49 protein-coding genes and 1 other RNA gene (1 of these 50 cut by a window edge) are annotated in these 50,688 nt (G+C 59.2%); 9 read left to right on the plus strand and 41 right to left on the minus strand.

Going from position 1 to position 50,688, the window contains the following annotated elements; all coding sequences use genetic code 11:
- Positions 1-163 carry the start of an acyl-CoA thioesterase gene (locus FCS96_RS13640; RefSeq protein WP_138440917.1) on the minus strand. 626 nt of this gene lie to the left of the window's left edge, so the window shows 163 of its 789 coding nt (coding positions 1-163); it begins with the start codon at positions 161-163; the stop codon falls past the left edge of the window.
- Between the two features lie 194 nt (positions 164-357).
- Between FCS96_RS13640 and FCS96_RS13645 the strand changes: the two genes are divergently transcribed.
- On the plus strand, positions 358-1,881 hold the full coding sequence (locus FCS96_RS13645) for a DEAD/DEAH box helicase (RefSeq protein ID WP_138440918.1): 1,524 nt from the start codon (positions 358-360) through the stop codon (positions 1,879-1,881).
- Here FCS96_RS13645 and FCS96_RS13650 read toward each other — a convergent pair.
- From FCS96_RS13650 to FCS96_RS13665, 4 genes are all read right to left on the minus strand, one after another.
- A complete protein-coding gene (locus tag FCS96_RS13650) occupies positions 1,878-2,387 on the minus strand; it encodes a dihydrofolate reductase (RefSeq protein WP_138440919.1) in 510 nt (169 codons plus the stop codon). The genes FCS96_RS13645 and FCS96_RS13650 overlap by 4 nt on opposite strands.
- A gap of 164 nt (positions 2,388-2,551) precedes the next feature.
- Positions 2,552-3,391, minus strand: a complete 840-nt coding sequence (locus FCS96_RS13655; protein WP_138440920.1) for a thymidylate synthase — start codon at positions 3,389-3,391, stop codon at positions 2,552-2,554.
- Entirely contained in the window at positions 3,388-4,176 is a 789-nt protein-coding gene (gene lgt / locus FCS96_RS13660) for a prolipoprotein diacylglyceryl transferase (RefSeq protein ID WP_138440921.1), read from the minus strand. The genes FCS96_RS13655 and lgt overlap by 4 nt, the downstream gene beginning before the upstream one ends.
- A 10-nt stretch (positions 4,177-4,186) precedes the next feature.
- A complete protein-coding gene (locus tag FCS96_RS13665; protein WP_138440987.1) occupies positions 4,187-4,984 on the minus strand; it encodes a sulfite exporter TauE/SafE family protein in 798 nt (265 codons plus the stop codon).
- Positions 4,985-5,073: 89 nt separating this feature from the next.
- Between FCS96_RS13665 and FCS96_RS13670 the strand changes: the two genes are divergently transcribed.
- From FCS96_RS13670 to dxs, 4 genes are all read left to right on the plus strand, one after another.
- Entirely contained in the window at positions 5,074-5,847 is a 774-nt protein-coding gene (locus tag FCS96_RS13670) for an NRDE family protein (RefSeq protein ID WP_138440922.1), read from the plus strand.
- Between the two features lie 54 nt (positions 5,848-5,901).
- Positions 5,902-6,156, plus strand: coding sequence for an exodeoxyribonuclease VII small subunit (locus FCS96_RS13675; RefSeq protein ID WP_138440923.1), 255 nt, complete (start codon positions 5,902-5,904; stop codon positions 6,154-6,156).
- A complete protein-coding gene (locus tag FCS96_RS13680) occupies positions 6,156-7,052 on the plus strand; it encodes a polyprenyl synthetase family protein (RefSeq protein WP_138440924.1) in 897 nt (298 codons plus the stop codon). The genes FCS96_RS13675 and FCS96_RS13680 overlap by 1 nt, the downstream gene beginning before the upstream one ends.
- A 132-nt stretch (positions 7,053-7,184) precedes the next feature.
- Complete coding sequence (dxs, locus tag FCS96_RS13685; protein WP_138440925.1) at positions 7,185-9,122, plus strand: 1-deoxy-D-xylulose-5-phosphate synthase; 1,938 nt, start codon at positions 7,185-7,187, stop codon at positions 9,120-9,122.
- A 102-nt stretch (positions 9,123-9,224) separates the two neighbouring features.
- On the opposite strand, the gene ribA is transcribed toward dxs, so the two are convergent.
- From ribA to FCS96_RS13715, 6 genes are all read right to left on the minus strand, one after another.
- Positions 9,225-9,839, minus strand: a complete 615-nt coding sequence (gene ribA / locus FCS96_RS13690; protein ID WP_138440926.1) for a GTP cyclohydrolase II — start codon at positions 9,837-9,839, stop codon at positions 9,225-9,227.
- 38 nt (positions 9,840-9,877) lie between these two features.
- Positions 9,878-10,366, minus strand: a complete 489-nt coding sequence (gene moaC, locus FCS96_RS13695; RefSeq protein ID WP_138440927.1) for a cyclic pyranopterin monophosphate synthase MoaC — start codon at positions 10,364-10,366, stop codon at positions 9,878-9,880.
- An 87-nt stretch (positions 10,367-10,453) separates the two neighbouring features.
- On the minus strand, positions 10,454-11,431 hold the full coding sequence (locus FCS96_RS13700; protein ID WP_138440928.1) for a Nudix family hydrolase: 978 nt from the start codon (positions 11,429-11,431) through the stop codon (positions 10,454-10,456).
- Positions 11,432-11,433: 2 nt separating this feature from the next.
- A complete protein-coding gene (gene argJ / locus FCS96_RS13705; protein WP_138440929.1) occupies positions 11,434-12,651 on the minus strand; it encodes a bifunctional glutamate N-acetyltransferase/amino-acid acetyltransferase ArgJ in 1,218 nt (405 codons plus the stop codon).
- A gap of 106 nt (positions 12,652-12,757) precedes the next feature.
- On the minus strand, positions 12,758-15,502 hold the full coding sequence (gene secA / locus FCS96_RS13710) for a preprotein translocase subunit SecA (RefSeq protein WP_138440930.1): 2,745 nt from the start codon (positions 15,500-15,502) through the stop codon (positions 12,758-12,760).
- Positions 15,503-15,697: 195 nt separating this feature from the next.
- Positions 15,698-16,633 (minus strand): M23 family metallopeptidase, encoded by a 936-nt coding sequence (locus tag FCS96_RS13715; RefSeq protein ID WP_228264105.1) that lies wholly within the window; start codon positions 16,631-16,633, stop codon positions 15,698-15,700.
- Positions 16,634-16,864: 231 nt separating this feature from the next.
- On the opposite strand from FCS96_RS13715, the gene FCS96_RS13720 reads away from it, so the two are divergent.
- Positions 16,865-17,311 (plus strand): DUF721 domain-containing protein, encoded by a 447-nt coding sequence (locus tag FCS96_RS13720; protein WP_138440932.1) that lies wholly within the window; start codon positions 16,865-16,867, stop codon positions 17,309-17,311.
- A gap of 10 nt (positions 17,312-17,321) precedes the next feature.
- On the opposite strand, the gene lpxC is transcribed toward FCS96_RS13720, so the two are convergent.
- From lpxC to rsmI, 18 genes are all read right to left on the minus strand, one after another.
- A complete protein-coding gene (gene lpxC, locus FCS96_RS13725) occupies positions 17,322-18,239 on the minus strand; it encodes a UDP-3-O-acyl-N-acetylglucosamine deacetylase (protein WP_138440933.1) in 918 nt (305 codons plus the stop codon).
- Positions 18,240-18,472: 233 nt separating this feature from the next.
- On the minus strand, positions 18,473-19,630 hold the full coding sequence (gene ftsZ / locus FCS96_RS13730) for a cell division protein FtsZ (protein ID WP_138440934.1): 1,158 nt from the start codon (positions 19,628-19,630) through the stop codon (positions 18,473-18,475).
- A 97-nt stretch (positions 19,631-19,727) separates the two neighbouring features.
- Positions 19,728-20,963 (minus strand): cell division protein FtsA, encoded by a 1,236-nt coding sequence (gene ftsA / locus FCS96_RS13735; RefSeq protein WP_138440935.1) that lies wholly within the window; start codon positions 20,961-20,963, stop codon positions 19,728-19,730.
- Positions 20,964-20,998: 35 nt separating this feature from the next.
- Positions 20,999-21,838, minus strand: a complete 840-nt coding sequence (locus FCS96_RS13740) for a cell division protein FtsQ/DivIB (RefSeq protein WP_138440936.1) — start codon at positions 21,836-21,838, stop codon at positions 20,999-21,001.
- Entirely contained in the window at positions 21,831-22,811 is a 981-nt protein-coding gene (locus FCS96_RS13745) for a D-alanine--D-alanine ligase (RefSeq protein ID WP_138440988.1), read from the minus strand. The genes FCS96_RS13740 and FCS96_RS13745 overlap by 8 nt, the downstream gene beginning before the upstream one ends.
- 1 nt (position 22,812) lies before the next feature.
- Positions 22,813-24,258 carry a UDP-N-acetylmuramate--L-alanine ligase gene (murC, locus tag FCS96_RS13750; RefSeq protein WP_138440937.1) on the minus strand — a complete coding sequence of 482 codons (1,446 nt, stop codon included), beginning with the start codon at positions 24,256-24,258 and terminating at the stop codon, positions 22,813-22,815.
- On the minus strand, positions 24,251-25,336 hold the full coding sequence (gene murG, locus FCS96_RS13755) for an undecaprenyldiphospho-muramoylpentapeptide beta-N-acetylglucosaminyltransferase (RefSeq protein WP_138440938.1): 1,086 nt from the start codon (positions 25,334-25,336) through the stop codon (positions 24,251-24,253). The genes murC and murG overlap by 8 nt, the downstream gene beginning before the upstream one ends.
- On the minus strand, positions 25,329-26,528 hold the full coding sequence (gene ftsW, locus FCS96_RS13760; protein ID WP_138440939.1) for a putative lipid II flippase FtsW: 1,200 nt from the start codon (positions 26,526-26,528) through the stop codon (positions 25,329-25,331). Before ftsW ends, murG begins: the two co-directional genes overlap by 8 nt.
- Entirely contained in the window at positions 26,528-27,868 is a 1,341-nt protein-coding gene (murD, locus tag FCS96_RS13765; protein WP_138440940.1) for a UDP-N-acetylmuramoyl-L-alanine--D-glutamate ligase, read from the minus strand. Before murD ends, ftsW begins: the two co-directional genes overlap by 1 nt.
- Before the next feature lie 15 nt (positions 27,869-27,883).
- Positions 27,884-28,969: a phospho-N-acetylmuramoyl-pentapeptide-transferase gene (gene mraY / locus FCS96_RS13770; RefSeq protein ID WP_138440941.1), complete on the minus strand. Its 1,086-nt coding sequence runs from the start codon at positions 28,967-28,969 to the stop codon at positions 27,884-27,886.
- Complete coding sequence (locus FCS96_RS13775) at positions 28,954-30,345, minus strand: UDP-N-acetylmuramoyl-tripeptide--D-alanyl-D-alanine ligase (RefSeq protein WP_138440942.1); 1,392 nt, start codon at positions 30,343-30,345, stop codon at positions 28,954-28,956. The genes mraY and FCS96_RS13775 overlap by 16 nt, the downstream gene beginning before the upstream one ends.
- The gene (locus FCS96_RS13780; protein ID WP_138440943.1) at positions 30,342-31,826 is read right to left on the minus strand and encodes a UDP-N-acetylmuramoyl-L-alanyl-D-glutamate--2,6-diaminopimelate ligase; all 1,485 of its coding nucleotides are present in this window, start codon (positions 31,824-31,826) and stop codon (positions 30,342-30,344) included. The genes FCS96_RS13775 and FCS96_RS13780 overlap by 4 nt, the downstream gene beginning before the upstream one ends.
- A gap of 4 nt (positions 31,827-31,830) precedes the next feature.
- Positions 31,831-33,570, minus strand: a complete 1,740-nt coding sequence (locus tag FCS96_RS13785; RefSeq protein WP_138440944.1) for a peptidoglycan D,D-transpeptidase FtsI family protein — start codon at positions 33,568-33,570, stop codon at positions 31,831-31,833.
- Between the two features lie 33 nt (positions 33,571-33,603).
- The gene (gene ftsL, locus FCS96_RS13790) at positions 33,604-34,008 is read right to left on the minus strand and encodes a cell division protein FtsL (RefSeq protein ID WP_138440945.1); all 405 of its coding nucleotides are present in this window, start codon (positions 34,006-34,008) and stop codon (positions 33,604-33,606) included.
- A gap of 2 nt (positions 34,009-34,010) precedes the next feature.
- Complete coding sequence (rsmH, locus tag FCS96_RS13795) at positions 34,011-34,994, minus strand: 16S rRNA (cytosine(1402)-N(4))-methyltransferase RsmH (protein WP_138440946.1); 984 nt, start codon at positions 34,992-34,994, stop codon at positions 34,011-34,013.
- Complete coding sequence (gene mraZ, locus FCS96_RS13800) at positions 34,991-35,443, minus strand: division/cell wall cluster transcriptional repressor MraZ (RefSeq protein ID WP_138440947.1); 453 nt, start codon at positions 35,441-35,443, stop codon at positions 34,991-34,993. Before mraZ ends, rsmH begins: the two co-directional genes overlap by 4 nt.
- Positions 35,444-35,742: 299 nt before the next feature.
- Positions 35,743-36,095: RNase P RNA component class A (gene rnpB, locus FCS96_RS13805), an RNA gene on the minus strand.
- 59 nt (positions 36,096-36,154) lie between these two features.
- Positions 36,155-37,045 carry a 16S rRNA (cytidine(1402)-2'-O)-methyltransferase gene (gene rsmI, locus FCS96_RS13810; RefSeq protein ID WP_228264106.1) on the minus strand — a complete coding sequence of 297 codons (891 nt, stop codon included), beginning with the start codon at positions 37,043-37,045 and terminating at the stop codon, positions 36,155-36,157.
- Between the two features lie 132 nt (positions 37,046-37,177).
- Here rsmI and FCS96_RS13815 point away from each other — a divergent pair, with 132 nt between their 5' ends.
- From FCS96_RS13815 to FCS96_RS13825, 3 genes are read left to right on the plus strand one after another with little or no spacing between them, the layout of a single operon-like run.
- Positions 37,178-39,052: a penicillin-binding protein activator gene (locus FCS96_RS13815; protein WP_138440948.1), complete on the plus strand. Its 1,875-nt coding sequence runs from the start codon at positions 37,178-37,180 to the stop codon at positions 39,050-39,052.
- Positions 39,053-39,078: 26 nt separating this feature from the next.
- The gene (locus tag FCS96_RS13820) at positions 39,079-39,444 is read left to right on the plus strand and encodes a YraN family protein (RefSeq protein WP_138440949.1); all 366 of its coding nucleotides are present in this window, start codon (positions 39,079-39,081) and stop codon (positions 39,442-39,444) included.
- Between the two features lie 9 nt (positions 39,445-39,453).
- Entirely contained in the window at positions 39,454-40,044 is a 591-nt protein-coding gene (locus FCS96_RS13825) for a D-sedoheptulose-7-phosphate isomerase (RefSeq protein ID WP_138440950.1), read from the plus strand.
- A 40-nt stretch (positions 40,045-40,084) separates the two neighbouring features.
- On the opposite strand, the gene FCS96_RS13830 is transcribed toward FCS96_RS13825, so the two are convergent.
- The 12 genes from FCS96_RS13830 to FCS96_RS13885 all read right to left on the minus strand — a co-directional run bounded on the left by FCS96_RS13830 (position 40,085) and on the right by FCS96_RS13885 (position 50,502).
- Positions 40,085-40,492, minus strand: coding sequence for a ClpXP protease specificity-enhancing factor (locus FCS96_RS13830; RefSeq protein ID WP_138440990.1), 408 nt, complete (start codon positions 40,490-40,492; stop codon positions 40,085-40,087).
- Between the two features lie 59 nt (positions 40,493-40,551).
- Positions 40,552-41,181: a glutathione S-transferase N-terminal domain-containing protein gene (locus FCS96_RS13835; protein ID WP_041340254.1), complete on the minus strand. Its 630-nt coding sequence runs from the start codon at positions 41,179-41,181 to the stop codon at positions 40,552-40,554.
- Positions 41,182-41,290: 109 nt separating this feature from the next.
- Positions 41,291-42,046, minus strand: a complete 756-nt coding sequence (locus tag FCS96_RS13840; protein ID WP_138440951.1) for a cytochrome c1 — start codon at positions 42,044-42,046, stop codon at positions 41,291-41,293.
- Positions 42,046-43,278 (minus strand): cytochrome b, encoded by a 1,233-nt coding sequence (locus tag FCS96_RS13845; RefSeq protein WP_138440952.1) that lies wholly within the window; start codon positions 43,276-43,278, stop codon positions 42,046-42,048. Before FCS96_RS13845 ends, FCS96_RS13840 begins: the two co-directional genes overlap by 1 nt.
- A complete protein-coding gene (gene petA, locus FCS96_RS13850; protein ID WP_138440953.1) occupies positions 43,278-43,871 on the minus strand; it encodes a ubiquinol-cytochrome c reductase iron-sulfur subunit in 594 nt (197 codons plus the stop codon). Before petA ends, FCS96_RS13845 begins: the two co-directional genes overlap by 1 nt.
- Positions 43,872-44,112: 241 nt before the next feature.
- The gene (gene rpsI, locus FCS96_RS13855; protein WP_041340250.1) at positions 44,113-44,505 is read right to left on the minus strand and encodes a 30S ribosomal protein S9; all 393 of its coding nucleotides are present in this window, start codon (positions 44,503-44,505) and stop codon (positions 44,113-44,115) included.
- Positions 44,506-44,517: 12 nt separating this feature from the next.
- A complete protein-coding gene (rplM, locus tag FCS96_RS13860; RefSeq protein ID WP_138440954.1) occupies positions 44,518-44,946 on the minus strand; it encodes a 50S ribosomal protein L13 in 429 nt (142 codons plus the stop codon).
- 204 nt (positions 44,947-45,150) lie between these two features.
- A complete protein-coding gene (locus tag FCS96_RS13865; protein ID WP_138440955.1) occupies positions 45,151-45,939 on the minus strand; it encodes a TatD family hydrolase in 789 nt (262 codons plus the stop codon).
- Between the two features lie 21 nt (positions 45,940-45,960).
- Positions 45,961-47,541, minus strand: a complete 1,581-nt coding sequence (gene prfC, locus FCS96_RS13870; RefSeq protein WP_138440956.1) for a peptide chain release factor 3 — start codon at positions 47,539-47,541, stop codon at positions 45,961-45,963.
- Between the two features lie 89 nt (positions 47,542-47,630).
- On the minus strand, positions 47,631-48,149 hold the full coding sequence (gene rimI, locus FCS96_RS13875) for a ribosomal protein S18-alanine N-acetyltransferase (RefSeq protein ID WP_228264107.1): 519 nt from the start codon (positions 48,147-48,149) through the stop codon (positions 47,631-47,633).
- On the minus strand, positions 48,116-48,919 hold the full coding sequence (locus tag FCS96_RS13880; RefSeq protein WP_138440957.1) for a 2-isopropylmalate synthase: 804 nt from the start codon (positions 48,917-48,919) through the stop codon (positions 48,116-48,118). Before FCS96_RS13880 ends, rimI begins: the two co-directional genes overlap by 34 nt.
- A gap of 32 nt (positions 48,920-48,951) precedes the next feature.
- Complete coding sequence (locus FCS96_RS13885; RefSeq protein WP_138440958.1) at positions 48,952-50,502, minus strand: 2-isopropylmalate synthase; 1,551 nt, start codon at positions 50,500-50,502, stop codon at positions 48,952-48,954.
- Positions 50,503-50,688: the final 186 nt, after the last annotated feature.

The following is a 50,688-nucleotide window of genomic DNA, read 5'->3' on the forward strand; positions in this document are numbered from 1 at the left end:
GTAACGACCGCATCGGTCGGCCGGCACTGACCAGATACTCCATGCGATCAAACATGAGCGCCGCCACCAGGCCACCAAAGCTTGCCCGGCCCTGTCCCCAACTGGGAGGAATAACGAGTTCCTCATCGGCTCGTACCGCAGACAACAGCTGATCAAAGGTCATTCTGAATTCCTGTTAGCAACCTATCGGGAAAAGTGAGACTGCCGTAGTTATGCTGCCAACGCAATAACGGCGCACGGGCAACTACCTACAGGCTTCAAAGGAATATGCGTATTAAAGAAGCGCCAAAGCGGCTATAATGCGATCACATCATGCATTGCCTGCAATGCCTTACCTCCCGAATTCCGAGTGAATCAATGTCAGAATTGTCCTTTGCCGAACTGGGTCTGGACCCGGCCGTACTTGAAGCCGTGACCGCCGTTGGCTATGAAAAACCGTCGCCCATTCAGGCGCAGTCCATCCCCGCCCTACTCGCCGGAAACCATCTACTGGGTGTTGCCCAGACTGGTACCGGTAAAACTGCGGCTTTTGCCCTGCCGCTGCTGAGTCGAATCGACGCGTCCGTTACCGAGCCCCAGATTCTGGTGCTGGCACCAACGCGGGAGCTGGCCATCCAAGTGGCTGAAGCTTTTACTACCTATGCCAGCAAGTTCCGCCAGTTCCACGTTCTGCCGATTTACGGTGGCCAGGACTTTTACCCCCAGATCAAGGGCCTGCGTCGTGGCGCCCAGGTCATTGTCGGCACTCCCGGCCGGATGCTGGATCACCTGCGCAAGGGCACCCTGAAACTGGATAGCCTGAAGGCCCTGGTTCTGGACGAAGCCGACGAAATGCTGCGCATGGGTTTCATTGACGACGTTGAGGCGATCCTGGCGAAAACGCCGGACAACTGCCAGCGCGCTCTGTTCTCGGCCACCATGCCGCCGCAGATCAAGAAGGTTGCCCAGACTTACCTGCGCAACGCCACGGAAGTGAAGATCGAGAGCGAAACCCGCACCGTCGAGCGCATTTCCCAGTTCGTTCTGCCGGTTTACGCCGAGCGTAAGCTGGATGCCCTGACCCGCATCTTGGAAGTTGAGCCGATCGATGCCGCCATCATCTTCGTGCGCACCAAGGCTGAGACCACCATGCTGGCCGAGAAGCTGTCAGCGCGGGGCCATGCCGTGGCACCCCTGAGTGGTGACCTGAACCAGCGTCAGCGTGAGCAGACCGTTGAAGATCTCAAGCGCGGCAAGAAAGACATCATCATTGCCACCGATGTGGCAGCCCGTGGTCTGGACGTGGCCCGAATCACCCACGTCATCAACTACGATGTGCCCTACGATACCGAAGCCTACATCCACCGGGTTGGCCGTACTGGTCGTGCCGGTCGTACCGGCAAGGCGATTCTGCTGGTCACTCCGCGCGAGCGCAGCTGGCTGAAGACGCTGGAACGCGCCACCAATTCACCGATGGAAGCCTACGAGCTGCCCTCGCCGACCGATCTCAAAAAGATGCGCGAGCAGCAGTTCGAGAGTCAGTTGCTGGGCTTTGCCGAAGACAAGAAGCTGGCCAAGGCGATGTCCTTGCTGGATGAGATTGCCGAGCGCAACGAGATGGATATGGCCATGGTGGCTGGTGCACTGGCATGCTGGATGGAAGCCGCTCAGCCGGGGTCACTGCCCCTGGAGCAACCAGAAGCCCTGCCGGTAGTCTCCGCCACTCCGCCCCGTCGTGACCGCAAGGGTGGTCGTCCGGGTGGCTTCAAGAATGGCCCGAAAGGCGGCTTCAAGAAGGGTGGCCCGAAAGGCCGCGGTGGTCCTGGCGGCCCCGGCGGTCGTGGCAAGCCTCCCGGAAAGGGCGGCAAGCCCGCAGGCAAGCGCCCACCTCGCCAGGCTTAAGCCTGGCGCTGATAGACTACGAAGCTGTAGTCGTAAGGGTTGTTATCGGACGCGGAGAAATCCTCCCGTCCGATTTCTTCCCACATATCCCAGTTCACTTCCGGAAAGAATGCGTCCCCTTCCACCTCTGCGTGCACTTGGGTAACGTACATTCGATCCACTATCGGCAGCGCCTCGGTATAGATCTGGCCACCGCCGATGATCATCACTTCATCACCACCTTCCAGTTCTGCCTGAGCCTCAGCTTTGACCAGGGCATCTTGTAGCGACGTTGACGCCACTGTTCCAGCAGGGGCTTCCCAGTCCGGGTTGCGGGAGATCACCACGTTCATGCGGCCCGGCAAGGGGCGACCAATGGAATCCCAGGTCTTACGGCCCATGATGATGGGCTTACCCATGGTTGCCTGCTTGAAGTAGCGCAGGTCACCGGGCAGGTACCAGGGAAGATTGTTGTTGCGGCCGATGACCCGGTTGCGGGACATGGCTACGATGAGGGCTTTCCTCATTTCGGGTCCTCTTGTATTGGAGTTAGCAAGGGCTGGGCCGAGCTGCTCAAAACCCGCTCAAGCACGTCCATGTGACGCTTGAGCTCCGCCATCCATGGCTCCGCACAGTTTTGAACAGCTCGCCCCACCCCTCGCAATCAAACTATGAGACAGCCTACCGCAACTTAGATCGCGATCGGCGCCTTGATCACCGGATATGGCTCGTAACCTTCAAACTCGAAATCTTCCAGCTCGTACTCAAAGATCGAAGCCGGCTTGCGCTTGATGACCAGCTTTGGCAACTCACGCGGTTCGCGCTTGAGCTGCTCAAATACGATGTCGTCGGTCAGATGGTTCTGGTACAGGTGGCAATCGCCGAAGGTGTGCACGAACTCACCCACGTCCAGATCGCATTGCTGGGCAATCATGTGGGTCAGCAAGGCGTAGGAGGCGATATTGAACGGCACACCGAGGAACAGGTCGGCACTGCGCTGGTACAGCTGGCAGGAGAGCTTGCCGTCGGCCACGTAGAACTGGAACAGGCAGTGGCATGGGGCCAGCGCCATGCGGCCTTCGCGCACATTGTCCTGGGGGCCGATGGATTCGTCCGGCAGTTCAGCCGGATTCCAGGCCGAGACAATCAGGCGGCGGGAGTTGGGCTTGGTTTTAATCTGCTCGATGACCTCGCTGATCTGGTCCACTACCCGGCCGTCCGGGCACTGCCAGCTGCGCCATTGCTTGCCGTAGATCGGCCCGAGATCGCCGTCTTCCAGCGCCCACTCGTTCCAGATCGAGACCTTGCGCTCTTTCAGCCAGTTATTGTCGGTGGAGCCGTTCAGGAACCAGAGCAGCTCGTAAATGATGCTGCGCAGGTGAACCTTCTTGGTGGTCACCAGGGGGAAACCATCCTGCAGATTGAAACGCAGCTGACGGCCAAATACGGATCGGGTGCCGACGCCGGTTCGGTCACCTTTGTTGAATCCGTTATCCACGACGTCCTGCATCAGGTCGAGATAGGCTTTCATTCTGCAGTTCTCCGATAAGCAATAAACATGAGTACAGCACCGGCCAAAATCATCGGGGTCGACAACACCTGCCCCATGGTCAGCCAGTCAAAGGCCAAGTAACCCAACTGTGGGTCCGGCTCGCGCACAAATTCCACCATGAACCGGAAGATACCGTAGAAGATCAGGAACATGCCGGACACCGCCATTCTCGGTCGGGGGTTCGCGGAGAACCACCAAAGAACAACAAACAGCGCCACACCTTCGAGGGCAAACTGGTACAGCTGGGAGGGGTGTCGGGCCAGCGCGTCCGGCGCGGTGCGGAATACCATGCCCCAGGACACGTCGGTCGGCTTGCCCCAGAGTTCGCCGTTGATGAAGTTGCCAATGCGCCCGGCACCGAGGCCGACCGGCACCAGCGGGGCCACGAAATCGGCCATTTTCCAGAAACCGGCGCCAACCTTGCGGCCATACCACCATATCGCAAACATCACGCCCAGCAAGCCACCGTGGAAGGACATGCCGCCCTCCCAGACTCGCAACAGCCAGAGCGGGTCGGCCAGGAAGACGTCAAAGTTGTAGAAGATCACGTAGCCAAAACGGCCACCCAAAATCACGCCCAGTGCCAGATAGAACAGCAGATCCCCCATCTGTTCTTCATTGATTGGCGACCAAGGCTTGCGGGTGCGCAGCCGCCCCAGCCACCAACCCGCCACAAAACCAACCAAATAAGTCAGGCCATACCAGTGAATCTTGAGAGGACCAATAGCGATGGCCACTGGGTCTATCTGGGGATGTTGCAGCATCGACTACCTCTTAACTCAGAAGAAAACGGAGTCCCATCACAAGCAGGACCAAGGCAAAAATTCGTTTTAGCACAACACCATCCAAGTGATGCGCCAGCGCCGCACCAAAGCGGGCGAAAAATACGCTAGTCAGCGCAATGCCGAGCACTGCCGGCAAATACAGAAAGCCCACGCTGTACTCAGGCAGACTGGGGTGATGCCAGCCGGTCCAGACGTTGCCCAAAGCACCGGCAACGGCAATAGGCAGTCCGCAGGCTGCCGATGTTCCAATCGCCTGCCGCATGCGCACGTTGCACCAGTTCAGGTACGGCACTGTCAGGGTGCCACCTCCAATGCCAAAGATCGCCGACGCCCAGCCAACGATTCCGCCGGAGGCCGCCAGCCCGGGGCGGCCGGGCACATCCCGGCCAGGTTTCGGGTTGGCACCGGCCAGCATTTTAATCGCCACCGCAATGACAAACACGCCGATGACAAGTTCCAGGGTGGGCCCACTCAATAGCGCCGCCGACCAGGCTCCCAGGACCGCGCCAATGACGATACCCACGGCCATGGGCCGGAAAATTTCCCAGCGCACGGCACCGCGCTTGTCGTGCGAGCGAATCGAACTCAGGGAGGTAAACACGATGGTCGCCAGTGAGGTGCCAACCGCCAGATGCGCCGCCACGTCGGGGCTGACCCCTTGCAGCCCAAAACTGAAGATCAGCACCGGTACAATAATGAGCCCGCCACCGATACCGAAAAGACCCGCCAGAGTCCCGGCTACTGCGCCCAGCGCGAGATAGGACGCAAACACGTAAATCAGGGTTATCACCTGGCTCACACCCCCAGCAAAACAAGGCTGGTATGATACACACCACAACTTGCAACTTCATTAACTCCCGGAGCGCCACGTAAGCCATGTGCCTGATTGCTTTCACCCTTGGCCAGCATCCTGACTTTCCACTGGTGGTGGCCGCCAACCGGGACGAATTTTTCCGCCGGCCAACGGCGCCCATGGACTGGTGGACCACCGAACAGAGCACCGAAATTCTGGCTGGCCGCGATCTGCAGTCGGGTGGAACCTGGCTTGCGGTGGCTCGGGACGGCCGCGTCAGTGCCGTGACCAATGTCCGCGAAGGCTCCCCCGAAACCGGCCAGACCAGCCGCGGCGAACTTCCGATTCGGGCTCTGGCGGAGCCCATTTCGGCTCTGGCCGGCTCGCTATCGAGCCGGACCGAACAATACGCCGGTTTTAACCTGGTATACCTGAACGAAGCGTCCGGATGGTACTACAGCAACCGGGACGCCCATCCGGGGCGACGGGTGCATCGCGGCGCCTACGGGCTCAGCAACCATCTGCTGCAAACGCCCTGGCCAAAGTTGCTGCGGCTCCGCCAGAACGTCGCCGACGTGGTGGCGTCGTCCGGTGGCGACGCTGACCAACTGCACCAGGCGTTGATCCCTCTGCTCCAGGACACCACCCCGGCACCGGATGACCTGTTACCCGACACCGGCGTTGGCCTGGAGACCGAGCGCTTCCTGTCGTCACCGTTTATTGTCGGCGACGCCTACGGAACCCGTGCCACCACCATTGTCAGCGTGTCTCGCCATGGCCAGATCACGGTCAGTGAACAGAGCTGGGGCTCCAATGCGCAAGCGCTTGAATATCGCCGTTTCCAGTGGCAGCGATAGCCTGCAAGCTCTGGTATAATCCGCCAAATTCTGACACCCGATCGGAGGGCCCTGATGGCCAGTGAACAAGGCGCCACATCCATTGCAGACTTCGAAAAATCCCTCGATGAACTGGAGAAGCTGGTTCGGGACCTCGAGCAGGGCGAACTTTCTCTCGAGCAGTCGCTGACCGCATTCGAACGGGGCGTCAAACTGACCCGGGAATGCCAACAGGCCCTGAAGAGTGCCGAGCAGCGGGTCGAGCAGTTGGTCCAGAACAGCGACGGCACCCTGGAAACCCGACCATTCAAGCCGGACGATGCCAACTGATGACTGATCAGCACAAACTGGCCATGGACTTTCTTGAGACCTGCCGTGTCCGGGTGGACGCCGAACTGGATCGCCGCATCGAGCGGAGTGCAGCCTCCGAGCGGCTCCAGGAAGCCATGCGCTACAGCGTCCTCGGCGGCGGCAAGCGCATCCGTCCAGCGCTGTGCCTCGCCGCAGCCAAGGCGGTTGGACAAGCCGGCGACCAGGCCCTGGCACCGGCCTGCTCGGTGGAATTAATCCACGCCTATTCCCTGATCCACGACGATCTGCCCGCCATGGACGATGACGAGCTGCGCCGGGGTCGTCCCACCACGCACATTGCGTTTGACGAGGCGACGGCCATTCTGGCCGGCGATGCCCTGCAGACCCTGGCCTATGGCTTGCTGGCCAACAACACCGAAGGCAGTGCCGAGGCACGACTGGCGATGATCCAGGAGCTGGCTCGCGCCAGCGGCCATCTGGGCATGGTTGGTGGTCAGGCCATCGATCTCGAGTCGGTAGGCAAGACCCTGTCTCTGAGCCAGCTCGAAACCATGCATCGGCATAAGACCGGTGCCCTGATTGAGGCCAGCGTACGACTCGGAGCCTTGACTGCGCCGGCGGTGTCAGAAGCGACTTTGACGGACCTGACTGCCTATGCCCGTGCCCTTGGCCTGGCCTTCCAGGTTCAGGACGATCTCCTGGATATCGAGGGTGACACCGAGGTGATCGGCAAACCCCAGGGCTCAGACGCCGCCCGAGCCAAGCCGACATATCCGGCCCTGCTGGGCGTGTCAGGTGCCCGGGAGCACCTGGGCGCATTACTTTCCAGTGCGCTCGAGAGTCTCCGGACCTTCGGCCCCGAGGCAGACCCCTTGCGGGCAATGGCGGATTACGTGGTGGCACGAACCCATTGAACCCCAGCCCCCGAAGGGCGCACACTGACTTTAATCAATGCGTAACAACTGGCCCGATAGGTGTGAAACAGGCAGCCCTGTTCCCCTATAATGCCAGGCAGTTGCCGAACATTCCGGAAAAGACCCGAGCAGATGCAGGACACTTACACATTCAAGGAAATTCCGTCACAGCGGCCGAACACCCCGCTGCTGGACCGGATCGATGCACCGGCTCAGCTGCGAGAGCTGCCGGCTGAGCAGCTCACCCAGCTGGCCCGGGAACTGCGCGCGTTTCTGCTGTGGTCTGTGGGCCAGACCGGGGGTCATTTTGGCGCCGGTCTTGGCGTACTTGAGCTGACCGTGGCCTTGCACTATGTCTTCAATACTCCGGAAGACCGGCTGGTCTGGGACGTAGGTCACCAGGCCTACCCCCATAAGATCCTCACGGGCCGACGGGAACAGATGGGCACCATTCGCCGCAAGGACGGCCTGGCCGGCTTCCCGAAGCGGGCCGAGAGCGAGTACGACACCTTTGGTGTGGGTCATTCCAGCACCTCCATCAGTGCCGCCCTGGGCATGGCCATCGCCGCCCGTATGCAGAATACCGGTCGCAAGAGTATTGCGGTCATCGGCGACGGTGCGATGACCGCGGGCATGGCTTTCGAGGCCCTGAACCACGCCGGCCACCTCCACTCCGACATGCTGGTGATCCTGAACGACAACGACATGTCGATCTCCCGCAATGTCGGTGGACTCTCCAATTACTTCGCCAAGCTGCTGGCCAGCCGGACCTACAATCAGGTTCGCGACAGCAGCAAGAAGGTGCTTCAGGGCGCGCCGCACCTGATGGCCCTGGCCAAGAAAACCGAAGAGCATTTCAAGGGCATGATTGCCCCCGGCACCCTGTTCGAGGAACTGGGCTTCAATTACATCGGCCCCATTGATGGCCATGACTTGCCGTTGCTGGTCGAGACTCTGGAAAACATCCGGGAACTGGAAGGACCCCAGTTCCTGCACGTGGTAACCACCAAGGGCAAAGGGTTCGCGCCGGCCGAAGCCGACCCAATTGGCTATCACGCCATCAACAAGATCGAGCCAGTGCCGGCCCACAAACCCGAACCGGTCACCCCCAAGCCGGCCAAGCCCAAGTACGCCAACGTCTTTGGCCAGTGGCTGTGCGACACCGCAGCGCAGGACGAACGGGTGGTTGGTATTACCCCCGCCATGTGCGAGGGCTCGGATCTGCTGGCGTTTGCCGAACGCTATCCTGAGCGGTATTTCGATGTCGCCATTGCCGAGCAGCATTCGGTAACTCTGGCTGCTGGACTGGCCTGTGATGGCGCCAAACCGGTACTGGCGATCTACTCGACCTTTCTGCAACGGGGTTACGACCAGCTGATCCACGACGTTGCGATCCAAAACCTGGACGTGCTGTTTGCGATCGACCGGGCCGGGCTTGTGGGCGAAGACGGCCCGACCCACGCCGGCGCCTTCGATATCAGCTACCTTCGCTGCATCCCGAACATGCTGGTGATGACGCCGTCGGATGAAAATGAAACCCGTCAGCTGCTGCAAACCGGCCTGATGTTCAGCGGCCCGGCTGCAGTTCGATATCCCCGTGGCACTGGCCCTGGCGCAGAGATCCAGCCGTCCCTCGACGGACTGCCCATCGGCAAGGGTCGGCGCGTTCGTGACGGCAGCGGCATTGCCATCCTCAACTTCGGTACGCTTCTGACTCCTGCGCTGGAGGCAGCTGAGGCTCTGGGTGCGACGGTGGCGGACATGCGCTTTGTGAAGCCACTGGACGAGGAGCTGATCGTCGCCCTGGCCGAGCAGCACGAGTTACTGGTGACACTTGAAGAGAACGCCATTGCCGGAGGTGCCGGCAGCGCGGTGACCGAGTTCCTGAACCATCGCGAGGTACAGATGCCGGTGCTGCAGCTGGGCCTGCTGGACACCTTTATTGATCACGGCAAGCACGGCGAACTGTTGCATGACTGCGGCCTCGATGCCGACGGCATCCGCATCGCCATCGAAGGGCGCATTGAGCGCTTGCAGCGTCAGAGCCTGAAGGCAGTGAAACAGTCTTGAACTGGTAGACAGTCCTGAACTGTTGGATAGCGCTGAACCGCCACCACAAAAAAGCCCGCCATTTGGCGGGCTTTTTCATGCAACAGGGAAAGTATCCCGACCTCAGTCGGTGAGATCGTCGTCCTGATGGGTTTCCAGCCAGTGCCCAAGCTTGCTCTGCTTGGTGTCCAGGTAGTGCTCGTTGTGCGGGTTCCGGCCCACGTGCAGCGGTACCCGCTCGGTGATATCGATACCGTACGACTCCAGGGCTTTGACCTTTCTCGGGTTGTTGGTCATCAGCCTCAGGCTCTTGATGCCCAGATGCTCCAGCATGTCCTTACACATGCTGTAGTCCCGGAGATCCGCGGCGAAACCAAGCTGCTCGTTGGCCTCAACGGTATCTGCGCCCTGATCCTGAAGGTTGTAGGCACGGATCTTGTTCAGCAGGCCAATACCGCGGCCTTCCTGACGCAGGTACATGAGGATGCCCCGGCCTTCCCGGGCGATACTGCGCAAGGCTTCTTCCAGTTGGTAGCCGCAGTCACAGCGCATGCTGTACAGCGCATCGCCGGTGAGGCATTCGGAGTGTGTACGGGCCAGCATGGGCTCGTTCTCGTCCAGTTTACCCAAGGTCAGGGCCACGTGCTCTTTACCCGTATCCGGTTCCTCAAAGCCGTGCATGTCAAAAACGCCGAACGGGGTCGGCAAGCGGCAGGTCTGGATGTAACGAACAGCCACAGTGGTTCCTCGTGGTTCAGTCAATCTGGCCGCGCATTCTAGCACGCGGCTGTCGGTGATACCCAGTGGCCGCTGCGTCCGCCTTTCTTTTCCAGCAGTCGCACCGCACCAATTTCCATCCCGCGATCTACCGCCTTGCACATATCGTACAGAGTCAGCGCCGCAACGCTGGCGGCGGTCAGGGCTTCCATTTCGACACCCGTCTGCCCCGAGAGTTTGCATCGGGTCTGAATATGCACCGAGGCGCCGTCCTCGCCGGGAGCCAGCTCAACCTTGACCGAGGTCAGATTGAGCGAGTGGCAAAGCGGAATCAGCTCGTGGGTCTTTTTCGCGGCCATGATGCCGGCAATGCGCGCCACCGCAAGCACATCCCCCTTAGGGTGATCGCCCGCAACGATCATGTTCAGGGTTTCCGGGGTCATGCGAATGGTGGCCTCGGCCCTGGCTTCGCGCTCGGTCACAGCCTTGTCAGTGACATCGACCATGCGGGCTTCGCCATTGTCATCCAGGTGCGTTAACTTACTCACGGCGTCTCCAAAACTGTCTTGAATGAGGAATTCGATCGGCAGGATTAAAAGCATACCAGAGATGGGCGTCACAACCCCGGATAACCGTCAGTGCTGCGGCCACCAAAACCGGATGCCAGCAACGCCCTGACCACCCTCGTTGCGGGCACGAGCAATGTCTTCAGGGTTCAGGCCGCCCAGCCCGAACACAGGAATTGTTGCCGTAGCCGCCATCCCCCGAAACGCGTCCCATCCGATGCCCTCTGCCCCGGGATGGGTGGCCGTGGCCCGCACCGGCCCCAGGGTGGCGTAGTCCGCCCCAATCTCGACCGCGTGGGCAAGCTGATCAGCGCTGTGGCAGGACACACCAAGCCAGGCCTGCGACGGCACCGGTCGGGAAACAAGGCTGGCCGCCTCGCGCCACGGCAGGTGCAGCCCCGCCGCACCCGGGGTGTCGGCGAACCTTGCCGGAGCCCCGTGGACGATCAATCCGGTGTCGGCACGCCGGCACACTGCCAGAGCCTGCTGTGCTAACTCTCGGTAAGCGGCTGACGCCAATTCCTGAGCTCGAAGTACTATTAAAGGCCGCTCCTGTACTAGATCCGCAAGCGCAGCCTGCAGGCTCGCAACGCCACCGTCGACGGTGGTGATGGTGCCGGTGATCGCCAGCGCCGAGGGTAACCGCAGGGCTCGGATGATGGGGCGATTGGCGGCCGGGAACTGATCATCCTGCAGCTCTTCCGGCGCCAGCCAGGCGATGGGCTGACCTTCACAGCCTACGGCCTCACCGACGGCCTCTGAGGTGCGCCACACGTCCAGGAACACCCGCTTGTCACCATAGTCATGGCGAATGCCGATAACCGGCTCAAGGGACGCCTCCGGTACCGCCAGAGCGGTTTCCTCGGCAATCTCACGCACCAGTGCCTGCTGGACGGTTTCACCCGGCTCAACCTTGCCGCCGGGAAACTCCAGCAGCCCACCCTGGTGGGTGTGGTCTGGACGCCGGGCAATCAGCACCCGACCGTCACGGATGATCACCGCGACGGCAACGTGGATCTCACGGATCGGCGTGGCAACCTCTGTCATGCTCAGGTCCGGTACTCGGCGTTAATGGTCACGTAGTCATGGGAAAAATCACAGGTCCAGACAGTTTCGTTCACTGTGCCGCGTTTGAGATCAATGGCGATAGTGATGTCCTCTCGATCCATGACCGCCTGCCCACGGGCTTCCGAGTAATCGTCGGCACGGCCGCCGTTACGAACCAGGCAGACCTCACCCAGGAAGATCTCCAGGGCATTGAGATCGAGATCCGGAACGCCGGCGCGGCCAACCGCGGCCAGAATCCGGCCCCAGTTCGGGTCGGAAGCAAACAGCGCGGTTTTCACCAGGGGCGAGTGCGCCACGGTGTAGGCCACATCCAGCGCCTCCTGCTGAGTCGCAGCGCCGCTGACGTCAATAGTGACAAATTTGGTGGCACCCTCGCCGTCGCGCACGATGGCGTGTGCCAGGTCCAGGTAGACCTGGCGCAGGGCTTCACGCAACTCGGGCAGCTCAGGGTTGTCGGCGGTAATCTCGGGCCCCGTGTACTGGCCGCTGGCCATCAACATGCAGCAGTCGTTGGTGGAGGTATCGCCATCGATGGTAATGCGGTTGAACGACTTCTCGCCCAGCTCATAGGCCAGGGTCTGCAGCAGTTGCGGCTCGATGCGGGCGTCGGTGGCGATGAAGCCCAGCATGGTGGCCATGTTCGGGCGAATCATGCCCGCGCCCTTGCTGATCCCGGAAATGGTTACGGTGTGGCCGCCAAGATCCAGCCGGCAGGACGCACCCTTGGGCCGGGTGTCGGTGGTCATGATGCCGCTGGCCGCTTCTTCCCAGCGCCCTTCGTCGGTACTGGCGAGTGCATCCGGCAGGGCATCGACAATTTTCGCTACCGGCAGCGGCTCACCGATCACACCGGTCGAGAATGGCAGCACCTCAGTGGCGCTGACACCGGCCTGCTGTGCCAGTGCAGTGCAGCAAGCCACGGCATCGGTCATGCCGCGCTCACCAGTCCCAGCGTTGGCATTGCCGGTATTTATCAGCAGGTAACGCGGTGCCTTTGCGGCCAGGTGCTGTCGGCTCAGGGTGACCGGTGCGGCGCAGAACTGGTTACGGGTAAAGATACCAGCGACCCGGCTATCCGGCGCCAGTTCGAACACCACAATGTCCTTTCGGCCGGGCTTCTTGATACCGGCGCTGGCAATGCCCAGCTTGACGCCGGCCACCGGGAAAAAATCGGGCAAGGTTCCGGGACCTACTGCCATCCTGCATCTCCTCTGACAATGCCTTAAACAGGCAATTCATAACGTAAAAACCCGCAGCCTGAGGATGTCAGGTTGCGGGTCTTGAACCTTGGTTCAGTCTCGACGATTAACTGACCTTACCATGGCATTGCTTGTACTTCTTGCCGGATCCGCACGGACAGGGTTCGTTGCGCCCCACCTTGCGCTCCTGACGGACAAAGGTTTCCGGCGTAGCGCCAGCCTGCTGCTCACCCCGACCAGCACCTTCGGCGGCACTCTCGGCCGTGGCGCTGGTCTCGTCGTGACGCAGGCGGGCGCGAGCCAGTTCCTGCTCCAGCTCCAGCTTGCGGCGGCGCTCGACTTCTTCCATCTCTTCCCGGCTCTGGACCCGGACATGGCAAAGCACCCGGGTAACATCGCGCTTCATGGTTTCGAGCATGTCCTGGAACAGGTTAAACGCTTCGCGCTTGTATTCCTGCTTCGGGTTCTTCTGGGCATAACCGCGCAGGTGGATACCACGACGCAGGTGATCCATGTTCGACAGGTGCTCTTTCCACAACGTATCCAGCACCTGCAGGAAGACCTGCTTTTCGAACTTGCGCATGGCCTCGGCGCCGGCAATCTCTTCCTTGCCCTTATACGCAGTGACGATTTCGTCGAGGATCTTCTGACGCAGGCTCTCTTCGTGCAGGTTGCTGTCTTCGTCCAGCCACTTCTGCACTGGTAGCTCGATAGACATCTCGGACTGCAGCTGGGATTCCAGCCCGGCCACATCCCACTGTTCCGGCATGCTCTGGGGCGGAATGTATTCGCTGACCATGGTGTCGACCACGTCGGCACGGATGGTATCAACCATCTCAGAGATGTCCTCCGAGGACATCACTTCGTTGCGCTGCTCGTAGATCACCGTACGCTGGTCGTTGGCGACGTCGTCGTATTCCAGCAGCGTCTTGCGCATATCGAAGTTGCGGCCTTCAACCTTACGCTGGGACTTCTCGATGGCATTGGTCACCATCCGGTGCTCTATGGCCTCGCCCTTCTTCATGCCCATGGCCTGCATCAGGCTCTTGACCCGATCCGGCGCAAAGATCCGCATGAGGTTGTCTTCCAGCGACAGGAAGAAGCGAGAGGAACCCGGATCGCCCTGGCGACCGGCACGACCGCGCAGCTGGTTGTCGATGCGGCGGGATTCGTGCCGCTCGGTACCGATGATGTGCAGGCCGCCGGCATCCAGCACATGGTTGTGGCGCTCGGTCCACTCGGCCTTGATCTTGGCTACGTCTTCCTCAGACGGATTGTCCATGTCCGCGACTTCGAATTCCCAGTTACCACCCAGCACGATGTCGGTACCTCGACCGGCCATGTTGGTGGCGATGGTGACCGCACCGGGGCGACCGGCCTGGGCAATGATCAGGGCTTCGGAATCGTGCTGCTTGGCGTTCAGGATCTTGTGATCAATGCGCGCCTTTTTCAGCAGCATCGACAACAGCTCGGACGCCTCAATGGACGCGGTACCCACCAGGATAGGACGGCCCTCGGTGGTGACATCCTTGATCTCATCGATGATGGCGTGGAATTTCTCTTCCTGGGTCAGGTAGATCAGGTCGTTGTAATCGATACGCTGGATCGGCTTGTTGGGCGGAATCACCACCACATCCAGGCCATAGATCTGGCGGAATTCAAACGCTTCGGTGTCAGCGGTACCGGTCATCCCCGCGAGCTTGTCGTAGAGACGGAAGTAATTCTGGAAGGTGGTGGAAGCCAGGGTCTGGCTCTCAGCCTGGATATTCACGCCTTCCTTCGCCTCAACAGCCTGGTGCAGACCTTCGCTCCAGCGACGACCCGGCATGGTACGGCCGGTGTGCTCGTCTACGATGACCACCTGACCACCCTGGACGATGTAGTCGACGTCCTTCTGGAACAAGTGATGGGCACGCAGAGCCGAATGGACGTGGTGCAGCAAGCTCAGGTTTGAGGCCGAATACAAACTCTCGCCCTCGGCCAACAGCCCCTGATCCAGCAGCAGTTCTTCGACGCGCTCGTGACCGGATTCGGTCAACTCAACCTGACGGGACTTTTCATCGATGGTGAAATCGCCAGTAGGTTCACCTTCTTCCGGCACTTCGCCCTGTTCCAGATTCGGAATCAGCTCGTTGACCGCCTTGTAGAGCTTGGAGCTGTCCTCTGCGGCGCCAGAGATGATCAGCGGCGTCCGCGCCTCGTCGATCAGGATCGAGTCAACCTCATCCACGATGGCGTAATTCAGGCCACGCTGCACCTTGTCTTCGGTGCTGAACGCCATGTTGTCGCGCAGGTAATCGAAACCAAATTCGTTGTTGGTACCGTAGGTAATGTCGGCCTGGTAGGCGGCACGCTTCTCTTCCTGCGGCTGACCGGAGGCAACAACGCCGACCTGCAGTCCCAGGAACCGGTACAGCTTGCCCATCCAATCGGCATCACGACGTGCCAGGTAATCGTTCACGGTTACCACGTGAACGCCTTTACCCGGCAGAGCATTCAGGTACACCGATGCGGTTGCCACCAGGGTCTTACCCTCACCGGTTTTCATCTCTGCAATGTGGCCTTCGTGCAGGGTGATACCACCAACCAGCTGGACATCGTAGTGACGCATACCCATGACCCGGCGGCTGGCTTCGCGAACCGTGGCAAATACTTCCGGCAGCAACGCGTCCAGGCTCTCGCCTTCTTCAATTCGACGCCTGAACTCAGCAGTCTTGCCTTGCAGTTCGGAGTCGGAAAAATTGCCAAACTGTTCCTCAAGTTCGTTAATGCGCATTACTGACTTACGCATACGCTTGATTTCTCTGGCATTTTTACTGCCGAACATCTTGGTTGCAAGCTTTGTGAACATAGACCACTGCTTCTTTGATTAATCGGAGGAAGCCGGCATTCTAACCTTATTTCGCGACCGGAAAAAAGGTAGCGCTCACGGCAGTACAGATTGGGATAACTTGTTGATGTTCCAACTGCCGGTCAAGACGACGTTGAGGACGCCAGGACAGCAGAACGTAAGGGAAGGAACCCTTACGTGGAGCGGAAAGGAACTTCAGTTGCTGGACCGGGCAATATACTTCACCGGATCCTTGGAACGACCATTGTGCAGCACTTCAAAGTGCACGTGGGGGCCGGTGGATCGGCCGGTGCTGCCCATCAGGGCCACTACCTGCCCTTTCTGCACAACGTCACCGACGCTGACCTCAATGGTCTTGCAGTGGCCGTAGCGGGTGACCAGGCCATCACCATGGTCGATTTCAACCAGGTTTCCGTAGCCATATCGCTCGCCGGCCCAGGTTACGACGCCACCAGCGACCGAAATAATATCACTGCCTTCCTTGCCAGCCAGGTCGACGCCGTCATGCCAGGTGCGCTTGCCATTAAAGGGATCCGAACGGTAACCGTACTTGGAGGAGAGCCAACCCCAGGTTATCGGCCGGCCTTCAACAAACATTTCCTCTTCGAGCTTCTGCCGCGATGCCAACTTGTCCAGCAGCCGCAATTGCTGCTCCCGGTCGTCCAGCTGTTCTTCCAGGCGCTCAATCATTCGGGTCAGTGCCGGTGCGCTAAAGGATTCGCGCTCGCCGCTGCCTTCCGGACCACCAACCGCGGCCGGCTCATCAAAATTGAACTCTTCGCTCGCAACCAGCCCGGACTCGACAAAACGCTGTCCCAACGCATCCAGCCGCAGTAGGCGACCTTGTATCTGGCCCAGGCGGAGGGTGAGTGCATCAATCTGCTGCTGCACTTCCTGTTGTACCATCGACAATTCCGACTTCTGCTCGTCCAGTCGCGCCTGCCAATGAGCCACCAGGGCAGACGGTGTCGGTTTTGCGGCCTCGGCCTTGCTGACCGCAACCTGATAACCTGCCCAGCCCGCTATGCCAAGCACAGCCAGTAACAGGCAAAGCACGCCCACGGCCACCGGCGCATTCAGTGCCACCACGCGGGATTGCCCGTGATGCCTGCCAACGAGGATAATATTCATATCATTTTCTGATTTCATCTTGAGTCGCAACCTGTGTCCTGTAGTGTTGCGCCCCGGAAATTTCCATATGGGCTTGCCATCCATGACAACAACTACGTACTGAGAAGTCGTAGCGCCCGGGTAGACATACTTCGTGAAGACAATGTAAAACGAGTCTAGTACGGGCACTACGCATAAACCGTGCCGAAGTGTAACCAATCGTAAACAAACTCGTCGAGTGAAAACCCGCCCATGAAGCGAAAAAGCGAACAGAAAGCAAGCTTTGACAAGCTCGGTGGCACCCCGGTCCTGAAAGAGCTCATGACCAAAGCGGAACTTCATCGCCAGGCTGAGGAGCAGGTACTGTCCGCGCTACCCGGCTCGCTTGCCGAGGGCACACGGTTTGTCAGCTGTCAGGAAGGTGAACTGATTCTGTCCGCAGAGAACGCTGGCAAGGCCAGCCAGATTCGCTTCCGCCAGCACGAGATCATGCAGAGTGTGCGGGAAAACGAGCTGTTCCAGTTCGTCTGGAAACTCAAGGTTAAGGTCGTCCCGCCAAGATTCCGGGACGCCCCCAGGTTCACAAAAGCACCCCTGAGCAAAGAAAATGCCCAGCTCCTCAAAGAGGAAGCCGGGCACACGAAGGATAAAAAACTACGCGAGGTTCTCGAAAAACTCGCAAGCCACGTCCGGGATTAGGCGTCCTGCCTTAAGCCGGGGCCGCCAGCACAGGCTTCATGTAGGAGATGGGCGCGGTCGCTTCGTCATCGAAGGTAACCACTTCCCACGCGTCCTCTTCCGCCCTGAGCTTGCGCAGTAGCTTATTATTCAGATCGTGACCGGATTTGATGCCACGAAACTCACCAATAAGGCTATTACCCAGCAGGTACAGGTCACCGATGGCGTCCAGCACCTTGTGCTTAACAAACTCGTCATCGTAACGAAGACCGTCTTCGTTAAGAATTTTGTAGTCGTCAACCACAATGGCGTTATCCACACTGCCACCGAGGGCCAGGTTCATCGCCCGCAGCTTCTCAATGTCGCGCATGAAACCGAAGGTCCGAGCGCGGCTCACCTCTTTTACAAACGAGGTGCTGGAGAAGTCGACGGTTGCGGTCTGGGCACGACCCTTGAACACCGGGTGGTCAAAGTCGATGCCGAAGCTGACCTTGAAGCCTTCAAACGGCAGGAAGGTCGCCTTCTTGTCGCCTTCTTCAAGAGTCACTTCCCGCTTGATGCGGATGAAACGCTTAGCCGCTTCCTGCTCGGCAATGCCGGCAGACTGAAGCAGAAACACGAACGGCCCAGCGGAACCATCCATGATCGGCACTTCAGCAGCGCTGAGTTCCACGAAGCAGTTATCGATACCGAGACCAGCCATTGCCGACAGCAAATGCTCTACTGTCGCCACACGAACACCGTCTTTTACCAGCGTCGTAGACAGCATGGTCTCACCCACATTTTCCGCGCAGGCACGAATCTCGACCATCGGGTCCAGATCGGTCCTCCGGAAGATAATGCCTGAGTCTACCGGGGCGGGCTTCAGGGTAAGGTAAACCTTCTCCCCGGAGTGCAGCCCTACACCGGTAGCACGGATAGTGTTTTTAAGTGTCCGTTGTCTGATCATCGGTTCATTATTCCGTCACAAAATGTCGATATTCTGAGCAAAAATCTGCCCGGAGAATATCAGAAAGTAAGACTGAGTACCATTTAACCAACGCGGCTTTGCGTCAAATTTACAATAAGCCAACGCTTGGTAATCAGCGCACGTTTATCCGGATTAATGGTTCCTTTTTGCTGCTCCAGCTCTCGAATCTGGACCGGCAACAACTATACCCGGATCACACTTGCAACAGACTATCAATCAGCCTGACGTCGCAGGAATGCGGGAATATCGAGATAGTCGACTCCCTGCTCTTCACTTTCCTTGCTCTGGTCAATCGCAACGTTGCCGTGAGACACAGCGCGACGACGCAGAACCGCCGGACGATCTAACTGGTTGTAATCGGTTGTGCCATCGAGTGTGCGGGAGTTGTCCACCACCTTGGTGGGCTTTTCCCGGTCTCCACCGAGGCCAGTAGCTACTACAGTGACCTTCAGTTCATCGGTCATTTCCGGATCAATCACAGTGCCCACAACAACGGTGGCGGAATCGGAGGCAAACTCACGCACAATGTCGCCAACCTCGGAGAATTCGCCCAGGTTGAGATCCATGCCGGCGGTGATGTTGACCAGAATACCCTTGGCACCCTGCAGGTTGATATCTTCCAGAAGCGGGCTGCGCACAGCGGCTTCGGCAGCTTCGCGGGCTCGGTTTTCGCCGGTGGCGCGAGCGGTGCCCATCATCGCCATGCCCATTTCAGACATCACCGTCCTCACGTCGGCAAAGTCGACGTTGATCATGCCGTTGCGGGTAATCAGATCAGCGATACCCTGAACCGCTCCCAACAGCACATCGTTGGCCGAGGCAAAGGCGTCCAGCAGGCTGGTCTTCTTGCCCATGACCGCCAGCAGCTTTTCGTTCGGGATGGTGATTAGCGAGTCGACGCACTCTTCCAGCTCCTTCAGGCCGGCCTCGGCGACGCTCATGCGCTTGCCACCTTCAAAGGTGAATGGCTTGGTAACCACAGCCACGGTCAGGATGCCAAGTTCGCGAGCCACTTCGGCCACCACCGGAGCAGCGCCGGTACCGGTACCGCCACCCATGCCTGCGGTGATGAAGACCATGTCCGCGCCTTGCAGGGATTCTGCAATACGGTCGCGATCTTCCAGGGCCGACTGGCGCCCGACTTCTGGATTCGCGCCGGCACCAAGCCCCTTGGTAATGTTGCCACCAAGCTGAATGATCTGGCGCGCATCCATATCGGTCAATGCCTGGGCATCTGTGTTGGCGCAGATAAACTCCACACCTTCGATGTCGCTGTTAAGCATGTGACGCACGGCGTTGCCGCCGCCTCCGCCTACACCGACGACTTTAATGACAGCGTTTTGCTGGACATTATCGACGAGTTCAAACATTTCCCCTACTCCTTCGTGCTGTTAGTTCAGCCTTTCCAGGCTGTTTTTTCGAGAATGTTTATTCGAGATACCTTCGTTTTCTGCATCCCTGGCTCGGTCAGAACTGCCCCGTAAACCAGGCTTTCATGCGCTCAAACAGCGAGGGTGCTTCTTCACCCTTGAGCACCGGCGCCCGCCCAAGATCCATCTGGCGGAAGCCATGGATCAGCAACCCGACGCCCGTGGCGTAAATCGGGTTGTTGACCACTTCCGTCATGCCCGAGACCGCCTGCGGACAGGCCAGCCTTACCGGCATGTGGAAGATTTCCTCGGCCAGTTCCACCACGCCTTCCATGGTGGAGGAACCGCCCGTGATAACGATGCCTGCCGGGATCATGTCCTCGAACCCTGACCGGCGCAGCTCGGACTGGACCAGCGTGAACAGCTCCTCGTAGCGCGGTTCGACCACTTCCGCCAGGGCCTGACGGGACAGGTCTCTAGGCGCACGATCGCCAACGCTCGGAACCTTGATGGTTTCATCGGCCCCGGCCAGCTGTGTCAGGGCACAGGCATACTTGATCTTGATTTCCTCGGCGTTCTGCGTGGGTGTGCGCAGCGCCATGGCGATGTCATTGGTGACCTGGTCGCCGGCAATGGGGATGACCGCGGTGTGGCGAATGGCACCGCCGGTGAAGACCGCGATGTCGGTGGTTCCGCCACCAATGTCGACGACACAGACACCCAGTTCTTTTTCGTCTTCGGTCAAAATGGCGTGGCTGGAGGCCAGTTGCTCCAGGATGATGTCATCCACCTCGAGACCGCAGCGCTTGACGCATTTTTCAATGTTCTGGGCGGCGTTAACGGCACAGGTCACCAGGTGCACCTTGGCTTCAAGCCGGACACCAGACATGCCCATCGGCTCCTTGATGCCTTCCTGGCTGTCAATCACGAACTCCTGCGGCAGGATGTGCAGGATTTTCTGGTCCGCCGGAATCGCTACCGCCTGGGCCGCATCAATGACCCGATCGATATCAGCCTGGGTCACTTCACGATCGCGGATTGCGACAATGCCATGGGAGTTCAGGCTCTTGATGTGACTACCGGCAATGCCGGCATACACCGAGTGAATACGGCACCCCGCCATGAGCTCAGCCTCTTCCACCGCACGCTGGATGGCCTGGACGGTGGTTTCGATGTTTACCACCACCCCACGCTTGAGCCCCCGTGAAGGATGGGAACCAATGCCCACCACCTCAATGGTGCCGTCCATCTTGCGCTTGCCGACTATCGCAACCACCTTGGATGTTCCGATATCGAGGCCGACAATCATGTTTTCCGTTTCAACCGATGACATGTATCTCACCAAACCGTGGTCTGAATTAACCGTTGCTATGATTTCGGGCCGGAAGCGGCTTGCGCCGCCTTCCATTGCACCGCCACACCGTTGGTGTAGCGGGCATCAACCCGACTGACTTCGTCCGACCGTGACGCCAGTCGGGTTTCATAAACTGTGATAAACCGTTCGAACCTTTGCTCTACCTGATCCCGGCCCAGCACCACTTCGATGCCGTTGGCCAGTTTCAGGGTCCATGCACCACGCTGTTCCAGCGACAAACCTGCGAAGTTCAAGCCATGGCCGACCAGTTGCTCACTCATTGTCTGCGCCATGCGAATGACATCCCGAACTCTCTCATCGGGCCCCGCCAGCTTCGGCAGCCGACCAGCCACCTCCGGATTGGGCGGCAAAAACAGCTCGCCGGTACGGCTAACCAGACGACCATCGGTCCAATAGGCCAATGGCTTCTTTTCGCGAATGTCGATGGCCAACCGATCCGGCCAGACCCGGCGCACAGCCGCTGATTCAACCCAGGGCCGACGCTCCAGGCTGTCCTTGATCTCCGACAGGTCAGTGGCGAAGTAGCTCTTACCAATCCAGTTGCCGGCAGCACGTTCAATCGCAACTTTGCTGTCACCCATCAACTCGCCATTCACGTCGACCGCCAGAATCTGCTGATCCATGGCTCCCAGCACCTTGCCGGTGCCCCAGGGCACCAGCGCTGCAAGCAGTACGATTACTGCCCCCATGCCAACCTGTAACCAGGGCACGGTGGCCAGCACTGCCTTCAACACGCCAAACCGGTCCCGCTCCGGGCCGAGGGACGTAGCCCCCCGGCGCCGCGGGGGATCGGACGGTTCCGCCCGACTCCGGATCAGCAGTGTCTCAAGCATCGCTACCCTCCTTGGTGTTACAAACCAGGGTGTCACGGAGTATCCGGACCACCAGCTCCTCAAAGCTGATGCCCGCCGCCTTGGCCGCCATGGGCACCAGGCTATGGTCGGTCATACCTGGCACCGTATTCACTTCCAGCAACCAGAACTGACCGTCGTCATCCTGCATGATGTCGACACGTCCCCAGGTCCGGCAGCCCACCACCCGGAACGCATCCAGAGCCAGCTGCTGCAGACGGATCTCGTCGTCGGTCGCCAAGCCACAGGGAATCCGGTACCGGGTGTCGTCGGCCAGGTACTTGGCGTCGTAGTCGTAGAACACGTGGTCAGTGCTCAAGCCAATGGCCGGCAGGGCCCGGTCCTGAAGCAGGCTGACGGTGAACTCCGGCCCTTCAATCCACTCTTCCACCAATACCAGGGTATCCAGCACCTCGGCTTCCTCGTAGGCTTCTACCAGCTCCTCGGCGGTGTTGACCTTACGGATGCCGATGCTGGAGCCCTCGCGGGACGGCTTTACGCTTAATGGCACCCGCAGCTCCGCCACGATTTTCTCTGCTTCATCGGCAGACGACATGGTGCGGAACTTCGGTGTCGGCAGACCACAGCCCTCGAACACGTACTTGGTGCGTAACTTGTCCATGGCAAGTGCCGACGCCAGCACTTCACTCCCGGTGTACGGAATCTCCGCCTGGGCGAGAATCGCCTGGAGCGTGCCATCCTCGCCACCGCGCCCGTGCAGGGCGATGAAGACCCGGTCAAAATCCGGAGCTTCCACGGTCTTCAACAGGCAACCACGGACATCCACGGCAAAGGCATCAACGCCGGCGGAAACCAGGGCCGCAAGCACGGCCTTTCCGCTTTTCAGGGACACGTCCCGCTCCGCGGAATCTCCCCCCATGAATACGGCCACGCGCCCCAGCGCTCGCACGAGTTCAGGGGGTGCCTGATAGGGCTGGGGTTCGGGATGTTGCATGTCACTCACTGGCAATTACTCCTGCTGCGGCCAATCTGGCCGCCACACCACCAATATCTCCGGCGCCCTGAGTCATCAGCAGGTCACCGTCCTGCAGCACGTTCGCCAGCAGGCTTTCGATTTCGTTGTTGTCTTCCACAAACATCGGCTCAACCTTGCCCCGCTGCCGGATGCTCCGACAGAGAGCCCGGCCATCAGCACCGGGAATGGCGGCTTCACCTGCTGAATAGACATCCATCAGCAACAGGCCGTCGACTTCAGACAGCACCCGCACGAAGTCCTCGTACAGGTCGCGGGTACGGCTGTAGCGATGGGGCTGATAGAGCATCACCAGACGTCGGCCCGGCCAGGCATCGTGGGCAGCGCGGATGACCGCCTCCACCTCGGTGGGATGGTGGCCGTAATCGTCCACCAGGGTGATGTTGCCCTTTGGCGTCTGGTAATCACCGTAAACCTGAAACCTGCGCCCGACGCCGGCAAAACTTGCCAGGCCCTTACAGATAGCGGCGTCGTCCACACCCTCGTCGGTAGCCACGGCAATCGCCGCCACCGCATTCAGGACGTTATGGCGACCCGGCATTTTCAGTTCTACCGACAGATCGGACCGGCCACTGGGGCGCTTCACCACAAAGCGGGTACGCAGGCCGTCTGATTGAATCTGTTCCGCGCGGTAATCCGCCTCCGGGTTGTCGATTCCGTAGGTGATGATGGCGCGGGAAATGCGCGGAATAATTTCGCGGACGTAGGCGTCGTCCACACACATCACGGCGACCCCATAGAACGGCAGGTTATGCAGGAAATCGACGAAGGTCTGCTTCAGCTTCTCGACATCACCGCCGTAGGTGTCCATGTGATCGGCTTCGATGTTGGTCACCACCGAAATCACCGGTGTCAGGTGCAGGAACGAGGCATCGCTCTCATCGGCCTCCGCCACCAGATAACGGGAACCGCCCAGTTGGGCATTGGTACCGGCGCTGTTGAGCTTGCCACCGATAACAAAGGTGGGATCCAGCCCGGCTTCGCCCAGCACTGAGGCAATCAGGCTGGTGGTTGTGGTCTTACCGTGGGTGCCTGCCACTGCAATGCCATGGCGATAGCGCATGATCTCGGCGAGCATCTCGGCCCGCGGTACAATCGGCACCCGGCGACTGCGGGCAGCAGCCACTTCCGGGTTGTCCGCTGATACCGCGGTGGACACGACCACCACATCGGCCTTGCCACTGTTCTCGGCACGGTGGCCAATGTGCACTTCAATACCCATGGCTTCCAGGCGCTTGGTTACCGCTCCGGATTTCAGATCGGAACCTGAAACGTCGTAACCCTGGTTCTTGAGCACTTCTGCGATACCACTCATACCGGCGCCGCCAATACCCACGAAATGGATGTGGCGGATACGGCGCATTTCCGGCACCTGGTAAACCAGCGGCGGATTAGTTGGGTCAGCCATTGGCGGCCTCCAGACAATAATTCACAACTCTCTCCGTTGCATCGGGGCGGGCCAACGTGCGCGCGGCCTTCGCCATGTTGATTACGCGGGTCCGGTCGCGTCCTAGATCAGCCAGGGTCTCTGCCAGGTTTTCCGGGGTCAGCCGGGTCTGGGGAATCAGCACCGCCGCTCCGGCCGCGACCATCTGCTGACCGTTCTTGGTCTGATGGTCATCAACCGCGTGGGGAAAGGGCACCAGAATCGCTCCGACCCCAGCCGCGCACAGTTCAGACACCGTCAGCGCTCCAGCACGGCAGAGCACCAAATCGGCCCAGGCATAGGCCTCGGCCATATCCTTGATGAAGGGCTCGACATTCACATCCAGCCCCTGCTGTTCATAGGCGGACCGGGCCGCCTCCAAATGCTTTTCACCACACTGATGACGGATGACCGGGCGGTCAGCCTCGTCCATTGCCGCCAGCGCTTCCGGCACTTGCCGGTTAAACACCTCGGCACCGAGACTGCCACCCACAATAAGTACCCGCAGCGCTCCCTCGTGCTCGGTCATGCGGTCTTCCGGCGTAGGTAGCCGGGCCAGATCCTGGCGCACCGGGTTGCCCGTGCAGCGGGTAACCACACCGGCACCGAAACTGCCCGGGAAGGCCTCCAGCACAGTTTCTGCAAACCGAACCAGAATCCGGTTGGTCATTCCGGCAACCGCGTTCTGCTCATGAATCACCAGCGGTGTCCGGGTCAGCCAGGCCGCAACGCCGCCCGGGCCGGTGACGAAGCCACCCATGCCGACCACGCAGTGGGGACGAATACGGCGCATGATGGTGAACGCCTCGCCCAATGCGCGCATCAGACGAAATGGTGCTTTCAACAACGCCAGCTTGCCCTTACCGCGCAGTCCGGAAATATGGATTAGCGACAGCGGGATGTCGGTATCGCCGATCAGTCGCTGTTCCATGCCGCCGCTGGCGCCCAGCCAGAACACCTGATGGCCCTGTGCCTCAAGCGCCCTGGCCGTAGCCAACGCAGGAAACACATGACCACCGGTGCCACCGGCCATCATCAGGAACCGACGTTGCTCACTCATAGGCAGCGCCTCCCCGGGTTCGGCGACCGGTCTTTTCGCCGGCCAGACGAACTTTGTCCAAACGCTCCATTTCCACTCGAGCCAGAACGCCAATACTCACGCACATAATCATCAAACTTGAACCGCCATAGCTCACCAGTGGCAGGGTCAGGCCCTTGGTCGGCAGCATGCCGGTACTGACCGCGATGTTGATGGTTGCCTGCAGACCGATCAGCAGCGTGATGCCGTAGGAAAAGCAGGCACCAAAGGGCATATCTGCTTTCTCTGCCCGGCGGGCAATCACGAAGCCGCTGACCACCAACAGAGTGAACAGGGCCAGCACGATCAACGATCCCAACAATCCGAATTCCTCGGCGATAATCGCAAACACGAAGTCCGTGTGGGCCTCGGGCAGATAAAACAATTTCTGGATCGAGTTGCCGAGCCCGACACCGCCCCAGTCTCCCCGGCCAAAGGCGATCAGCGACTGGGTCAGCTGATAGCCGCTGTCGAACTGGTCTTTCCAGGGATCGAGATAACTGACCACCCGCTTCAGTCGATAAGGCTGGGTCAGCACCAACAGCGACCCCAGCACCACCAGGATCACAATCAGCGGCACGAACCGGCTGAGCCGGACGCCACTGAGGAAAATCATGCCGGCGGCGGCCGATACCAGCACTACCGTGGCACCAAAATCCGGCTGAATAACCAGCAACACCGAGGCAACCCCCAGCACGACCAAGGGCTTGAGAAAGCCTGGCCAGGTGTTCAGCAACTCGTCCCGGCGGCGCACCACGTACCCGGCCAGATAGGCAATCAGGCACAACTTGGCGACTTCCGAGACCTGCACGTTAAACAGGCCAAACGGGATCCAGCGAGTGGAGCCGTTGACGGTCCGCCCCAGCGGCGTCAACACCAGCACCAGGGCCAGCAGTCCAACCCCGAGCAGTAACCAGCCACTACGTTCCCACCAGGCAACCGGCACATTCACCGCCACCAGGGCCATGCCGCAACCCAGCGCGGCAAACAACAACTGGCGGATAACATAGTGGTAGCTGTTACCCATGGTCTCGGCCGCCATATCCATGGACGCCGAGGAAATCATCACCACCCCCATCACCAGTAGCGCCACCGAGCTGATCACCAGCATCGGCAGCGGCTGGATTTCACCCAGCCACTGATGTCGGTTTGGTGCGGCGACTCCGGTCTGCATCAGAGCGCCTCCACTAATGCGCGGAACTGCTGGCCGCGATCGAGGTAGTCGCGGAACATATCGAAGCTGGCGCAGGCCGGTGAAAACAGGACCCGGTCGCCAGTCTGGGCCAGCTTACCGGCGGTTGATACCGCGTCCGCCAGCGTTTTGACCTGATGACACTCAACACCGGTACCCACAGCGTCGGCAATCAGCCCGGCATCGCGGCCAATCAGCACCAATGCCCGACAATGCAACAGTGCCGGCGCCTGCAACGGTGCGAAATCCGCACCCTTGCCCTCACCGCCGGCAATCAGCACCACCTTGCCCTGTTCCGGCGCCAGGCTTTCAATCGCCGCCACCGAGGCGCCAACGTTGGTGCCCTTGGAGTCGTTGATGTAGTCAACACCGGCTACCTGACGGATAAATTCGCAGCGATGCGGCAACCCCCGGAACTTGCGTGCCACCTCCAGCATCACATCCATCGGCAGTCCGGCTGCGCGGCCAAGGCCGAGGGCCGCCATCACATTGCTGACGTTGTGGTGCCCCATGAGTGACAGTTCACTGGTTCGCAGCAGATTGTCGAAGCCAAAGGTCACCCAGGTTCCGTTGTCATCGTCGCGGGTACTGAAGGTCTCCGGATTGACCCGATGGAATCCGTAACAGATGAACTGCAACCCTTCCCGTGCCATTGGCGTGCTCAAGGCATCGTCCAGATTCACCACGGCGGTTTTGCAGCCCTGGAAGATGCGTTGCTTGGCCTGGAAATAAGCCATTTTGTTCGGGTACCGATCCATGTGGTCGTCACTGACATTCAGCACGGTGGCCGCCAGTGCATGCAGACCCTCTGTGGTTTCCAGTTGGAAGCTGGACAGCTCCAATACATAGAGGTCAGCGCCACGGCCAAGCAGATCCAACGCCGGCGTGCCGATGTTGCCACCCACTTCGACCTTGCGACCGGCTGCCAGAGCCATCTCACCGACCAAGGTGGTAACCGTAGTTTTCCCATTGGAACCCGTGATAGCCACGATCGGCGCATCCGCAGCTTCGGCGAACAGGTCAATATCGCCCCGAATTCGGGCGCCGGCCTGTGCGGCCTGTTTGATCGCCGGCTCTGCAACGTCGATACCCGGGCTAACAACCAATTCGTTGAAGCCGGAGAACAGGTCCGCATCGAACGGCCCCAGGTGAACCGGCACATCTGGCCAGCCTGCGCGCAACTCGTCCAGGCCAGGAGGCGCTTCGCGACTGTCGGCAACCGCGATATCCCGCCCCTGCTCGGACAGATAGCGCACGCAGGAGAGCCCGGTTTTACCGAGCCCTACTACCAATGTGCGACGATCCGAAACAATGACGCTCATAGACGATGCCAACCCTTAGCGTATTTTCAGACTGGCCAGGCCAATCAGGACCAGAACCACGGTGACCACCCAGAAGCGCACGATTACCCGCGGCTCAGGCCAGCCTTTTAATTCAAAATGGTGGTGCAACGGCGCCATACGGAAAATCCGCCGACCGGTGAGGCGGAACGAGGCCACCTGCAGGATCACCGACACCGTCTCCATGACGAACACGCCACCCATGATGAACAGCACGATCTCCTGGCGGACCACCACTGCAACCACACCCAGCGCGGCGCCGAGAGCCAACGCGCCGACATCGCCCATGAAGACCTGGGCCGGATAGGTGTTGAACCAGAGGAAACCGAGCCCGGCACCCACGATCGCACCGCAGAAAACAATCAGCTCACCGGTTCCCGGCAGGTGAGGAATCAGCAGGTAGTTGGCGAACTGGGCGTGGCCGGACAGGTAGGCGAAAATCCCCAGTGCACCGGCGACCATTACCGTAGGCATGATCGCCAGGCCATCCAGGCCGTCGGTGAGGTTCACCGCATTACTGCTGCCGACGATGACGAAATAAGTCAACAGGATGAAAATGACCGGGCCAAGTGTCAGTGATACCTGCTTGACGAACGGCACATACAGGGAGGTTTCCTGGGGCATCGACGAGCTGAAGAACAGGGCGATAGCAGCCGCGGCACCAATGACCGACTGCCAGAAGTACTTCCAGCGCCCCGGCAGACCACGGGGGTTGCGCTCCACGACCTTGCGGTAGTCGTCGACCCAGCCGATGGCCCCGAACAACAGCGTGACCGATAGGGTGATCCAGACGTAGCGGTTACTGAGATCGGCCCACAGCAGCGTGCTGATACCGATGGCCACCAAAATCAGGGCGCCACCCATGGTCGGCGTGCCAGCTTTGCTCAGATGGGTTTGCGGGCCATCGTCGCGTACTGCCTGGCCGATCTGGTACTGGCTCAGCTTGCGAATCATCACCGGTCCGATGATCAGTGAGATCAGCAGCGCCGTGAGGGTACCCAGGATCCCACGCAGGGTCAGGTACTGAAACACGGTCAGTGCCGAGAAATATTGTGATAGAACCTCTGTCAGCCAGAGCAGCATGAGTTATTCACCTTGTCTTTAATTCCCTCTACCACGCGATCCATGGCAGAACTGCGGGACCCCTTCACCAACACCGTCAGCGGCGACTGCTTCGCGCTGATCACAGCGTTAACGGCGTCTTCGTGGGTCTGATATACCTCTGTCGCTGCACCAAAGCCCTCGGCATAGCCTTCACAGCCAGGGCCAACGGTCAGCAAACGTTCAATCTGTTCAGTACGGGCGAATTCACCCACTTCCCGGTGCAGGGCCTTGGCCTGCGGGCCCAGTTCGGCCATGGCGCCGAACACGGCGATGCGTTCGCCCGGCTGCTTGGCCAGGACACTGAGCGCTGCCTTCATAGACGCCGGGTTGGCGTTGTAACTGTCATCAATGACAGTCAACCCTGGCGCGAGCTCGATATTCTGCAGGCGGCCCTTAACCGGCGCTAACGCCGCCAGTCCGGCGACGATGGCCTGATCATCAGCACCCAGCTCCCGGGCGGCGGCAATGGCCAGCATGGCGTTGGTCTGGTTGTGCTCACCCGCGAGTGCCAGGCCTACGGTGCAACTCCATCCGTCTGGCCCGATGACCTGGAACGCCTGACCGAGTGCCTGCGATTGAACCGCTTTCACGCCGTAATCGGCGTCGGTGCGGCCCTGCCGGCTGACACTGACCACGCGGCGATGCCCTGCCCGCGCCTGCCATTGGTCAAAGGCGGGGTCGTCGCGGTTCAGCACTACCAGACCGTCATCTTCGACACCTTCGATGATTTCGCCCTTGGCCTGGACAATGTTCTCGTAGCTGCCAAATCCTTCCAGATGCGCCGAGCCAGCGTTGGTCAGCACCACAACCTGGGGCCGGGTAATGGCCACGGTGTGGGCAATTTCGCCCAGCCCGCTGGCGCCCAACTCAATGGCGCCATAGCGGTGTTCCGGTGCCAGCCCAAACAGGGTCAGCGGTACGCCAATGTGGTTGTTCAGGTTGCCACTGGTGGCCAGTGTCGGACCCAGTTGCGCGAGGATTGCCGCGGTCATTTCCCGAACGGTGGTCTTGCCACTGCTGCCGGTCACGGCCACCAATCGGGCGGTGCTTTCGTTGCGATTGCCACCGGCCAGCTGGGCCAAGGCGTTAATGGTATCGGACACCACCAGTTGCAGAAGGTCCACGGTGGCGTCCGCCTCATCCACAACGGCGGCCACCGCACCACGGTCACGGGCCATCTGCAGGAAGCGGTGACCGTCAAAATTATCTCCCCGCAAGGCGACGAACAGTTGCCCCGGCCCAATTGACCGGGTGTCCGTGGAAACGCCAGTAAACTGGACTCCCTCAAGTCCTGGTCTGGCGCAGGTAGCACCGGTCCACTGCTGGGCTTCCGCCAGCGAGAAGGCGCGCATCATGCCACACCACCATTCAGGTTCAAGCCGTGCTGGACCTGCTCTGCGTCACTGAACGGAATTTTCTGACCGGCCACTTCCTGGTACGCCTCGTGGCCTTTTCCTGCAATCAGAACCAGATCGTCCGACGTCGCCATCTGGATCGCCGTCTGAATGGCTTCTGCCCGGTCGTGAATCACCGACGCCCGATCCGGGGCGGAAAAGCCGGCCACGATATCACTGGCAATCACGACGGGATCTTCGCTGCGCGGGTTGTCGTCGGTAACGATGACGATGTCGGCCTGCGTTTCTGCCTCGCGCGCCATTTCCGGGCGCTTGCCACTGTCCCGATCGCCGCCACAACCGAACACGCAGATCAGGCGTCCGGTCACGTGGGGGCGTAGGGCCGCCAGAGCGTTGGCCAGCGCATCCGGGGTGTGGGCGTAATCCACCACAACCCGGACACCATTGGCGCCACTGAACTTTTCCAGCCGGCCCGGAGGTGGCGTCAGGCTACTCACCGCCTGCTGCACCCGCTCAATGGGCACACCCAGACTCAGCACGGTTGCCATAGCGGCCAGGACATTGCTGGCGTTAAAGCTACCCATCAAGGGCACGGCGATGTCGAACGCTCCCCACTGGCCATCCACAGTCGCATCAAAGCCTTCATCCGTGGGTCGGAAAGACTTCAGCCAGAGTTCGGTCTGGGCTTCGTGGAGACTGTAGCGAACCCGGTCGCACTGACCGTCGAGCTGGTCAAACAGCTGCCGCCCAAATGGGTCGTCAAAATTGATCACCGAGACGTGCACGGCTTCCCGGTCAAACAGGCGCGCCTTGGCTTCGCCGTACGCTTCCATCGAGCCGTGGTAATCAAGGTGGTCACGGGTCAGGTTGGTGAATACCCCGGCGACAATGGTCAGACCATCAACCCGGCCCTGGTCCAGGGCATGGGAAGACACTTCCATCACCGCGGCGCGGCCGCCCTGAGCCAGAATGCGGGACAACATACGGTTGATCTGCACCACGTCTGGCGTGGTGTGGGTCGCCGGTTGCAATGCGCCGGGCATGCCGTAACCGAGCGTACCCAGAACACCGCAAGGCGTTCCGGTATCTTTCAGCAGCGCCGCAATGTATTGGCTGACCGAGGTTTTGCCGTTGGTGCCGGTAACACCAATCAGGCGCAGACGCTGGGACGGGTGTTCAAAGAACCGGTCCGCGATTTCGCCCAGACAGTCACGCAGGCCCACCACCGGAACCAGCAAGGCACCCTGAAATTCCGAGCATTCACCCGGTTCGGACGATTCCAGCAGCACCACCGTCGCGCCCGCGGCGATGGCCTGTTCGAGGTAATGATCCGCAGGAGTCTTGGCGCCAGCAAGGGCGACAAAGGCATCCCCGGACTTCACCGTTCGGCTATCCGTTTTGAGCCCGTGAATGGTCACGTCGAACACCGACGGCACGGACACAATCCCCTGTAACAACGTGCTGAGTGATGTGATGCACATAGGCCTACCCTCGCTCCCCGGCTGTCTTCACCGGCGCATTCGCGCCACCGACTTCCAGTTCCGGCTTCACATTCAACAGTCGCAATGCGTCACTCATGACCCGGGCGAATACCGGCGCAGCAACTTCACCACCGTAATATTCGCCGGACTGAGGCGCATCCACCGCTACAACCGTGACAATTCGGGGGTTATCGATCGGGGCCATACCAGCAAAGATCGCCTTATATTGGCTGTCCTCGTAACCCTGCTTTCCAACCAGGTGAACCGTTCCGGTCTTGCCGCCAGCGGAGTAAAAGCCCGGCTGGGCGCGCTTACCGGTGCCACGGGAAACCACTTCCCGAAGCATGTTCCTGACTTCGTAGGTCACCTTTTCTGAGAGTACCCGCTGTCCCACAGGTTCCCCGTCCAGCTTGATCAGGCTCAACGGATAACGGACCCCACCATTGGCAATCACCATGTAGGCCTGGGCTAGCTGCAGAGCGTTGACGCTCATGCCGTAGCCGTACGACAGCGTTGCCTCCTCAACCGGACGCCATTTTGGCGGTGACGGCAGCACGCCAACTGCCTCGCCAGGGAAGCCGATACCCGTTGGCTGTCCGAGCCCGAGCCGGCTGTAGAGGTTTCGGATGGTGTCACCACCAATGTCGGTGGCAATCATGCTTATGCCGACGTTGCTGGATTTGGCAATGATATCGGTGAGGTTGATCGCACCATAATTGCGATGATCACGAATGGTGAATCGACCAAACCGGCGATAGCCGGGTGACGTGTCGATAGTGGTGTTGACTGAGTAATCGCCGGACTCAAGCGCCGCCGCCATCGAGATCGGCTTCATGGTTGAACCGGGCTCGAACAGATCGGTAATCGCTTTGTTTCGGAGATTTTCCGGGGCCAGTTGGCTGCGATCATTGGGGTTGTAGGAGCCCTGGTTCGCCATCGCGAGCACCTCGCCGGTATCCACATCCAGCATCACCAGGGTTCCGCCCCTGGCACTGTGCGCCTGAACCACCGCCTTAAGCTCCCGATAGGCCAAATATTGAAGACGGAGATCAATGCTGAGCTGAAGATTGTGGCCGGGGCTGGCATCACGAATAAGGGTCAGGTCCTTGATAACCCGACCACGGTTGTCCTTGAGTACGCGCTTGCGACCAGATTCCCCGGACAGCCATTGATTATACGCCAGCTCCATGCCTTCCTGCCCGCGCTCATCAATATTGGTGAAGCCAACAATGTGAGCAGTCACTTCCCCGGCCGGATAATAACGACGGTACTCCTGACGGGAATAAACACCGTCGATATCCAGCGCCATCACTTCTTTAGCAAGGCCAGGCTGAACCTTCCGGCGCAGGTAGATGAACTCACGATCGGCGTAGGTTTCCAAGCGTTCACGAAGCCCGGCCTCGCTAATATTGAGTAGCCGGGAAAGGTTGGTCAGGCGGGCCTCACCTGCATCCATCTCGGAAGGGTTAGCCCAAAGAGTCTGAACCGGAGTACTAACTGCCAGCGGCTCACCGTATCGGTCAGAGACTACGCCGCGATGGGCGTCAATGGACTCGACGCGAATGGTTCGAACGTCACCCTGCTGACGCAGAAAATCGTTATCAACGATATGCAGATCAACCAAGCGCCAGCCAAGAGCTACGACCACCAGCAGAAAAACGCCCAGCACGGAGCCATAGCGCCAGGCCTTGAGGCCGGACGCCAATCGCTGGCTCCATGTTTTCTGCGTTCCCTGACCGGACAAATCAATCACCCTGACGGTTGTTGTTTTCGTTTATTAGCGTGCCAACGCCGGCGACATCAGTGGTACCAGAACGATATCCTGGCGCCCTGGAACGACCATCCCGAAACGCTCCGCTGCAAGCGTTTCGACCCGGCCATGGGCACTCAAGGCACTCTGCTCCAGCAACAACTGGCTCCACTCCCGCTGATAGCGGTCGCGCTCGCCCTGCAACTGGGACAGCGTATTGAATAGCTCGCGGTTCTCATGGGCGCTGACCACGACGCCAATGGATGAGGCCACCAGCAATGTCACCAATGCCATTGAAATCATGACATTGCGCTGCCGCGTGGCATCAAAAACCTGCCGAGAAATCCGCACGGCCGTGGCAACACCCACACGCATCCGCTGCTTGTTGAGCTTGACCGCTTTAACTGGCTGTTCGATTGCTACCGCACCCATGGTTAGGCGCTCCCCTTCGACTTATTACCTGAATCAATTCGTTCCAGAACGCGCATAACTGCGCTCCGGGCCCTGACATTATCTCCAACCTCTTCCGCACCAGCTTTCGCCGCCTTGCCTATCAGGCGAAACGCCGAAGCTTCCTGATCGGCAGTCACCGGAATGCCTTTTGGCAGTTGCGGGCCGCGCGCGAGATCACGCATAAACCGCTTCACCACCCGGTCTTCGAGGGAATGAAAACTGATCACAACCAGCCGGCCACCGGGCGCAAGCCGATCAGCCGCTACCTTCAGCCCTACTTCCAGATCCTCAAGCTCCCGATTGATGAAAATCCGAATGGCTTGAAAGGTCCGGGTCGCCGGGTGCTTGTGTTTTTCTTTCTTGGGTACTGCCTCGCTCACCAATTCGGCGAGTTGGCGGGTGGTTTCAATGGCCTCTTCCTGACGGCGCGCCACCACTAAACGGGCGATACGGCGGGAGAAACGCTCCTCGCCGTATCGATAGATGACATCGGCAATGTCCTTTTCGTCCGCCTCGGCCAGCCATTCCGCCGCGCTCGGGGACTGCTGCGGATTCATCCGCATATCCAGCGGGCCATCACGCATGAAGCTGAAGCCTCGCGAAGCATCATCCAACTGCGGCGAGGAGACACCGAGATCCATCAGAACGCCGTTTACGGTCGGCCACTGCTTACGCTCAAGTGCCACGCTCAAATCCGCGAAGGAACCGTGAAACCAGGAAAATCGTGCATCTTCAGCCGCCAGTTTTTCGGCCACCCGAATGGCCTCTGGGTCTTTATCGATGCCCAGAAGGTGCCCCTGTTCCCCCAGGTGCCCCAAAACCAGCCGACTGTGACCACCACGACCAAAGGTGGCGTCGACATAGACGCCCTCGGGATCATTGACCAGGTAGTCGACCGCCGAATCCAGAAGTACCGAGCGATGCGAGAACGCGGCCCCGGCCTTCTGCTTACGTCCGGAGGTCATAGGGACAGCGCCTCCATCTCAGGGGGCATATCATCGTCGCCGGAGGATTCATCGAGCCAGGCAAGCCAGCGCTCCTCACTCCACAATTCCAGTTTTTTACCCTGACCAATCAACATCAGCTTCTTCTCTAGATGAGCGTAACTTCTCAGTGTCGGTGGAATCAGGATACGCCCCGCGGAGTCCAGCTCCATGGGCGCCGCATTACCAAGCAGCAATCGCTGCAACCGGCGCGCCGCCTTGTTCATGTTGGGTAGCGCTTCAATCTTGGGTCGCAGCGCCTCCCATTCGGGCTCGGGATAAACCAGCAAACACCGTTCTTCATCAGCATTGGCCGTCAATACAATGCGCCCACCACAGAGCTGCGCGAGTTCTTCGCGCAGCTTGGCGGGGATCGCCAGGCGACCCTTCGCATCCATATTGATGGCATGACTGCCGAGAAAATTGCTCATCTACACCGTCTCTGGGGGCTCAAAACCACAAAAAACCACTACAAACCACTTTTTCCCACTTCTGCACACTATAGAAACACGCAATACACAATGCAAGCGCCGCGAACAGCGTCGCACTGGCAAAAGTTCCTTTTATGACAAGAGGTTACAGCGAATGATTTAAGATGACGGCGAGATTACGGATAAGAAAAGAAGGAAAATCAAACACCTGCAAAAAAGTCTGAAGAAGGCAAGTTAGGTTTGAGAATCTTTGGCTATAACACGCACCACCAATGGTGGTGCGTGTTATAAGGAGAAGAGAAATGAGTTCGCCGATAAGCCGGGTTCTGTCGTGGACAGTCATTCATCTAGGGTCTGCGTCACCACAGACCTCAAGCAACCTACCCGAATCCAGCGCGGGCCACGCCATAGGATTCCTATTTGGTCTTGCTCCAGGTGGGGTTTACCATCGCCGTGAACTGTTGCCAGTCACGCGGTGCGCTCTTACCGCACCGTTTCACCCTTACCGGCGCCCGAAGGCGCTTAGGCGGTCTACTTTCTGTTGCACTTTCCGTCGGCTCTCACCGCCCAGGCGTTACCTGGCACCTTGCCCTGCGGAGCCCGGACTTTCCTCCCCCGGTCAAAAACCGGCGGCGACTGTCTGGCGAGCTCGGTCGAGACCATACTCTTGCCCTACAGGCCTTGCAAGGAAAAGTACCGGCGTAGAAATGCCTACTTCAGCTCCAACGCCCGTTGATAAAGCTCGTTCTTTGGCCGCCCGCTCAGTTCAGCCACCAGTTTAGCCACTTTTTTTACCGGCAATTCGGGCAACAGCAGCTTGAGCAGGCGATCTACGTCCAAAGTCCCAGCGTCATCGTCACTGGCCACCGGCTCGGCACCGCGAATCATCACCACGAACTCACCCTTGGTGCCGTGCGGATCAGCCTCCAGGGTTGCCAGCACCTCAGCGACACTGCCGGAATAAAAGGTCTCAAAGGTTTTGGTCAGTTCACGACCAAGGACAATTTCCCGCTCCTCGCCAAACACCGCGGCGATATCGCTCACTGCATCCAGAATGCGGTGGGGCGATTCGTAGAACACCAGAGTTGCCGTTTCCCGAACCTGCTGCTCCAGGGCGGCGCGCCGACCGGAGCGCTTGGCGGGCAAGAACCCGACAAAAAGGAACCGGTCGGTGGGCAGGCCGGCAGCACTGAGAGCCGCAACCAGGGCACAGGCCCCCGGGATGGGAGAAACCTTGAGACCGCGATTGCGGGCTTCACGGACGAGCACATAGCCCGGGTCTGAAATCAGCGGTGTACCCGCATCGGAAATCAGCGCAACATTGCGACCCGCCTCTAGCTCCTGAAGCAGACTGCCGGCCCGGTCGCGCTCATTGTGGTCGTGCAGCGCAATCAGGCGCTTGTTCAACCCCAAGTGCTGCAGCAATCGGCCACTGTGGCGAGTGTCCTCGGCGGCCACCACTTCGACACTGTTCAGCACAGACACAGCACGGGCAGACAAGTCGTCCAGATTGCCGATGGGTGTAGCCACAATATAGAGAACGCCTTGAGCCTTCTCTTTTTTGCCGGCCTCGGACACCGACTCCCTACCCTCAGATTTCAAATTCTGTGCCTCATTGTCTCTGACGCTTGCACAATGACACTTACGTCATGTGAATTAACCCCGGAGCTGTTAAACTTGCCACCGTCAGATCGGCGCCACAAGCCCATTTATCCGGAGTAGTTCGAGCTTGCCATGATCAAAAATCCCGTCAACCACCGAGCCCTCGCCACCGTCTTTGCCGTGGCCCTGTTGTCCGCCGGTTGTGCCAGCGTAAACCTTCAGTCCCACGTTGCCCAGAGTCCGGAGCAGGCGCTGGAGCTTGCCGGCCAGGAAGACAATCGCGAAACCGCGCAACGCTATCTGCTGCGCATTGCCAGCCGGTTTCAGGATCAAGGCGACCATATGGCGGCGCGAACGCTACTGCGAAGCCCACAGTTAACGCAACCGGCACCGGGGCTGGAAAGCCAGAAACGACTGCTGGCGATGGCAAGCGCCACCGCTCTGGACGATAGCGACTGGGCGCGCACTCTGGCTGCAAGCCTGTCTCCGGACAGTATCACCGAATACAGCCCGAATTTGATGAACCGGGCGGCCCGATTGCAGGCCGAGACCTACACTCTGGCCGGCGAGCCGCTGCCCGCAGCCATGACCCTGATCCTGCTAACCCAGACCGACAGCCAGGCGAATCCGCAGCAGTTGCACGACCTGATCTGGCAGCAACTGAAGACCGTTCCGGATCGGGCACTGAAAACCGCAAACAGCGAAGCCATCGGCTACGAAGCAGAAGGCTGGCTGGAACTGGCCATGACCGTACGTGCGCCCGGCATTGAGCTCGACCAGCAGGGCCGGACCATACGGAACTGGCAAAACAACTGGCCCGGACACCCGGCCGCCCAGGTTTTGCCATCAGAACTGCAACTGATTGCGACCCTGGTGGAAAGCCGTCCTGAAAAGATTGCACTCGCGCTGCCGCTGACCGGCCCCCTGGGCGCCGCTGGCAAAGCCATTCGTGATGGCTTTATCGCGGCCTACTACCAGGACCCGTCCGTTGACCGTGACGTCACCGAAATCCGGGTTGTTGATACTTCGAACACGCCGTTCAAGGAACTGTACGGCAAACTGTCCGGGGAAAACGTCGACCTGATCGTCGGACCGCTTGAGAAGGAAGCACTGACCACCCTCAGCGCAATGAACACCCTTCCGGTTCCGGCACTAGGGCTGAACTACCTGCCAGCAGGCAAAAAAGCCCCAGAGGGTCTCTACCAGTTTGGCCTGTCAGCGGAAGACGAAGCCCGGCAGATTGCCGACCGACTCAAGGCCAAGACCATTCGTCATGCTCTGGTCCTGATCCCCCAGGGCGAATGGGGCGACCGGATTGAAACGGCCTTGAAGCTGCGAATGGCCGAAAACGGCAGTGAGGCCCTGGCCATCGAACGCTTCTTCCGGGACGATAACCTGCGCGCGGTAACCGCCGACCTGCTGGGCATCAGCGTATCCCGGGACCGCGCAATCCAGGTAGAGCGCACCATCGGACTGGACGTGGAATTCGAACCCCGGCGCCGGCAAGATGCCGAAGCCATTATCATGGTCGCCGAGCCGACCATCGCCCGGCAGTTCAAGCCTCTTTTTGCCTACTACTTTGGCGGCGATCTGCCCGTATATTCCCCGTCAATCGTTTACGAGGGCGATCCGGATCCGGCCCGGGATCGTGACCTGGACCAGGTGATCTTCACCGATACCCCGTGGACCCTTGGCAAGGAGAACAAGCTGCAAGCCGAAGCCAAACAACATCTTTCTGGCACCCAAGGCCAGCTTGGCCGCCTGTTTGCCATGGGAGCCGACGCCTGGCAACTGAGCAAGCGCCTCCCCTTGTTGCGCCAGGTGGAGTCGGCGGCCATCAACGGCCAAACCGGTGAACTCACTATGAGCGACGACGGCAGCATTCATCGGGAGCAACTCTGGGCACAATTTCGCAATGGGCGCCCGGAACTGCTACCAGAACTCGAACCCACTGAAGCTGCGACCGCCGAAGAGGAAACCCCCGGCTCAACGGTTCAGGGCGAGTAAAACGCCAAACAACGGATTGTTTTGCCATGGACGGCAATAAAGCAGTAGGCAACCATTACGAGGGCGTTGCCGCACGGTACCTGACCAATCGCGGCGTACGCATCATTGCCCGCAATATCCACAGCCGTGGTGGTGAGATCGACCTGATCGGGCAGGACGGGGAAACACTGGTATTCTTTGAGGTGCGCTATCGCGGACCTGGTAGTCTCGCCGACCCGGCTAGCTCAATCACCCCTCAAAAACAGCGCAGAGTCCGGCAGGCGGCGGCTTTTTACCTCCACCGTCATGGACTATGGGACTGCCTGAGCCGCATTGATGTTATCGCCATAAGCCCGGGAACCGTAAAAAGATACCGGGTACAATGGATTAAGAACGCAATTGACGCAGGGTAAACAGACGTAATGACGGACACCGAACACCAGATCAACCAATGGTTCGCCAGCCACATGGAGCAGACCGCACAGGCGGCAAGTACAGCTGGACCAGCCATCGAGGAAGTCGCCGATGCCTTCGTCAACGCCCTGCTGCAGGATGGCAAAATTATCACCTGCGCCAACGGCAATGCCAACGTTCTGGCCCAGTACTTCTGCACCGCACTACTGAACCGGTTTGATCAGGACCGACCCGCCCTGCCCGCCATTAACCTGGGGGCGGACGCCACGACCTACTCGGCCATCTGCCGGGATAACCGCTTCAACGACACCTTTTCGCGCCAGGTGCGCGCCATCGGTAAACCAGGTGACTTGCTGTTCGTGATTGTTGACGACGGACACAAGGCCAACCTGATCCAGGCTATTCAGGCCGCCCATGATCGGGAGATGAACGTGGTAGTGCTGAGCGCTCGGGAGAAATCGGACATCACCTCCCTGATGCACCCGGAAGACCATGAAATCGCCCTCAATAACCTCTCGCCCACCGAAGCAACCCCCCTGCTCATGGTCATCATCAATGCCCTGTGCGGACTGATTGACAGCAAATTATTCGGGGGATAAAAAAAGCCAGCAGATGCTGGCTTTTTCGACGATCGATTCGCTATTTCACGACCTTGAGCGTAGGCCGGCCCGACGGCCGATCCTCTCCACCCGAGCCGGAATCACCCTTGTCGCTGGTGCCGTCCGGATCTGGTGAACCGGGCTCACTGCCAAACACCATGCCCTCACCGTTCTCCTTGGCGTAGATGGCCATGACCGCTTGCAAGGGGATGAACACCTGCATCGGCACACCACCAAAGCGCGCGCTGAACTCCAGGGCACCGTTACCGACCACAAGGCCTCGCACAGCGCCTGGACTGATATTCAGCACGATCTGGCCGTTCGCAACGTGCTCAGTCGGGACCTGAACGCCCTGAACTCCGGCGTCCACCACGATGTACGGGGTACAGTCGTTATCCAGAATCCACTCGTTGAAGGCCCGGACAAGGTACGGACGACTCGATGTCATGGTGATACTGTTATCAGGCACTGCCAATCTCCTGGACCGGTATAGCGGGTGTCGACCGTTTAGCTGCGCATGTCTTCTTCGAGGTCGGAAAGGCTGGCTTTGAAGCCCTCGCGACTGAAGATGCTTTCCATGTACTTATGCAGCGGACGCGCCTGCTTGTCGTCCAGGTCCACACCGAGCGCCGGCAGACGCCACAGGATCGGGGCGATGCAGCAATCGACGATGGTAAATTCTTCAGACAGGAAGAACGGCATTTCACCAAACAGCGGCGCAGTCGCCAGCAGACTCTCGCGCAGCTCTTTACGAGCGGCATCTGAGGCCTTGGCATTCGGCTGGGCTACGATCTGATCAACCAGACCACACCAGTCGCGCTGGATACGGTGAATCATCAGACGGCTGTTAGCGCGAGCCACCGGGTATACCGGCAACAACGGCGGGTGTGGGAAACGCTCGTCCAGGTACTCCATCATGATGTTGGGCTCGTACAGCACCAGATCACGATCGACCAGCGTCGGCAAGGCGTTGTATGGATTCGTGTCAGCCAACTCGGCCGGCGGGTTATCAGGATCCACGTCCACAATGTCGACGGTAACACCCTTCTCTGCCAGAACAATACGCACCCTGTGGCTGTAATGGCTGACCGGATCCGAGAAAAACGTCATTGATGACCGCTTGGTCACAACGCCCATAAAACTACCTCACGAGTAAACAAACCGAAATGATTCCGAAAAAACGCAAAATTCCAGTGGGCCGGTTATTGCCCACTGGAAATCGGGAAACAGGATTATACCCTATTTCTTAGTGCACGTCCTTCCAGTACTCACGATTGAGCAGATAGGCGAAGACGAAGAAGATCGCAACGAAGATCAGAACGAATACGCCCAAACGCTCACGCTCTACCCGAACTGGATCGCCCATGTAGGACATGAAGTTAGTCAGGTCGTACATAGCCTGATCGAATTCCACAGCAGACATGCTGCCTTCGATGGCGTATTCCGGGCAGACGTCTGCGTTGTTGATGTTGCCGCTCAACGGCTCGACACTGGCATCGACACCGATCTTCGGCTCGACCGCGCACAACCCCTGCAGGCCCACCATAACGTGAGGCATACCGACATTGGCATAGACCACGTTATTCACGCCCAGCGGACGGCTGTCGTCCTTGTAGAAGCCACGAAGATAGGAATACACCCAGGACTCGCCGCGCAGACGGGTTTCCAGGGTCAGGTCCGGTGGCGGTGCGCCAAACCAGTCGGCAGCCATGTCCTTGCTCATGGAGTTCTTCATCAGCTCACCGATTTTTGCACCGGTGAAAATCAGATTCTCCTCGTACAGCTCGGCAGGAATGTCCAGGTCATCGGACACCCGCTTGTAGCGGGCGTATTCCATGGAGTGACAACCCATGCAGTAGTTGGTGAACAGAGCCACGCCACGCTGCAATGATGCCTTGTCGGTGTGGTCCGTCTCGATGTGATCAAGCGAAACACCGCCACCAGCGGCCAGCCCGAGGGCTGGCAGGATTGCGATGAAAAGACCAAAAATCAGCTTTCTCATTATCCTGTCACCCTCTCTGGCACTGGCTTGGTTTTTTCCATACGTGTGTAGAACGGCATGAGAATGAAGTAGAGGAAGTACAGCACGGTCAGAATCTGGGCGACGGTGGTACGACCCTCAGTGGCCGGCACCAGCCCCAGGTAACCCAGCACCACAAAGCTGACAACCAGGATGGCAAGCGCGATGCGGCTCAACCAGCCCTTGTAGCGCATGGAGCGAACCGGGCTGCGATCCAACCAGGGCAGCACGAACAGGATAGCAATGGCGCCACCCATGACAACCACACCCCAGAACTTGGCCGGCAGACCAAACAGGTCGACCGTGACCGCACGCAACATGGCGTAGAACGGCGTGAAGTACCAGACCGGTGCAATGTGGTCCGGCGTCTTCAGCGCATTCGCCGGCTCAAAGTTTGGCTTCTCGATAAACAGACCACCCGCCTCGGGGAAGAAGAACACCACCACGAAGAAGATGAAGAAGAACACCGCCACACCCAGCAGGTCGTGCACAGTGTAGTAAGGGTGGAACGGGATACCGTCTTTGGGGTTGCCGTTCTCGTCCTTGTTCTTCTTGATATCGATACCGTCAGGGTTGTTGGAACCCACTTCGTGCAGCGCCAGGATGTGCAGCACAACCAGACCCAGCAGCACAATCGGCAGGGCCACTACGTGCAGGGCAAAGAAGCGGTTCAGTGTGATACCGGAGATCAGGTAGTCACCGCGAATCCACAGGGACAGATCTTCACCGATGACCGGAATGGCACCGAACAGGTTTACGATAACCTGGGCACCCCAGTAGGACATCTGACCCCAAGGCAGCAGGTAGCCCATGAAGGCTTCCGCCATCAGCATCAGGTAAATCAGCATGCCGAAGATCCAGATCAGCTCACGGGGCTTCTGGTACGAACCGTACATCAGACCCCGGAACATGTGCAGATAGACGACGATGAAAAATGCTGAAGCGCCGGTGGAATGCAGGTAGCGCAGCAGCCAGCCCCACTCTACATCGCGCATGATGTATTCAACGGACGCAAACGCTCCCTCGGCCGAGGGGTTGTAGCTCATGGTCAGCCAGATACCGGTGATCAACTGGTTAACCAACACCAGCATGGCCAGCGAGCCGAAGAAGTACCACATGTTGAAGTTTTTGGGCGCGTAGTACTTGCCTACGTGCTTGTTCCAAGCATCAACAACGGGCAGACGCTCATCTACCCAGTTCAACAACTTGTTCATTACGCCGCCTCCGGATCAAGTCCAATCGTGAGGGTCGTATCATCGTCGTAACGATACGGGGGAACCTCCAGGTTCAAGGGCGCTGGCTGTGCGTCATAGACTCGACCGGCAAGGTCGTACTTGGAGCCGTGACAGGGGCAGAACAACCCCCCGAGCCAGTTCTCACCGAGATCCGCTGGAGCAATTTCCGGACGATAGGAAGGCACACAACCCAAGTGGGTGCACAAGCCAACAATGACCGCAATTTCCGGTTTCAGTGAACGGTAAATACCCTCGATATAGGGCGGCTGCTGGGGCGTTTCTGACTGAGGGTCTTTCACAGTCTCATTCAGTTTTTCGATGTTGTCGAGCATCGCCTTGTCCCGGCGGATAACCCAGACCGGCTTTCCACGCCATTCGACGGTAATCTGTTGGCCCGGTTCCAGCTTGCTGACATTGACAGTTACCGGTGCACCGGCCGCCTCGGCCTTTGCACTGGGGTTCCATGACCCCAGAAAAGGAACCGCCGCACCAACAACGCCAACCCCGCCGACAGCTGCTGTAGCGCCAATCAGAAACCGGCGCCGGCCTTGGCTCACGTCGCCATTACTCATTATGGTTTTCTCCCATCAGGCGATGTCACAGCCCGCAACACAGCTGGCAATGTGCATCTAAAAGGACTTCACAACCCAAAAATATAAGCGCCCAAATGGTAATGAAATTACCATTGGCTTACAAGTCGGAAAGCCGCTATCGGCGGCCACGCCCCACTCCAGCCTAGCTGGCGAGTGCAGAAACCGGGCATAAAAAAACCCGACCGATTGGCCGGGTTTTTCGGGTACTGTTCCAGCGAAATTAACGCTTGGAGAACTGAGGACGCTTACGCGCCTTCCGCAGACCCACTTTCTTACGCTCGACTTCACGGGCGTCACGGGTAACGTAACCCGCTTTGCGCAGAGCCGGACGTAGTGTTTCGTCATAATCCATCAGCGCGCGAGTCAGACCATGGCGAATAGCGCCGGCCTGGCCGCTGATGCCACCACCCTTAACGGTGATGTTGATATCGAAACGATCGGCCGATTCCGCTACAACCAGCGGCTGACGAACGATCATGCGCAGAGTCTCACGACCGAAGAAATCTTCAATGGTGCGACCGTTGATAGAGATGTTACCGCTTCCCGGCTTGATGAAAACCCGAGCCGTGGATGTCTTGCGGCGACCAGTACCGTAATTTTGTGCTACAGACATATCCGCCTTCCGTTAAATGTCGAGTTCTTTGGGCTGCTGGGCTGCGTGAGGATGCTCAGCGCCGGCATAGATTTTCAGCTTCTTGAACATGGCGCGGCCGAGCGGGCCTTTCGGAAGCATGCCTTTGACAGACTTCAGGATAACTTGCTCGGGCGCCTTGTCTACCAGCTTCTCGAAGGAGATGGACTTGATTCCACCCGGAAAGCCAGTGTGACTGTAGTACATCTTGTCAGATGCCTTTTTGCCGGTAACCCGGACCTGGCCAGCATTGATAACTACAATGTAATCGCCAGTGTCGACATGAGGGGTATACTCAGGCTTATGCTTGCCCCGCAGACGACGGGCGATTTCGGTTGACAGACGACCCAGCGTCTTGCCGGCTGCGTCTACAACGTACCAGTCACGTTTTACTGTTTCTGGTTTCGCACTCAGAGTCTTCATTGATTCCGCCTTGAACGCTATATAAGAAACGTTAAAACCTCCACCCGAACAGCTTGGTTCCGGGAGAGATTTGTACCTGTAATTACTGTGGCAGTGACACCGTTCGGGGCTGAGACAGTGACATCGCCTTGAAAAGCCAGGGCGCGAAGTATACTCGAACCACCACAGAATGCCAACCCTGCCCCACCGTGTTTCGTTATTCCCCTATGTCACCGAGATGTCACCGGGTCGCCAGCGGTATAGCGCGGCCACGTTATCCAGAAGAATTGGCGCCAGCGCTTCTTCTGACATGCCCCGCAACTCGGCGAGCACGCTCAGGATCTTGCCAAGATTGGCCGGCGAATTGCGCCCGGCGTCCACACCCTGGGGCGACATATCGGGCGCATCGGTTTCCAAAATCAGCGCCTCCAGCGGCAGCCGGGCTACCGCATCCCGGGTCTTGCGTGCCCGCGAATGGGTAATGGCTCCCCCGACACCAATCGAGCAACCCAGTTCCACCAGCTTCTCCGCCTGTTGGAAACTGCCGGAGAAGCCATGCACCAGGGCGGGACCACTCCAGTTGAGCCGGCGTAGGACACCGTGCACCTCATCGTGGGTTCGCACCGAGTGAATCACCAGAGGCAAATCGAATCGGGCCGCAAGTCCAATCTGCGCCTCAAACCAGGGCCACTGATCTACCAGCGTGCCCCTTAGACGGTCCAGCCCGCATTCACCGATGGCAACGCAGCGCTCCGGATGGTTTCCGACCAAACGTTCAAGCAGCTCCAGATCGCTGCCATCATGCTCGCCAACGTACCAGGGATGGATACCCAGGCAATACGCCCCTTCCGGAAACGCCAGCGCGGTATCCCGAACCCGGGACCAGTCGGCCCGACGAACCCCGGGGATAACCAACCCTATCAGGCCGGCGGCCCGAGCTTTCGCCAGCTCGCCGTCGCGACAGCCGTCGAACTCCGGAAAGTCAAAATGACAATGGGCATCGACCAGCTGCACAGCCACCTCCGACTCGGTACCTTAATGCTCCCGGGTCTTGTGGAATTCCACGTCCGGGAACCGCTCCTGGGCCAGATTCAGGTTCACCATGGTTGGCGCGATATAAGCCAGCCGGTCACTGCCATCCAGGGCCAGGTTGTCGTTGTTCTTGCGCTGGAACTCATCCAGCTTGCGCTCATCCTTACAGGTCACCCAACGCGCCGTTGCCACGTTGATGGGCTCATAGATCGCCTCGACCTTGTACTCACTCTTCAGGCGACTAACTACCACATCGAACTGCAGTACACCGACCGCACCGACGATAAGATCGTTGTTCCGCAGTGGCCGGAAGACCTGGACCGCGCCCTCCTCGGACAGCTGAATCAAGCCCTTCTGGAGCTGTTTCGCCTTGAGCGGATCTTTCAGACGAATGCGGCGGAACATTTCCGGAGCGAAGTTCGGAATGCCGGTGAACTTCATGCTGTCACCCGCGGTGAAGGTGTCACCGAGCTGGATGGTACCGTGGTTGTGCAGACCGATGATATCGCCAGGATAGGCTTCGGCGGCATGATCACGATCACCGGCCATAAAGGTAAGCGCGTCGGAGAAGCGCACTTCTTTGCCGATACGTACGTGGCGAGCCTTCATGCCCTGCTCATACTTACCGGAAACAATACGCAAGAATGCCACCCGATCCCGGTGCTGGGGGTCCATGTTGGCCTGAATCTTGAAAACAAACCCGGAGAAGCCGTCGTCAGCAGGCTCAACCGTGCGCTGATCGGTGTCCCGCGGCTGGGGCTGGGGCGCCCATTTCACCAAGCCGTCAAGCATGTGGTCGACACCGAAGTTACCCAAGGCAGTACCGAAGAACACCGGAGTCAGTTCACCTGCGAGAAACGCCTCCTGATCGAATTCGTGGGACGCTCCTTTCACCAGTTCGATCTCATCCCGCAGGTCAGCAGCGTAGGCACCAATGGCTTCATCCAGCTCAGGATTATCCAAACCGGCAATGATCCGGGTGTCCTGGATCATGTGGCCCTGACCAGACTGATACAGAATAACCTCGTCACAGAGCAGGTGGTAAACGCCCTTAAAACTCTTACCCATGCCGATTGGCCAGGTGATGGGTGCACAGGCGATCTTTAGCACGTCCTCGACTTCATCCATCAGTTCAACCGGGTCCCGGGTGTCCCGATCCAGCTTGTTCATGAACGTCAGAATGGGCGTGTCGCGCAGCCGGGTAACTTCCATCAGCTTAATGGTCCGCTCCTCAACACCCTTAGCACTGTCGATGACCATCAGACAGGAATCCACCGCGGTCAGGGTACGGTAGGTATCTTCGGAGAAGTCTTCGTGACCCGGTGTATCCAACAGATTTACCAGCTTGCCACCATACGGGAACTGCATGACGGAGGTGGTCACGGAGATACCCCGTTCCTTCTCCATTTCCATCCAGTCGGACTTGGCATGCTGGCCGGATTTCTTACCTTTGACGGTACCGGCTTTCTGGATCGCCTGCCCGAACAGCAGGACCTTTTCCGTGATCGTGGTTTTACCCGCATCCGGGTGCGAGATGATCGCGAAAGTACGGCGCTTGGCCACTTCCTGAGGAAGGTTCGACATAATAGAAAGGCAACCTGAATCTGATGTTCCGAGAAAGGCGCTATTATAGGGGCTAAGGGATTCTGACGCGAACCGCTATTACCGAGACATCAGGCAGGAAATTGGAGCGCCATGACCCGGGCATCCTCACGGCCATTGCCGTCCGGATAGAAATCTGGCCGTCGGCCGATCTCTTCGAACCCCTCAACCGAATAAAGCCGGTAGGCCGTGTCGTTACTGAGGCGAACCTCCAGAATAATCTGCACCATCTGCTCACGGGCCGCTTCACTCAGCAAATGCCTGAGCAATCGTCGCCCGGCGCCCTGCCCCTGCCAACGTGGATCCACGCACAGGTTCAGCAGATGGGCTTCGTCGAACATATAGGCGACCACGGCATAGCCCACCAACAGATCGCCATGGCAGGCAGCCCACAACCGATAGTTGGCCCGAAAGCAATCGCGAAACAGGGTCTCCGCCCAGGGATAGGAATGCCCCTGACGTTCAATCAAAAGGGCCTGAGGCAGGTCGTCCGTGGTGAGGCTGCGTATTAGCAGATCCCCATCCAGCACCCGTTGATAGGTTTCCATGCCGCGCATCACTGACCAGCCAGCGGCTTCAGCTCCTGCCATAACGCACGCTTGAGCGCCGGGCTGGTGGCGAGTTCGGCAAGGCTATGGTTAAAGCTGATCTCCGGACTGATACCGGCGATGTGTTGGAACCACGGCTCATCGCCACGATAGTCGTCTGGCGCCGCGACACCCAGGGCAATCAGCTTCCGGCCTTCCAGTTCAGACAGCGCGTATCCCAGCACAGCCCGAAGATCGCTCAGGGAATTACCCGGCGCCCGGACATTGTTGAAGACTGGCCAATGAATGGGACCAACCGAGCGCAAATCGCACTCGCCCACACTTCTGAGGATGTTTTCGGCCAGGGTCTCCTGCAGCCGGAGACTGGCTTCCTTCGAGACACTGGCAACCACCGCCGTTTTCCGGCCGACCCAAACCTGCAGGTTCAGCGCCGGTACAACTTCTCCGGCAGAGGCGACGGGTGCCTCTTCAGCGGGCGCGGGATCGGTGGTGGTTTCGGCAGCAACGTCGATCGAACTCGGTGACTGCGGTCGGGCAGGCTTCGACGCCGGTGCTTCCATCAGCGCCTGGAGATTAGCCACCCGGGCGCCGTCAGCCTCGGACCGGCCGGGCGCAGGCGGCGCTGCTTTGGGCTGAGGCCGGGACGGCGCTGGTCCCGCCTCCACCCAGGGTTCTGCAACCCCATAAGCCTGGTCACTGCCAAACTCGAATTCGGGACTGGCCGCAGCGCCCGGCAAGGCATCACGGGCATACCACAACCGTATCCCTGCCGCGCCGAGATAGAACTGTCGTTCGGTTTCCGTTTGAATCATCCGGTCTGCCCAGTGTCACCGTTAGAATGCATTTATACGTCCGCAACCTGGGGGTGTTGCCGGATGCCGCCGCGGCTGATCAGGTTGAGTGCTTCGATATAGGCTTTGGCCGAGGCGATGATGATATCGGTGTCAGCACCCACACCGTTTACAATCCGGCCACCACGCTCCAGACGCACGGTCACCTCACCCTGGGCATCGGTACCACTAGTAATGGCGTTGACGGAATAGAGCTGCAGATTGCAGCCGGAGTCGACCAGGGATTCAATCGCCTTGAAGGTGGCGTCCACAGGCCCACTCCCCTCAGCCTCTACCTTGTGCTCCTTGCCATCCAGGGTCAGGGTCATATTTGCCTTGGGCACCACACCGGTCTCGGAGCAGACCTGCATGCACACTAAACCATAGCGCCCCACTTCTTCCTTCTGGCGGGTATCGCTGGCAATCGCCTGGAGATCCTCGTCGAAGATCTCGTGCTTGAGGTCGGCTAAAGCCTTGAACCGGGTAAAGGCTTCGTTCAGTTCTGTTTCGGTGTCGAACTGGATACCCAGCTCCAATAACCGGGTTCGGAAGGCATTCCGGCCGGAGTGCTTGCCCAGCACCAAGGAATTGGTGTGCCAGCCCACGTCTTCGGCACGCATGATTTCATAGGTTTCGCGGTGCTTCAGTACGCCGTCCTGATGAATGCCCGATTCGTGGGCAAAGGCATTGGCACCCACGATGGCCTTGTTAGGCTGGACCGGAAAGCCAGTAATCGTGGACACCAGGCGAGAGGCCGGAACAATGTGCCGGGCGTCGACCTGAGTGTCGATATTGAACAGGTCCTGACGGGTACGTACCGCCATGACGATCTCCTCCAGGGAGGCGTTACCAGCACGCTCGCCTAAGCCATTGATGGTGCATTCCACCTGACGAGCTCCCTGGGTTACTGCCGCCAGGGAGTTGGCAACGGCCAGCCCCAAATCGTTGTGACAGTGAACGGAGAAGATCGCCTTGTCGGCGTTGGGAATGCGATTCAGCAGTTGGTGAATAGTGTCACCGAACTGTTCGGGAATGGCATAGCCTACGGTGTCCGGGATATTGATGGTGCGGGCGCCGGCATCAATGGCCGCCTCGATGATCCGGCACAGGAAATCCAGCTCCGATCGGCCGGCATCTTCACAGGAAAACTCAACGTCGTCGACGTGACTGCGAGCACGCTTCACCGCGCGCACGGCCTGTTCCACTACTTCGTCCGGCTGCATCTGCAGCTTGTGTTTCATGTGAATGGGAGACGTGGCGATGAAGGTGTGTATTCGCCCACGCTCTGCCGGCTGAATCGCTTCGGCCGCCCGATCAATGTCTTTATCGAGGGCGCGAGCCAGACTGCAAACGGTGGATTCCTTGATAGATTCGGCAATGGCCTTCACTGCCTCGAAATCGCCCTGACTGGCAATGGCAAACCCGGCTTCGATGACGTCAACACGGAGCTTTTCCAGCGCTTTGGCAATTCGGAGCTTTTCAGCTTTATTCATGGTAGCGCCGGGGCTTTGCTCGCCGTCGCGAAGCGTGGTGTCAAAGATAACCAGGTGGTCTTGGGCGGGCATTCGTGGGCTCCATCAAACAGTGTGGCTCAGTATAGCCGGAGTATACCATCGCCCGCGCTTTTCGTTCAGGCAATAAAAAACCCCAGCCTCGAGGAAGCTGGGGTTTTTCGGTATTAAGAGTCTGACGATGACCTACTCTCACATGGGCAAATGCCACACTACCATCGGCGCAGGCCTGTTTCACTT

This window comes from Marinobacter alexandrii, assembly GCF_005871205.1.
Lineage (GTDB): Bacteria > Pseudomonadota > Gammaproteobacteria > Pseudomonadales > Oleiphilaceae > Marinobacter > Marinobacter alexandrii.

Coding starts and splice junctions, on each gene's coding strand:
- FCS96_RS13645 (WP_138440918.1), top strand. CDS start 358: ATGTCAGAATTGTCCTTTGCCGAACTGGGTCTGGACCCGGCCGTACTT.
- FCS96_RS13650 (WP_138440919.1), bottom strand. CDS start 2,387: ATGAGGAAAGCCCTCATCGTAGCCATGTCCCGCAACCGGGTCATCGGC.
- FCS96_RS13655 (WP_138440920.1), bottom strand. CDS start 3,391: ATGAAAGCCTATCTCGACCTGATGCAGGACGTCGTGGATAACGGATTC.
- lgt (WP_138440921.1), bottom strand. CDS start 4,176: ATGCTGCAACATCCCCAGATAGACCCAGTGGCCATCGCTATTGGTCCT.
- FCS96_RS13670 (WP_138440922.1), top strand. CDS start 5,074: ATGTGCCTGATTGCTTTCACCCTTGGCCAGCATCCTGACTTTCCACTG.
- FCS96_RS13675 (WP_138440923.1), top strand. CDS start 5,902: ATGGCCAGTGAACAAGGCGCCACATCCATTGCAGACTTCGAAAAATCC.
- FCS96_RS13680 (WP_138440924.1), top strand. CDS start 6,156: ATGACTGATCAGCACAAACTGGCCATGGACTTTCTTGAGACCTGCCGT.
- dxs (WP_138440925.1), top strand. CDS start 7,185: ATGCAGGACACTTACACATTCAAGGAAATTCCGTCACAGCGGCCGAAC.
- FCS96_RS13700 (WP_138440928.1), bottom strand. CDS start 11,431: ATGACAGAGGTTGCCACGCCGATCCGTGAGATCCACGTTGCCGTCGCG.
- argJ (WP_138440929.1), bottom strand. CDS start 12,651: ATGGCAGTAGGTCCCGGAACCTTGCCCGATTTTTTCCCGGTGGCCGGC.
- secA (WP_138440930.1), bottom strand. CDS start 15,502: ATGTTCACAAAGCTTGCAACCAAGATGTTCGGCAGTAAAAATGCCAGA.
- FCS96_RS13715 (WP_228264105.1), bottom strand. CDS start 16,633: ATGAATATTATCCTCGTTGGCAGGCATCACGGGCAATCCCGCGTGGTG.
- FCS96_RS13720 (WP_138440932.1), top strand. CDS start 16,865: ATGAAGCGAAAAAGCGAACAGAAAGCAAGCTTTGACAAGCTCGGTGGC.
- lpxC (WP_138440933.1), bottom strand. CDS start 18,239: ATGATCAGACAACGGACACTTAAAAACACTATCCGTGCTACCGGTGTA.
- ftsZ (WP_138440934.1), bottom strand. CDS start 19,630: ATGTTTGAACTCGTCGATAATGTCCAGCAAAACGCTGTCATTAAAGTC.
- ftsA (WP_138440935.1), bottom strand. CDS start 20,963: ATGTCATCGGTTGAAACGGAAAACATGATTGTCGGCCTCGATATCGGA.
- FCS96_RS13740 (WP_138440936.1), bottom strand. CDS start 21,838: ATGCTTGAGACACTGCTGATCCGGAGTCGGGCGGAACCGTCCGATCCC.
- FCS96_RS13745 (WP_138440988.1), bottom strand. CDS start 22,811: ATGCAACATCCCGAACCCCAGCCCTATCAGGCACCCCCTGAACTCGTG.
- murC (WP_138440937.1), bottom strand. CDS start 24,258: ATGGCTGACCCAACTAATCCGCCGCTGGTTTACCAGGTGCCGGAAATG.
- murG (WP_138440938.1), bottom strand. CDS start 25,336: ATGAGTGAGCAACGTCGGTTCCTGATGATGGCCGGTGGCACCGGTGGT.
- ftsW (WP_138440939.1), bottom strand. CDS start 26,528: ATGCAGACCGGAGTCGCCGCACCAAACCGACATCAGTGGCTGGGTGAA.
- murD (WP_138440940.1), bottom strand. CDS start 27,868: ATGAGCGTCATTGTTTCGGATCGTCGCACATTGGTAGTAGGGCTCGGT.
- mraY (WP_138440941.1), bottom strand. CDS start 28,969: ATGCTGCTCTGGCTGACAGAGGTTCTATCACAATATTTCTCGGCACTG.
- FCS96_RS13775 (WP_138440942.1), bottom strand. CDS start 30,345: ATGATGCGCGCCTTCTCGCTGGCGGAAGCCCAGCAGTGGACCGGTGCT.
- FCS96_RS13780 (WP_138440943.1), bottom strand. CDS start 31,826: ATGTGCATCACATCACTCAGCACGTTGTTACAGGGGATTGTGTCCGTG.
- ftsL (WP_138440945.1), bottom strand. CDS start 34,008: ATGGGTGCGGTAGCAATCGAACAGCCAGTTAAAGCGGTCAAGCTCAAC.
- rsmH (WP_138440946.1), bottom strand. CDS start 34,994: ATGACCTCCGGACGTAAGCAGAAGGCCGGGGCCGCGTTCTCGCATCGC.
- mraZ (WP_138440947.1), bottom strand. CDS start 35,443: ATGAGCAATTTTCTCGGCAGTCATGCCATCAATATGGATGCGAAGGGT.
- FCS96_RS13815 (WP_138440948.1), top strand. CDS start 37,178: ATGATCAAAAATCCCGTCAACCACCGAGCCCTCGCCACCGTCTTTGCC.
- FCS96_RS13820 (WP_138440949.1), top strand. CDS start 39,079: ATGGACGGCAATAAAGCAGTAGGCAACCATTACGAGGGCGTTGCCGCA.
- FCS96_RS13825 (WP_138440950.1), top strand. CDS start 39,454: ATGACGGACACCGAACACCAGATCAACCAATGGTTCGCCAGCCACATG.
- FCS96_RS13830 (WP_138440990.1), bottom strand. CDS start 40,492: ATGACATCGAGTCGTCCGTACCTTGTCCGGGCCTTCAACGAGTGGATT.
- FCS96_RS13835 (WP_041340254.1), bottom strand. CDS start 41,181: ATGGGCGTTGTGACCAAGCGGTCATCAATGACGTTTTTCTCGGATCCG.
- FCS96_RS13840 (WP_138440951.1), bottom strand. CDS start 42,046: ATGAGAAAGCTGATTTTTGGTCTTTTCATCGCAATCCTGCCAGCCCTC.
- FCS96_RS13845 (WP_138440952.1), bottom strand. CDS start 43,278: ATGAACAAGTTGTTGAACTGGGTAGATGAGCGTCTGCCCGTTGTTGAT.
- petA (WP_138440953.1), bottom strand. CDS start 43,871: ATGAGTAATGGCGACGTGAGCCAAGGCCGGCGCCGGTTTCTGATTGGC.
- rpsI (WP_041340250.1), bottom strand. CDS start 44,505: ATGTCTGTAGCACAAAATTACGGTACTGGTCGCCGCAAGACATCCACG.
- rplM (WP_138440954.1), bottom strand. CDS start 44,946: ATGAAGACTCTGAGTGCGAAACCAGAAACAGTAAAACGTGACTGGTAC.
- prfC (WP_138440956.1), bottom strand. CDS start 47,541: ATGTCGAACCTTCCTCAGGAAGTGGCCAAGCGCCGTACTTTCGCGATC.
- rimI (WP_228264107.1), bottom strand. CDS start 48,149: ATGGCAGGAGCTGAAGCCGCTGGCTGGTCAGTGATGCGCGGCATGGAA.
- FCS96_RS13880 (WP_138440957.1), bottom strand. CDS start 48,919: ATGATTCAAACGGAAACCGAACGACAGTTCTATCTCGGCGCGGCAGGG.
- FCS96_RS13885 (WP_138440958.1), bottom strand. CDS start 50,502: ATGCCCGCCCAAGACCACCTGGTTATCTTTGACACCACGCTTCGCGAC.